This is a genomic window from Shewanella sp. c952 (genome assembly GCF_019654975.1).
In the GTDB taxonomy this organism is placed as follows: domain Bacteria; phylum Pseudomonadota; class Gammaproteobacteria; order Enterobacterales; family Shewanellaceae; genus Shewanella.
Genome location: NZ_BPEW01000014.1, coordinates 57672 through 106389 on the forward strand (window position 1 = coordinate 57672; position 48718 = coordinate 106389).

A 48718-nucleotide genomic window follows, 5' to 3' on the forward strand; every position below is an offset into this window, starting at 1 on the left:
AGGGCTCTCGCTAAATTAACCAATATGAACAGCAGTAGTAGTACTAAAACCAGTTTAAAAACAAATAGCATATTCATTAAATCTCCAAAAATTGGGGCTTTAGGCATTTGGTTGTTTATCGTACTTTCTACTTTGATGGTGTTTACAATTTTGGTCAAGCTTGGTTTTTGGCAGCTTGAACGGGCAGAGCAGAAACAGCAATGGCAAGCAGCGCTAAGTCAACGACAAAACGCTAGCGTACTGACTTATGAGCAACTCCTCGCTCACCTTGGCAATGACAACCTAACTGGCTACAAACTGAGTACTCACGTCACGCCCATTCTGCAGCAAGTATTTCTTTTAGATAACCAAACCGTTAACGGTAGAGTTGGCTATTTAGCCTATCAAGCATTTGAGGTCGCGCCAGATAAACCATGGTTATTAGTCGAATTAGGCTTTGAGGCGGGAAGTATTGATCGCTCAATGCTGCCTAACGTTGCAGCGCTAACAAGTCCTTTAGCGTTAAGCGGGCGTGTCTACCAAAAACAGATGAATCCGATGAGTTCAGAGCTCATGGCCGAAACAGGCTCACCTATACGGATCCAAAATTTAAACATAGAGCAGCTTGCGCTGTTAATTGATAAGCCACTGCTGCCAGTCGTGCTGCAACCCAATAATATTCCAGGTGATAGTCGTATTCATCCATGGCAACCGATTCCATTATCAGCACAAAAACATCAAGGATATGCAGTGCAGTGGTTCAGTATGGCCGGAGTATTTGCAGTTATCATGCTCTTTTTGTTTTTTCGTAAATTAAAACAACAAGATAATCATAAAAATTAAAAACTGACATGGCTATTGCTAAGGCAGAATAGACCATGTAGGTTAGAAAATATGCATCCTAGCCGTTCCGGGATGTACTGATATTAAGCTGTTCACGATTACCGTCGTTTTGCTTATTACCTTAGCTGTATTGGTAATGCATGCTGACAAGACCTCATAAAGGTACTGCAGCAATAAGGTAACGTGGTACCCAAATAATACAGAGGAGATGGAATGAACTCCCCCAAAAAGAACGGCAAGAAAACACTACTATTACTACTTTTGGCTTTTGCGGTACCCGTTATTGCTGCCAAACTGATTTTAAGTTTTGGACTGTATAATGGTGGAGCAACCAACAAGGGCGAGCTGCTTGAAGTCGGTATGAACTACCAAAGCTTAGATATGACAAACCCTCAACCTAGAGAGTGGCAATTGTTGTATCAACTGCCCCCGATTTGCGACACAACCTGTTTAGATAGACTCTATATTTTACAGCAAAGCCATATTGCAATGGGTCGAAATCAAGACCGCGTGCATACCATCATTATGCTTGATGAAAACAGTGACAGCTCAGCACTATCCTCATTCGATTTTATGACTGCAACGCCAACACCTGCGCTCACTCAACTACTCAAAGATCAACAGTTTGTCGTCGTTGATCCCCTAGGTAGCATGGTCATGAGTTACCCAATCACCACCAGTCATCAGGCTCAAATAATGCAGGGTAAGGCAATTGTGGCTGACTTAAGAAAGATGCTTAAGCTTTCGAGGATCGGCTAATGGATATAAAGCCGCTACTTAAGATCACTTTAGTTTTTACTCTGCCTGTAATTATGCATCAGTTGGCTTATACCTGCTTCTTTATGACAGATAACCAAAACATGGAGGTACTTAATGGATATTAAACCTCTACTAAAAGTCACTTTAGTTTTTACTTTGTGCGTCATCATGATGGGAGCTTACACCCGTCTTTCAGATGCCGGTCTTGGCTGCCCAGATTGGCCTGGTTGCTATGGCATGGTTAAAGTCCCAAGTGCGAGCCATGAACTCACAGCAGCAAAAGATGCCTTTCCAGAGTACACTGTAGAATCAGAAAAAGCCTGGCTTGAAATGATCCATCGCTATATTGCCGGCACATTAGGGTTGATGGTGCTAGTCATTTTGATCATGAGCTTACGTAAAGCAGATGCTCCCAAAAAACTACCGATGTTTATTGCTGCATTAATCGTTTTTCAAGCGGCACTGGGGATGTGGACAGTCACCATGAAACTGATGCCAATTGTGGTGATGTCACATCTTATCGGTGGCTTTGCACTATTCTCATTGCTCTTACTGCTCTACCTTCGCTGTAAGCCTTTACGAATACCGGGGGGGGACGCTCCCGCCAGAAAGCTATCAGCTTTCGCCTTAATGTGTATTGGCGTGCTGTTATTACAGATCATCTTAGGTGGCTGGACCTCTTCTAACTACGCAGCTCTGGCTTGTACTTCATTACCTATTTGCGAGGGTAATTGGGTAGATAATCTCGACTTCAGTGCTGCTTTTTCACCATTCCAAGGCGATCATCCCAGCTATGAGTTTGGCGTATTAGATTACTCAGCTCGAATGACGATTCATGTTGCCCATCGTATTGGCGCGATTATCACCGCGATAATGCTGCTTTGGTTAGCTTTCAATCTTATCACCAAAGCGCATTCAAAAATTATTCGTAATGCCGCTTGGTTATTAGCTGGGTTAGTGGTGTTGCAGGTCATTCTTGGTATTAGCAATGTAGTGTTACACCTACCTTTAGGAGTAGCGGTATCTCATAACGCGGGGGCAGCACTTCTGCTGCTGACATTGGTATTTATCAATTACGCCTTATGGCGAAAAGCATAGCAACACTCTGCGATGAACAAATAATAAGTAAGCGGATTTCAACCCATTTAAGTGTGTCCAGTGAGGACAATGAGGTGCAAGCCATGGAAAAACAAATAACCATAACCAGAGGCGCAGCAACACCACTAATCCAGTGGCGTGCCTATTACGAAATGACCAAGCCCAAAGTCGTCGCCTTAATGCTATTAACTGTGCTGGTAGGAATGTGCCTCGCCGTGCCAGGAACGGTGCCACTGCAGCCTCTCATCGCGGGTATGGCAGGCATTGGTATGATGGCTGGCGCTGCAGCGGCATTTAACCACCTTATCGATCGCCGCATTGACGGCTTGATGGCAAGAACCTATAACCGCCCATTGCCCAAAGGCAAAGTCTCAATTGCCAAAGCGCTGATTTTCTCATTTGGCATTGGGATATTAGGCTTTGTTATTCTTTATGCTCTGGTCAATCCATTAACTGCATGGCTCACTTTTGCTAGCCTCATTGGTTATGCTGTGGTTTACACCGCCTACTTAAAGCGTGCAACGCCACAAAATATTGTGGTTGGCGGGCTTGCAGGAGCGATGCCGCCACTACTGGGTTGGACTTCAGTAACCGGCGAGTTTCACGGCAATGCGCTACTGTTGGTGATAATCATTTTTGCTTGGACCCCACCGCATTTTTGGGCGCTAGCTATTCACCGCAAAGCCGAGTACGCCAAAGTAGATATTCCCATGTTACCAGTTACCCATGGTGTTGAATTTACTAAAACCTGTATTTTCCTCTACACCATCTTACTTGCCATCGCTTGCTTGCTGCCTGTCCTAGTAGGTATGTGCGGCCCAGTGTATTTGGTCAGCTCTACCCTATTAAGCGCAGGTTTTATCTATAAAGCATGGCAGCTTAAGTTTCACGAAACACCAGGTCTCGCGATGAACGTATTTAAGTTCTCAATCTATCACCTGATGCTGCTGTTTATTGCACTCTTGGTTGACCATTACTTGTGGGTCTAATACCAACGCCAGCTTAAGGAGAGGAAATTAAAATGAAATTGTCATGGATATTAACGGCGATAGTTATCGCCTCAGCTGGCGCTTGGGCGGCAGTCCAATTTAGTCAGCCAAAAGAACTGCTGTTACAGACAAGTTTTGAGTTTCCTACTCCCCAAGCCATTGCTCCATTTTCTTTAACAGATCAGCATGGTAAAGCGTTTACTAATGATGACTTATCAGGAAAGTGGAGCCTGTTTTTTATCGGCTATACCTCCTGCCCAGATGTTTGCCCTACCACTATGGGAAAACTCACTGCAGCCTATCCGTCACTATCAGAACATGCTGACTTACAAGTAATCTTCCTATCGGTTGATCCACAGCGAGATTCAACCGATACCTTACTTAATTACGCTAACTTCTTTAACCCTGAGTTTGTTGCCGTCACCGCTGAGCATAAACAGCTATACCCAATAACTCGTAGCCTCGGCTTTGTGTATGCCATGGTGGGTGATGGAGAAGATTATCAGGTCGATCACAGTGCTTCGTTTGCGCTAGTTTCCCCCCAAGGTGAGAAAGTGGCCATTATCAAGCCTAAATCGGATACGCCAGGTAAGCTGCCGCAAATCAAGAACAGTGCGCTTATTCACGATGTGAATGCCCTGATTGAGAAGTACGGCACAGGATAATTCATTTAAAATGACCTCTCCGGATATATAACTGCTCACTGACCTTGAAGGGTATTGCCAGCTTGCCTGAAACTTAACTAACTGAATAAATTTTTAATAACAGCTACTTAAAATAATCCGCTATTTCGAAAATACTCAATAAAGCGCTATAGTGCACTGCAACCCCTATATGATGCGAATTGAATAAATTGAGTATCGATGTTTGAACTTGCAGAAGAATTAGAACAAGTAAAAATAGGCATAACAGCTGCCACTAAAATCGCTAAAGCTCACTTTGTAGAAGCTGATTTTTACCTGGCGATTGATAGCCTGTCAGAGAGTGCCATCTCAAAAGCCCGTCTCGATCTACTGCTTGTCAGTGGGGCCTCCCCAGCGAAAAAACTGTCCATTAAACAAGTCTGTGATGAACACGATTGCACCGCAGCATTTTTTGACAACATTTCAAATGAGCATGAGCCAATATGGAATGTTAAGACTAATCTGAAAGCAAAACTTTACTCTCAAGAAATGCCTAATAATTTAGATATTGCAGATGTGCGGCTGCTAACAGATGCATCTGAGGTACTGCTAGCATTTAACTGTCATAAAACTCTGTTTAGTTACCTGCAACGCAGCGCTATCGAAACTGTTGTGGGCTGTATCTATCTCGCTCATGGCAATATAACTGTTGATGACTACACCCAGGTGAATCGAAAAATAGCTAACATGTTAGCGCCATCAGCGAGCTTTATTTCCAGTATTTTATTTGATGGTGTCGGCGAATGTACCGCTATTGTGGCGATTAAGAAGATTCAATAATGAGGTTATTAGAGCACTTTTTTCAGAATCTAACTTACAACAACTCACCATTCCTGACCAAGAGCGCTTTAACTAAATAAAAGTACACCCTTGGTTAATTGTCACCGCTAGCTTCTCCCACGAGTAAGTTGTTATACCAATAAGTATAAAGATTTTATCGCTCAGCGAGAATTTAGCCGCTTTGAGGTAAGCTCATTAAATGCTCCTCGGTAACTGCTCCTGCGTTACTCTCGATAATCGCTTCTGCATTATTCTAGCTTCGAGCATCCTTGCTCTCATCCCTCCGATACCAGACCTCTAAGGAGGGAGGGAGGGAGTGCCTTAAGCATGTCAGGAACAAGCTTGCTCATGTTGTTTGCAATGAATCAAGTGCATAGTTGTTCCATGTTCAAGTTCATTAACGCAGCATCAGAGTCGCTAAAACACGCCTATAAGAAGAAGTGCTTTGGCTTGCTACTTCTGCGTTTCATAAGGGAATAATCATTGTGCCATTATCCGCATTGAATTAGTTCGCAAAAAACACTCTGAGTAGATCAACGTCTTATACTGATTGGTATTACTCTGCTATCCACTCACCATTATCTTTGGCTCTTACCCAAGGCTGCGAAAACCAGTAGTAACCGCCTTGATGTTTACTTGGTGCCGTACAGTTATAGCGCGAACGCCCCGCAGGCAAGTCGAGCTCTGCACGAATAGTAAATTCATCAGCACTGATCCAATTAGGCTTTTTAGCACCCTGCCCTTGGATAAAACACATCAGCTGTGACGCATTGATGTCAGACATATCCAGCTTCACTTTAATCTCCGGTCGCCACTGACCAAACTGCAACTGTGGGTCACTATTAGTCTGCTCAATCACTGGCATATTAAGGCTATGCAACTTGACCTTCAAACTATCTAGATCGGCGTAAGCCCCCGCAACCGGAAACCTTGGTAACGCCGTTAAAGGTGAGTGTGGTCCAGCTGCCCCCGATTGCTGACCAAAAGCCACGAAACCATGCTTAGTCAACATATCTTCGATCTGTTGATTGTATTCGCCATAGGGGTAGGCCAACATTTTATGGTTTTGGCCAGTCGCTTGAGCAATCTCCGATTCGGTGCGCAAAATATTATTCTCGATGCGAGTTAACCACTGCTGTTCACTCTCACCTTTTTCCATACGGATCAGGTGTTCATGTCCCCAAGTATGGTTGGCAATTTCAGCGCCCTCTTCAGAGAGCGTGATCAATTGCTGCCAGCTCATCATCTCACCATACTTCTTTTGTATTGGCTCCACTGAGACAAAAAGCGTGTAGGGGAATTTGTATTGCTTTAAGATAGGATGCGCTGTATTTGCGATACTGCGATATCCATCATCAAAGGTAATTGCAATCGTTTTGGCTGGTAGATGCTGCTTAGCCTTTATCGATGCTACAACTGTAGACAGTGGTACAACATTGAAGTTGTTTTCAGCCAAGTACTGCATCTGCTCTTTAAATTGGGCTGGCGTTACACTAGTGATAGCCGGAGTGGTATCAGATACGTGGTGATATTGCAGAATCACCGCCGCTTGCACAGAAAAACCCGTCAGCGCCAATAGCGCGAGTAACACGTTTTTAACCATAAATATTAGACCTCTAAAATGATTGCCATACTGTTAAACCAACAAAAGAACCGACAGCTTCTCGCATTGGCATTGCCAATGATCCTGTCGAATATTACTGTTCCGCTGCTTGGCCTTGTCGACACAGCCGTTGTTGGCCACCTCAGTAATGCCTATTATTTAGGCGGCGTGGCTGTTGGGTCAACGATTATAACCTTAATTATATGGTTACTTGGCTTTTTACGCATGGCAACCACTGGATTAGTTGCCCAAGCCTACGGCGCAAATGACACCCAACAGCAATATCGCTTACTTGTTCAAGCAGGAAGTCTAGCACTGATATTTGGGCTTGCCGCTGTATTGTTACAACTGCCAATCGTTAATCTAGCCATGGCAATGTCCGATGCCAGTGTTGAGGTCGAACGCTATTGCCGTGAGTATTTCCAAGTACGGATCTGGTCAACCCCATTCGCACTATTAAACCTAGTCATGCTTGGCTGGTTACTCGGTAGGCAACAACCAAAAGCCGCGATGTGGCAGTTAATTGTAGCTAATCTAGTCAATATTATTTTAGATGTTGTGTTTGTTATCGGTCTAGATTGGGGCGTTCGTGGCGCGGCACTAGCATCTGTATTTGCAGATATGGCAGGCTTTGCGGTTGCGCTAACACTGGTGAGACGCCAGCTCAATCGTTTAGGCGATTTTCAACTACTGACGATTTGTAAGCAACTGACACTGCAAAGTTACCGCAAGATTATTAGCCTCAATACCGATATTTTTGTCCGCAGTTTGTGCTTACAGCTCTCCTTTGCATTTATGACATTTTACGGTGCTAGCCTAGGTGACAATACGGTGGCGGCCAATGCCGTACTATTAAACCTACTGCTACTTATCTCTTATGCTCTCGATGGTATTGCTTACTATGCCGAAGCCGAAGTTGGTAGAGCTTATGGCCGTAAAGACAGTCGCTTGATGAGAGAATCCGTCGCATTAGCTTGGGCATGGTCGGCAATTGCTGCCGTTGCCTTTACGCTGTTTTTTGCTGTCGCAGGCAGTAGCATCATTAGCGCGCTTACCAGTATTTCACAGGTGCAACAGGTCGCCAATGACTATCTTGTCTGGGTGATATTCCTGCCACTGTTGGCCTTTGGCTCCTACCTTTTTGATGGTGTATATATCGGTGCGGCGCAAGGTAAAATCATGCGCAACAGCATGATTATCGCCACCTTTGGGGTGTTCTTTCCCACTTGGTATGCACTGCAAACGTTGGGGAATCATGCCCTATGGGCTGCGATGAGTGCATTTATGGTGGCTCGGAGCCTAACATTGTCTGCACATTACTGGTTTAAACTAAAAAAAGTGCTCGACTAATACCAAATCAGCATAAAAAACGCGACCAATGGTCGCGTTTTCGATTCAATCATAACGTTACTGATTGTTATTACTGGTAAGAGTGATCACCATGCTGGTGCTCTGTAACGTCTTTAACACCAGTCAGTTCACCAGGGAACATATCAAGCAGCTGCTTTTCAATGCCATCTTTTAGGGTCACATCAACCATAGAACAACCATTACAACCACCACCAAACTGCAGCACCGCAATGCCATCTTCAGTAATTTCGACTAGCACGATGTTACCACCGTGACTTGCTAGCTGTGGATTGATCTCTGACTGAATAACATACTCAATACGCTCAACCAATGGTGCATCACCAGAGACTTTGCGCATCTTAGCATTAGGCGCTTTAAGCGTTAGCTGAGAACCTAACTGGTCTGTAACAAAATCGATAGTGGCTTCTTCAAGAAAAGGAGCGCTCTTCTCGTCAACCATGGCATTAAAGCCATTAAACTCTAGTTCTGTGTCATCTGCTTCAACAGCATCTGGTGGACAGTAAGAAACACCACACTCAGCCTGCGCTGTGCCAGGGCTGATAACAAAGACTCGAATGTGAGTTCCTTCAGGCTGATCTGATAACAGATTAACAAAATGCGCCTGAGCTGTTTCGGAAATGGTAATCATGAAAACATAGCTCCGTCAGGGATAAACCTGAGTGTTTTAGTAAGAATTAGCCCTATAATACTCTTACTGCGCCACGCTTTGTAGCCCTTAATGCTCACACTAAGCGAATTAACGCAGTTCTGATCACATTTTTTTATCTCTACTGGCTGTGGTTTTGTCGCTGCTGAGCTGGTAATTTAAGCGTAATATTATAAATATAATGAACATTTCGATGCTGAAAACTGCTGTTACCTTTATATTCGTCTTTTTGATGTTGCACTCTGTTTCAGCAGAGGCAAAAAAGACCCGACTGACTGATAATCCCCTTTATGGAGTGACCACCACCAGTCCAGAAGAGTTTCTTGGCTACCCACTTGGGCAGCATCTACTGCGTCATGATCAAGTCAACTACTACCTTAAAGAGATAGCAAAACAGAACCCGAGAGTATCGCTAGAGAATACCGGCAGCAGCCACGAGGGGCGGCTGCAGCTGACAGCGGTAATCACCTCAGCTAATAATCAGCAAAAATTAGCTGAGATCCTTAAGCAACGTCAGCAGGTCAAGTACCTCGGTGAACAGTCTGGCCCAATTGTTATTTGGCTAGCCTATTCAATACATGGTGATGAAGCCAGCGGTGCCCATGCCGCATTAAAACTAAGCCACATGCTGGCAACCAGTGAAGAAAAATGGGTGACGAACCTACTTGAAAATGCTGTAGTACTCATAACTCCAAGCCAGAATCCTGATGGCATGGATAGGTTTTCAACTTGGGCCAATGGTTATGCGGGCAAAGTCGCTGTTAGCGATCCAAACCACAAAGAACATAAGCAAGGCTGGCCAAGCGGCAGAAGTAACCATTATCTAGCAGACTTAAATCGAGACTGGTTGTTTCTCAGGCACCCGGAGTCTCAAGGAAGAGTAGCACTCTTTCACCGTTGGCAACCGCATTACGTAGGTGATTTTCACGAGATGGGTCACAACCAAACTTACTTTTTCCAACCCGGTGTACCTGAGCGCACTCACCCGCTAACACCAGCCGCCAATCAAAAGTTGACCATTAAACTAGCGGCATATCACCAAGCTGCATTAGATGATAAAAAACAGAGCTATTTTAGCCAGCAGTTATTTGATGATTTTTTTTATGGCAAAGGCTCAACCTATCCCGATATTAATGGCGCAATAGGCGTATTGTTTGAACAGGCCAGTGCCCGTGGGCAACAACAGGACTCGACTAACGGTGTAGTGCGGTTCACTGATGCCATTGACAATCAATATGCAACCTCTATTTCTAGCTTGAAAGGCGCACTAGCACTCAAGGCTGAATTGCAGCAATACCAAGCTGATTTCTTCAGTGGTAAACACCAGAAACCGAAGAAAAAGAAACCGCGTCAATCTGGACGTTTAATCTCTACAACCGATGACAATCAGCGTATTAAGCAGCTAACAGCACTGTTATCACAGCACAAAATTGAATATTACTATCTGACCAATCCACTCACTCAAGGCGGTGGTTCATTTGAAGTAGACAGTAGTATTTTCGTGCCAGACCACCAAGCTCAAAGTTCATTATTAGCAGCACTATTTGATAATAGAACTGAATTTAACGATCCGACTTTTTATGACGTCTCAACTTGGAATTTACAACACGCTTTAAACTTAACCGTACGACAAAATGTAAAACTTGAACTCAGCGTATTAAGCCAGACTGCACCGCAGTTTAAGCAGCCTAAATGGTCACCCAAAGCCGTTGCCTTGTTAATTGATTGGCGCCAACACCAAGCCGCACCCGCATTACAGCAATTGCTTAATCAAGGTGTTATGGTTAAATTTGCTGGCAAGCCGTTTGCGATAAAAAGTAATAATCGTCAACTAGACTTCCCTGCAGGTACATTACAGATACCTTTAAAACAAGATGGTCACTCTGCCAGTGATTTGAATAAAATACTGCTTAAGCTCAGCCAAGAGATGCAACTGGAAATTAGCGCGACAAACTCAAGCAGTTCAGTCAGTGGCATCGACTTAGGCAGCCCAGACTTTAAAGTTGTCCGCCCAATCAAGCCGCTGATTATTAGCGGTAAAGGGACTTCTATACCCGAAGTTGGTCAGATTTGGTATTACTTGGACACACAACTTAACGTGCCGACAACCTTAGTCGATATTAACAGTCTCAGTGCTGTCAAGCTCAGCGATTACAGCCATATTATTCTGGCTGGCGGCAGTTACAGTAGTTTAGATGAAAAATTCGCTCGTAAGTTAGCTCCGTTTACCGCTGATGGCGGCACGGTGATCGCACAAAAAGGCGCGCTTACTTGGCTCAATAAAGCCAACTTTCTCAAGACCAGCCTCAGGAGCGAGCGCTTTTATAAGCAGCTCTTTAACGGTGCAGGCCTTACTTTTGATAAAAAATCCTCCTTCAGTGCCAGACAAGAGATTGGTGGCGCAATTGTGGAATTAAAACTGGATAAAAGCCACCCAATGAACTTTGGCATTACCGGCAATCGTTTAGCGATAATGAAAAACAAAGCACTCGGTTTTGCACAAGCAACTAACGACTTTAGCGTCGCAGCAAGCTACTCCTCACAGCCACTATTAAGCGGCTATATGGCACAAGAGTATCAGAGCAGTTTTGCTAGTTCACCGGCGATTGTTGTTGAGTCCAGAGGTAAAGGGGCGGTCGTAGCATTGACTGATAACCTCTTGTTTAGGAATATCTGGCTCGGTTCAGAAAAACTTTACGCCAATGCACTCTACTTTATTCCAGCGCTTCATTAGCCGTTGCCACTCTTTTAATTGAGCCCTGGCGCCTCCGCTCTTGCGAGGCACCAGACTTGCGCATCGATATACTGCTTAGATAACAGCTTAGCGATTTCTGAAACTGTGGTGCCAGTGGTGACCACATCATCAACGATGGCGACTCGCTGCTGACTAATATCAGCCGTTAAGCTAAAGGCATCAAGCAGGTTTTTCCGGCGCAAAGTGCCAGATAAGCCAGCCTGAGGTAAAGTGTTCGCTTGTCTAATAATCACATCATCAAGCAGCGGCAGCTGTAACTTATTCGACAGTGTTTTTGCAATTAACCAAGCTTGGTTAAAACCTCGCTTCCTTAGTCGCTTAGGGTGCAATGGCACTGCGATAAAGGCTTGTGGCATTTTTATAAAGCCTTGCTCAACTAAAAAACGTAACCGACGAATAAGCGCATCAACCATCACCTCAATGACCGCGAACTGCGCCTGATATTTTATCTGCCCCACCCAAGGTCCGAGACCATCATGATAGCGACAAGCCGCGATCACCTTTAGATTACAGCTGTGCTGACATCTTCCGCAGTATTCGGCCAGCAAAAGCATCTCCTTACCGCAACCTAAACAAACAGGTACATGATAAATAGAGGCGTTTAAACAAACAGTACAAATACCCGTTTGATTCGATAAAATCTGTTGATGGCACATTAGGCAGCGATTGGGTAACATAGCCGCGAGCCATCGCAGCAAGGCTGGTTGAGTAATAATGAAATTCCTTTTTCATACTTTTAAATCAAAATGACAGGACCGAAACGTGAGTCAAACTAAGTTACATGTTAAATCTGTCGGTCGAGGTATCGATGTTGTGATGCTACATGGCTGGGGCGTCAATAGCGCTGTATTTAACGCTTTGCCTGACATGTTACCTGAGTATAGGTTTCACTTTGTCGATCTGCCCGGTTTTGGTGATAGCCCAAGCGTTAACGGTGAAATAGGCGACTGGCTTGCGGCTATCATTGAAAACGTACCGCAACCCGCTATTTGGATCGGTTGGTCATTAGGAGGTTTAATTGCCTCATTAGCGGCAATTAAGTACCCACAACATGTCAGCAGCTTATGTACGATTGCTTCATCGCCCTGTTTTATGGCGCGTGAAGAGGAGTCTTGGCCGGGGATCTCGCCAAGTGTATTGGAGCAGTTTGCTAGCCAGTTACAGCAAGATCTCAATAAGACCATTGAGCGTTTTCTTGCCATCCAAGCTATGGGCAGCCAAACCGCCAAAGGCGATATTAAACAACTACGAGAATGGGTATTAGCCAAGCCTCAGGCGCAATTTACGGCACTACAGCAAGGCTTAGCGATGTTGGCTGACATTGATTTAAGAGAGCAAACTTCGAATATAAAGCAACCTTGGCTGAGGATATGGGGCAAGCTTGATGGGCTGGTTCCCCGCAGGGTGATAAAGCTGATGCCGGTGATGGAGAATACGCAAGACGCTATACTGGCAAAAGCTTCTCATGCGCCTTTTATCAGCCACACAGAAGAATTTGTTACCTGCTTGCAAGAGTGGCTTAAAAGCACAACAAATCAAAACACTTAATAGCAAAACAGCTTTATTATTAAGTCGATATTGGTTAACATTTAACCATGACTTAAAATGGAATTGTCTATGCTGGTTGTTACCAATTATCCTAACGTGCCGATCTCTACCTCTAATGTAGCGACTGACTCTGCGCGCACGGATAACCAACAGCGTCCACCGGTATTGCCGCCACCACAAGCCAGTAAAGGTCATGAAGAGCGCGCCTTTAACCCGCAAAATGAACGTACCGCTGAGCAAGCTCAAGCGCAGGCCAACCTACGTGGTTCAGTGCAGGAAAAACAGCAAGGTGGGTCACAACAGGAGCAATCTCAGCAGGAGCAACAAAAGCGTCCACCAGCACTGGATTTAAAACAGCTATTGAGTTACCGCTCACCGTTAAAGCGCAGTGACATCAAGCTGCCAAATCAGCCCGCAGAGAAACAAGCATCGGCAGAAAGTAAACATTTACCGAATGAAACGTTACAGTTCTACCGCGCCTTTGGTGCACATATAGAGGCATTTTATCAAACTCGGACTCAGCCAAAATCTGAGCCCGATATGCTTACCACTGTATAAAGTTACTGCTTCTTGTCGCTATATAATCCGTGCTGGTAAGCCATACTTCCCCATAGTGCCCACCCCAAAGCAGTTTCTTTCATCTCATCGGGCTGAGTTTTAGGATGAAGCTTTTCTGCATCCACATCGTAAACAAAGCCTGCTGCAGGCTTCTCTGGGCGCAAAATCACCACATCGTCACCACGAAGATAAGCCATGTTTTTGTTGTACTGCATTAACGCACGTCCAGGCCAGTCATCTGGAGTTTTGGTCAAGTCGCGACCCAACATCGGATAGTTGTCACTCACGCCCATTAAAGAGAGTACAGTCGGCCCTAAATCTATTTGGCTGGTCACACGAGTATCCAGTTTTGGTTCTATCCCTTCGCCTAAAATCAAACCCGGAATACGGAATCTTGAAATAGGCACCAGTTCAGCACCACCGACGCGGCTATCATGGTCTGCCACCACCACAAAAATAGTATCTTTCCAGTAGTCAGACTGTTTGGCTTTTTTGAAGAATTCACCCACGGCATAATCGGCATATTTGACGGCATTATTCACCGTTTGCTTAGGTTGCTCATACAATTCAATACGGCCATCAGGAAACTCAAATGGATCGTGATTACTTGAACTAAAGACCAAGCTGAAGAAAGGCTGTCCTTCATTATGCATGCGCTCAAACTCATCATTTGCCCGATTCATTAAGTCTTCATCAGAAGCGCCCCAAGAACCGACAAAATTTGGATTCGTGTAATCTGACTCATCAACAATATCAGTAAAACCATTACCTAAGAAAAAGCTACGCATATTATCGAAGTGGCTTTCACCGCCATAAATAAACTGATTGCGGTAGCCATGCTCTTTTAATAGCGACGCTAAGGTAAAGAAACCTGTTTGGCTGCGACCTAGCTTTACCACTGAACGCGCTGGAGTCGGAGTAAACCCTGTCACTACGGCCTCAATTCCACGTACAGAGCGAGTACCAGTGGCGTACATACGTTCAAACGCCCACGCCTCTTTCGAGAGCTCATCAATATTAGGCGTTAATGGTAAACCACCTAAACTGCCAACAAATCGGGCACCAAGGCTTTCTTGTAAAATAATCACCAAGTTCTTTGGTTTACCTTGATAGCTGGCAGTGTTCTTAGAAATACTCGGGTACTCATCAGACAAGAAGTCAGTTAATGGCCTGCCGCTTTCACGACGAATAATATTAACCACGTCCTCTTTAGGCAGTTTGCCGTATATCTTGGCAGCATCGGCTTCATTGCCCATTTGCTTAATAGCAAACACTAAAGAGTAAGCTGAGTTAGTCACTAATGAGTTGACTAGCGGATCGCTCGAAAAGGCGACCAGAGAAGGGTTAAGTGGACGATGTCCCAGGCTTGAACGCGCACCTAACAGCGCGATAACTATCACTAACACGCCTAATACTGGACGCCAATACCAACGAGGATAGGTTTGCTTTTGGCTTATTAGGTAACCACTTAGCTTCCAACCACCAAAAATCACAGCACCACTAATAAGTGCAGATAAAATCAATTCAAACTTTCTACCCGCCCACAGCATTGAAAACACTTCTTTAGGGTAAATTAAGTATTCGACATATAACCTGTTCGGTCTAACACCATATTCAGCAATAAATGAAGGTGTTGATATCTCAAGGAAGACTAAAGTGAGGAGGCCAAGCGTCAGCCAAACACGTAATATTTTGTTCCAGATTTGACCAATCAAGTGCTCGCCAGAAAAAATAGCGGTACCGAGCGCTGCGGCGCCCCAAAGCCAACACATAGTCGCAAAATCGACACGTAAGCCCTGTAGCAATAAATGTGACCAACCAGCAGCGACATCAACACGATCAAACTGCCAAATCGCCAACCCTAATCGACTGAGCATAATGATCACTAACGAGATAGCGGCAAAGATTATAATGGGGCGAAACGGCCCTAAAGTATGTGAACGAGTCAAAATAGTAATCCTAATTTATTCTGTGAACGCTTTCTATGAAGCGTTTTCCAATTAGTTCAGACCTCCATGTCGACAATAAGTTTCAAATTTAAAGCGGGCTATAACATATCCTTTACTAGGTTATATTCAAGCTATTTAAACGTTATCGCTTAGTTACAGTCATTTTAACTAACATAGCGCACATTTTTGCCTTCATTAACTATTTCAATCAGTATAAAAATTTGCTCGCTCAGCGAGCGTTTAATGGTTGTGAGGTGAGTGAAGAGCATAGTAAAACTAGGAGACCTGATATAGATTGAGCACAAAAAAGCCTCAACAGATATCACACCTGTTGAGGCTTATAGCCGATAATTTTTGGGTTACTTTTTCATTTTGGCAAACGCATCAGCAAAAGCATTACCCATAGCTGCATTTGCAGGCTGTTTTGGCTTAGCTTTACTGTGTGACTGAGACGGTGATTTGGCCCCCTGATGCTTAGTTGCATTATTTGAAGGACGCGGTGCTGTTTTCGGTGCCTCGCCTGCTTTATCAGTCAAGCGCATGCTAAGGCCAATACGACGCCTTTCAGCATCCACTTCCATCACTTTAACTTTGACAATATCACCAGCTTTAACCACTTTATGCGGATCATCGATAAACTTCTCAGTCATCGAAGAGATATGCACTAATCCATCTTGGTGTACGCCTACATCAACAAAGGCACCAAAATTAGTCACATTAGTGACCACACCTTCTAAGATCATGTCAGGCTTAAGGTCGCCTATCTGCTCAACACCCTCTTTAAAGGTCGCCGTTTTAAATTCACCACGAGGATCGCGCCCAGGCTTATCAAGCTCCGCCAAAATATCTGTCACCGTTGGCAGGCCAAAATCACTGGTGATAAAGTCTTTAGCGTCGATGCTGGTTAATAGTTCGCTATTACCGACTAAGCTGGCTACTGATTGTTGCTTTGCACTAGCGATAGTCTCAACCAGAGAATAGGCCTCAGGGTGAACAGATGATGCATCTAATGGGTTTTCCGCATCGCTGATCCGCAAGAATCCAGCTGCTTGCTCATAGGCTTTTGGCCCTAAACGCGCAACTTTAAGTAATGACTTACGGTTGGCAAATCGTCCCTGTTCATCACGGTGAGTCACAATATTTCGTGCCAAGGTTTTATTAAGCCCAGCCACTTGCGCCAGCAGTGCAGCCGATGCCATATTCACGTCAACACCCACACCATTCACACAATCTTCAACCACTGCCTCAAGCGCGGTAGAAAGCATGCTTTGGCTAACATCATGTTGATATTGGCCCACACCAATCGCTTTCGGTTCAATTTTTACTAATTCGGCTAACGGATCTTGTAAACGGCGTGCAATCGATACCGCACCGCGAATAGACACATCAATATCTGGGAACTCTTCAGAGGCAAGTTCAGAAGCCGAATACACAGATGCGCCCGCTTCGCTGACCATCACTTTGGTCAAGCTAGGCAGCTCCGCTTTTACCATGGTGATCAATTCAGCGGCTAACTTGTCTGTTTCACGCGACGCAGTGCCATTACCAACCGCAATAAGTTCAACTTTGTGCATTTTAGCCAAATTAGCCAAGGTTCTAACTGACTTATCCCATTGCTTTTGCGGAGCATGAGGGAAGATCGTAGTATGTGCCACCAGCTTGCCAGTGTTATTTACAATTGCCACTTTAACGCCGCTTCGTAGGCCAGGATCTAAGCCCAATGTCGCTTTAGCACCCGCAGGAGCAGCCATTAGTAGGTCGCCTAAGTTACGCGCAAATACATTAATCGCTTCGCTTTCGGCATCATCTCGCATACGGCCAAAGAACTCTGTTTCCATTTGTAGCGCGATTTTGACTCGCCAAGTGGCGCTCACTACCGTCTTTAACCATTGATCAACGGCACTGTTGTTCAGTTCCAGCTTGAAGTGCTCAGCAATAATCACCTCACAGTAGCTAGCTTGCTTCGCTTCTTTGGCAGGATCAGCATTGATACTTAAGCTCAACATACCTTCATTACGACCGCGCAGCATTGCGAGGGCGCGATGCGATGGCACCTTAGTTAGCTTTTCTGAATGCTCAAAGTAATCTCTAAATTTGGCACCCTCTTTCTCTTTACCTTTAGCCATGCGGCTTTCAAGCACAGCATTTTGCTTAACGTGAGTACGGATCTTTTGCAGTAACTCGGCATCTTCGGCAAAGCGCTCCATTAAAATAAAACGCGCACCATCTAATACTGATTTGCTATCGGTAAAGCCCGCTGCAGCATTGATAAATTCAGCTGCCTTTGCTTCACAATCAGCATTGCGATTAGCAAGCAATAAATCAGCCAATGGCTCAATACCCGCTTCAATAGCGATCAAACCTTTAGTACGACGCTTAGGCTTGTAAGGCAGGTAGAGATCTTCTAAGCGGGTTTTACTATCAGCAGCATTTATTGCAGCTTTCAGCTCAGGGGTTAATTTACTCTGGGCTTCGATGCTCGATAAAATCACGTTACGACGCTCATTAAGATCACGTAAGTAGCTAAGGCGACTGTTCAATGTACGCAGTTGCACATCATCAAGTCCACCCGTTGCTTCTTTACGGTAGCGAGCAATAAACGGGACTGTTGCACCGTCATCCAGTAATGAAATCGTATCGTTAACTTGCTGAAGACGCACGTTTAATTCTTCAGCAATAAGCTGTGCAATGTTTTGCATATAATGAAGTGATGCCAAATAGATAATATTGCGCTCAAGATACCACAGCTAGGCAGCAATTTTAATGTCGTCGCGCGCGCTTTTAACCCTGAAAAATGGAATTTGCTAATTTAATTGATTAAAAATAGTCCGTCAGCAACAGCACACTGTCATTGATACAGAAGAAAAAGTAGCAATAAACACTGCATCAATGGTTAAACTTGACCATTACTCTTGCTGCTTAGTTTCTATTAGTACCCTTGCTTTAACTCCCTTATACTGCTGATAAAACCAACAAAAAATCAAACTAATGACCGATAACCTACCCGATTACTTTTCGATTAACGCTTGGCAGATTGATTGCCAGCGAAATCTTGCGTGGCTAGGCGATAAAAAAGTATTGGTAGAACCCGAGAGTGTATCTATATTGCAGCAGGCAACGATTACTGGAGTTACTTGGAGATCAGCGGTTCAACAGGTGGCAGCACCGTTATTTTAGAGTTTGATACCGAGGGGGGTCGTTAGTAAAAACAGTATAAATTTTAGTAAAAAGCCCGAATATCGATATTCGGGCTTTCATAAAACCGCAATAACTAGATGATAACCAGTTCAAGCTAAGATGGCTCAAACCCTTGGTAGGAAATACGGTTGATATACCAAACTTGCTCACCTGCTGGAGTATGTATCACAGCTTCGTCATCGACCTCTTTTTTCAAAAGGCCCCGCGCCATGGGGGAGTCGATTGAGATGTAGTCATTACGGCCAAAAATCTCATCGTAACCAACGATTTTAAAGCTGCGCTTTTCACCATCATCATTCTCGATTTCAACCCAAGCGCCAAAAAATACCTTGCCCTCTTGCGCTGGTGAGTAATCAACAACCTGTACATTTTCGATAGTTTTGCGCAAATAGCGTACTCTACGGTCTATTTCACGTAGTTTCTTTTTATTAAATGTGTAGTCAGCATTTTCGCTTCTATCTCCTAAACTCGCAGCCCAGCTGACAATTTTAGTGATTTCAGGTCGGTGCTCACGCCATAAGTAATTAAGCTCTTTTTGCAATTTGTCGAAACCTTCACGGGTGACGATATTCGTTCTCATACGGACTACTTTTTAGAAGGAAATGATAATCTGTGGCCAAAAATCATAGCATATTTTAGTGCTATCACTGAATTTTCGCGCTAGGGGAAAATATGCTTTTTAACTAACAGTGCGGCAAATAACAGTTTGTTCAATTTAGTTACAATTTACAAACAGCGTTAGAATGATGATTATTGCACTATTTTTCAATAACCTAATCATAAAACAAACTTTCATTCATGACCTTAAAGCTAGCTTTTACTCATTAGCGGCTAGTCATCAACATGTTAAAGCGGCTATATTAAGCTAATTCATATTCAATATCAGCCAGTTGCCTAATACCTACTTGGCTTCCTAGCAAAAAGGATCCTACGCATGGGACAAGAAACCTCAAAAATTCTCGTGGTCGACGATGATATGAGGCTACGCGCCTTATTGGAGCGTTACTTGATGGAGCAAGGTTATCAAGTCCGCAGTGCAGCCAATGCGGAACAGATGGATCGCTTATTGGAGCGTGAAAACTTCCACCTGTTAGTATTAGACTTAATGCTACCTGGTGAAGATGGCCTTTCAATATGTCGCCGACTACGCCAAGTCGGTAACCCAATCCCGATTGTCATGCTGACGGCTAAAGGTGATGAAGTCGATAGGATTATCGGTCTTGAACTCGGTGCCGATGATTACCTGCCAAAACCGTTTAACCCGCGAGAGCTACTGGCGCGAATTAAAGCGGTAATGCGTCGTCAAACTCCAGAAGTTCCAGGAGCACCGACACAGCAGGAGGAGGAGATCACCTTTGGTGAATTCTCGCTTAATCTCGCTACTCGCGAAATGCATCATGGCGAAGAAGCGATTGCGCTCACAAGCGGTGAGTTTGCAGTATTAAAAGTACTTGTTAGCCACCCACGCGAACCTTTATCACGCGATAAGTTAATGAACCTTGCCCGTGGTCGCGACTACTCCGCACTGGAACGTTCTATCGATGTGCAGGTTTCACGCTTGCGCCGCTTGATTGAAGTCGATGCCGCTAACCCGCGTTATATTCAAACGGTTTGGGGCCTAGGTTATGTGTTTGTGCCTGATGGCGCTTCACGAAAGTAATATATGAAAAAGAGATGGTGGCACCGCGTAACGCCCCGCAGTTCTTTCAGTCAAACAGTGATGTTAATTGGCTGTCTGCTGCTGACCAATCAACTGGTGTCTTATCTCTCGGTGGCGGTTTATTTTATTAAGCCCAGCTACCAGCAAATCAACCAACTTATTGCTCGTCAAGTAAAACTACTTTTTGTCGACGGCGTAGATGTTGGCCGTGAACACCTAACTATGGTGGATGCGCTCAATGCCAAAGTACGTGACGATGCGATGCAGTTTTATAATCAAAAAGATGCACGCCAAGCTGGTATCGAACGGGCAACTTATTATGGTTTCCTGTCGTCACAGATGTCTGAATATCTGGGCGGTGAAGCTGAAGTGCGCATTGCACAAGGAGAAGAGTTTGAAATTTGGATCCGCCCACCACAAGCCCCCTCAATATGGATTAAAGTGCCACTCGCTGGATTAAACGAGAAAAACCTCTCGCCATTGACCCTCTATTTAATGGTGATTGGCGCACTTAGTGTTGCTGGCGGTTGGTGGTTTGCGCGTCAGCAAAACCGGCCTCTAAGGCGCTTACAAAAAGCAGCGACAGCGGTATCTCGCGGTGACTATCCTGATCCCCTGCCCTTGAGTGGCTCGACTGAAATTGTTGAAGTGACCAATACTTTCAACCAGATGTCTCACGGCATGAAACAGTTAGAGCAAGATAGAGCCTTGTTGATGGCGGGGATTTCCCACGACTTAAGAACCCCTTTGACTCGCATTCGATTAGCATCTGAGATGATGGTCGAAGAAGATCAATATCTTAAAGATGGCATAGTGCATGACATTGAGGATATGGACGCCATTATTAATCAATTCATCTCTTACATCCGCCAAGATCAAGAGGGAACCCGTGAACCTGAGCAGATCAATGAGCTGATTAATGATGTGATCCAAGCAGAGTCAAACCGTGAAGGCATTATTGAATCGGATCTCAGTGATTGCCCAGCCGTTCCCATGCAGGGAATCGCCATTAAACGGATCTTGAGCAATTTGGTTGAAAATGCCTACCGCTATGGTAATGGCTGGGTAAGAATAAGCTCACAATATAATGGTAAAGTGCTTGGCTTTAGTGTTGAGGATAACGGCCCAGGTATTGAGGAGTCACAAATCCCTAAACTGTTCGAACCTTTCACTCAGGGTGACACTGCCCGCGGCAGTGTTGGCTCTGGGTTAGGCTTAGCGATTATTAAGCGGATTGTTGATCGCCACCAAGGCAAAGTCATTCTCACCAACCGCAGTGAAGGCGGACTACATGCCCAAGTTTGGTTACCACTAGAATAACAATATCAATACTGAACGATAGTTATTTTTCAAGTTGCCACTTCAGAACAATGTTTTTCTAATTCGCTGTTTCTCTGTAATTTTTTTGTAATCTAAGTGACATATTCTAACGCCATCTTTTTAGATGTCGGTCAACGGAATGAAAATTTCAACTCTGTCACTCTCTGCATCCGCAGTATTATTATTCATTGCAGCATCACTCGCAGGGGTGGTGTTTTGGAGTAGTGAAGAGCGACAATTTATTGAGCAACAAACCTTAGAATTACAGCAGATCCAAAGAACATTTCTGGTAGAGATAAGACGCGAGCTTGATAGCTACCTGTCCAGTGGTGATGCTAGTAAACTTGAACAAGCAAAGCTCAATCTAGCTGAAATTCAAGCCGACATAGCTCAACAAGAAAGTGTCGAAGTCCTCCCCTTACAAGCTGCGATTAGCAGTTTTGTGCTCGCACTCGATAATGATTACCGCGCAGCAGGTAAGCTCGCGGGTAACCCACGGCAACTGCTTGCCCATGCTGAATCAGAGATGCTCGATTATAATCGACGCCTAGCCGATTATGCTTTTCAAGGCTTGCAGCAACAGCCAGATCTTGCCAATAAATATCTAGCGCTAACCCGAGAGCTTCCTCCATTAGTTTATGGTTTATCTCAAGTCACTGATGGTTACTTAATCGGCAAAGAACAACGTCTAAAATCAATGTTAGACAGTCTGATTACAGAGCTCAATGTTTGGCATGATACGCTCGATACCCTGCCGCTTATTGGCATCTATGAAACAGTGGAGGTCGATGAATTTGCTCTCGGCGATGATGAGGGCGAAGAGATAGAGATCGGTGACAACGCTCGTAGCGAGCTATTGAGCCTGAGTAACCGCTATAACAAAGAGGTCAATAACACTCACTCACTGCTCATTGATAACCAGCGCACTCAACAAGCAATGACCCAAGATATCGCTAATATAGAGCAACTTTTACTCGCATTAGGTCTAGAGCAACAGCAACATAATCAGCAGTTAAAGCAAGAACTCAGCATGGCAATTTATATCATGGTGTCAGTACTGATTGTGTTCGCAATTGGTTACTTAGTGCTGCAACAGCGCCGAGTGATAAAACCGTTAAAGCATCTTAACCGTGCCTTTCACAAATTAAGTGAATCAAACAGTCGCGAGCGACTTGCGATACAGCGCCGCTGTGAAACAGGCCAGATTGCAGGCCACTTTAATCAACTTCTACATCGATTTGAAAAAGAGGATGAGAGCCAAAGAGAGCAAATAACTCAGGTTTCTCAATCTCTAAGTTTGCTGGTTGAACGTATTTCGCATATTTCAGCCAGTACAGGACAAACTCAAAAGATTGTACTCACAGCCCAAGATCAAACCGAACACATCCGTGAATTAGCACAAGATGTGAGTCAAACATCTGAGCAAGTGGAACACAGTGCACAACAAACAATGCAGCAGATGCAGCTTAGCCAGCAAGAAGCACAGGCGGTACTGGATGCGACAGAAGAATCGCAAACTGCGGTATCTCATTGTCATCAGTCACTTTCGAGCTTAACGACCTCCGTCTCTGATGTATCACGGATCATTGATGTCATTAGCAACATCGCCGAACAAACCAACTTACTTGCACTCAATGCCGCTATCGAAGCGGCGAGAGCTGGCGAACAAGGGCGTGGTTTTGCAGTAGTTGCAGATGAAGTCCGTAATCTTTCACAACGAACGCAAATATCGCTAAAAGAGATCATGCAGATCCTCAATCAACTCACTCAAGCCAATACCGATCTAGATACCCGAGTGCAAGGTATTGAAGAAACTACATTACTGCAAAAACAACGTGCTCAGAGCCTTTGGCAAGTAGCACAAAGTGTGCAATCTCAAGCAAGTGAAATGGCAAGCACAGCCAAGCAGGGAGCAAATAGCACCCTAGAGCAGGTGAGTTACCTCGATGATTTTATTACAGCGATGAATAGTCTTAAAAATCACGCCCAAGCCGCGTCACAACAAAGTGAAGAGATAGCAAAAGAGGTTGAACTCAGCGTTGAAAATATAGAGGTCAGCCTAGGGATTAAAGCAAGCGTTTAATAAAAGGTACATTTCTTGGTAACCTTTCTGTTAAAACCAGCTAAAATGAAATTACTTTCAAGAGCGTATTGCTGGATTTAACTATTATAGGGACATCATGAGAAACCTCCTTTTAAGCGCAGTTATTGCGACAAGTTTTTTATCAGGCCAGGTTAGTGCTGAAGAAGCTAACTCTCCTTTCGCCATATCTATCATCTCAGGTATGGAAGCCTATGAAGACTCGCCAGATAGTTCACTGTCTAAAGGTGTCGGCTTGTCATTAATATGGGATGACCTGCGTTACGACAAGACCTATAAACTAGACAAAAATTACTTCAGAGTGCGTGGCACCTATTACTACGAAAGTGATTCAGAGAAGTACGATGAAGATAGATATCGTGACTCAATGGATTTAAAGCTTCATTACCAACGTCCATTCATGAACATCAATAATAATGCTGACCATACCTTAAGCTTTGTTGGTCGTTATGAAGGCCACTATAACAGCCAGCAACTGGAGGAGTTTGAACAACTTGCCGTTTTAGGTTTAGGCCTCAATAATCGTTATGGTAGCGATAACTTCTACGACTTAGGTTTGACTCTGGGACTCGCTTATAGCGAAGAGGAAAAAGATGATGACTGGCCGCGAGAGTCTCAAGGCATCACTGAAGATGAGTTAAATCGTAAAGGTTATGGCTACTATTTTGCTTGGAGTAACCGCTATACCTTTAGCCATACAGGCGTGCAACTAACCTTAGATTACAGCCGTTATGACGGGCTTTGGGGTTATGATAATGACAAATCATACACTTTCAATAAATTAAGCATCGGAGCAATTGTTCCTTTGAGCAACAATAACAACTTGTTGCATTTCATGACGCAATATATCGATAGAGAGTCAGAGCAAGATCTGATTGGCTTTGATGATGTACTTTATCGAGTAGCTGTTGAGTATGTGCATTACTTTTAGCGCTTACTTGTAAGTTCACAAAATAATAAAAAAGGAGCTTACCAGCTCCTTTTTTATTGCTTCAATATATAAAACTTAAATTGTCGCGAGAACAGCTTCTGCAGTACTCACTTCAAATGATTTTGGTGCTTCAACATTAAGTGTAGTCACTACACCATTATCTATCACCATCGCATAGCGCTGTGAACGGATACCACCAAAACCCGCCGTATCCATCTCTAGCCCAAGCGCCTTGGTAAAACTAGCATCACCATCGGCTAGCATCATCAGTTCTGATGCATTTTGTGCTACGCCCCAAGCCTTCATCACAAATGCATCGTTAACAGATACACAGGCAATAATATCAACGCCCTTAGCCTTAAATTGGTCAGCCATCACCACAAAACCGGGTAAATGTGCTTCTGAGCAAGTCGGTGTAAAAGCACCTGGCACGGCAAAAAGTACCACTTTTTTATTGGCAAAAAGCTCCGCTACGTTATGGTTTAACATGCCATCAGCAGTCAGTTCTGACAGAGTTCCCGCTGGTATAGCTTGTCCTTGTTCAATCATCATCCTCTCCTTTCAATTTTATGTTGTGACTATGGCTACATGCTAGTGCAATTTCCAACAAACAAATACAGATAGAAAATAGGGTTATCGGTTTAATGCCACTAGGGTCTGTTTACCTTTCGAACTTAGTTTTTGTTGGATTCTTTACCGTAAGGAATAATTATTTTAGTACAAGGCTTTAGCGATGACGCTTAGCTCGCTAAGCGAAAAGCTAATAAGGCATTTTAGTCATAAAAGAATAAAAGCATTGAAACGAACCCGAAGGGCCGTGCTTCTTGGCTATTTTTACTGCGTTGCAGCCTATTTGTGAAGAATAACTAAACCGCATAGTTCTTACCTTGCCAAAATAGCCAATAATCTGCGGCAAAAACAACCATGGAAGATCAACAGCCCCTCATTACATCCATTAAAAAAAGCTCACCAATAACGATGAGCTTTAATAACTCTTACAGCTCTAGATAACTAGTTGCCTACACCACCACTGTTAACGCTACCGCTATCAGCAGTCACTGCTGGCCACTGTTTGAAAGTTGCTAAATGCTGCGCAACTGCTTCTTGCGCTGGCCCAAAGGCCCACATTTTTTGCCCCATCCACTTAAGGTACATACCTGACTCTTCTGCTGCTCGTTCATAAGGATCTTGGCGTAAATTAAATAGTAGTGGCGCATTTAGCTCCTCTTTTGCCCCGCTCCAGCCATTATTCTGCACCACAAAATGCGCTTTCCAATTACCCACCCGCACAGCCTGCAGCTTAGTACGCTCATAGTAGAAGATCTCTTTACGATTAGAAGGCTTATCTTTAGTCAGCATGTCTAATTGGTTATAGCCGTCTAAATGAGCTTTAAAACCTTTATATCCTTTTAGCATTTTTTGTTTAAGATCTTGAGGACCACCAGCAGCCGCTACTAAGGTTGGCAACAAGTCCATGCCATCGAACATGCCGTTGTTAACTTTTCCTGCTGGAATATTGTTTGGCCATTGGATCAAGAAAGGTGCACGAACACCACCTTCCCAAGTAGTGCCTTTCTCACCATGAAATGGCGTCATGCCACCATCCGGCCAGGTCATGATTTCAGGGCCATTATCGGCAGTGAAAATAATAATCGTGTTGTCTGCAATGCCTAACTCTTCAATTTTAGCCAGCATCTCACCGACATGGTCATCGAGATCTTTCATCACCACTTCTTGCAAACCCCAACCATTAGTGCCGAGCATTTTTTCATATTTAGGCGACAAGTGAGTCCACACATGACCACGGGATGGGCAATACCAAGTAAAGAAAGGTTTATCCGCTTTAACTGCTCTTTCGATAAAGTTAATTGCATGCTTGTTAACTTCATCATCTAAAGTGCGCATTCTCTCAATTGGCAGCGGACCATCATCTTTAATTGTCTGTCCCCCTTTACCATCTGATTTTGCATAGATAACATTTCTTGGAGCAAACTTCTGAAATGCTTTGTCTTTTGGCCAATCAGGATCTTCAGTGTATTCCATCGCATTGAGATGATATAACCAGCCCCAATACTCATCGAAACCATGTTGAGTCGGTAAAAACTCATCCCTATCACCTAAGTGATTTTTACCAAACTGACCAGTCATATAACCCATTGTTTTTAAAACTTCTGGCAGTGTCGGTGTATCTTTATTTAGCCCTACTGGGCCACCAGGTAGACCTACAGTGTGCATGCCCGTTCTGACAGGAAACTGCCCCGTCATAAAGGCTGAACGCCCAGCGGTACAAGATGGTTGCGCATAGTAATCTGTTAGCAGCATACCTTTTTCGGCAATGCTATCGATGTTCGGTGTATGACTACTCATTACCCCATTGTGATAAGCACTAAGATTAGAGATCCCTATATCATCGGTAAAAATGACGAAAATGTTTGGTTTATCTTTGGCTGCACTCGCGCTGCATGACAGTGCTGCGAGCATTACCAGAATTATTGTTTTGCATACTAATCTCATTGTATTCCCTCACTTTGTGCTTGTTTAAGCATAAAAATACCTGCCACACCAAAGCCAACCTCTAGCAAGAGATAAACAAATAATAACCAGTGAGACATTCCATCAATCATTAAACTGAGTAACCGCCCAGCGCCTAGACCGAACATAAAAACAATTAGGCTGTATAAGGCTGCTTGGCGATACTTTTGCTTATAAGCACCCAACAACCAAAATGCAGCATTGGCAAAGTAGAGCCCCATAATGGCGCGAAAAATATGGCTAAAGTTGACCCCATCGGCTTCAATTCCAAACAGGAAGTGCAGCGAAAGCGTCGGAAAGAGTCCATATGACAGTGCAATAGGTGTTAAACCTATGACCGCTAAGAGGAGAAATTTACTTGGTAACGTCATCCACAATCCCTGTTAAATTCGATTTAAATAAAGGTTAGTAGAGGGTATTGAAGATTCAAGTTTTTGAGGTGAAAAAGTTGAAATTTACAATAGCTTATCTATTTAGCATTTAGCAACTTAATGGCTAAGTAGGCAGCAGCTAAACACTAGAAGATAGCTTGTTATAAGCTTTACAGCTGGGATTGTAACTGACGGTAGGATTGATGTTCTATATCGTCATTGGTTAGGCCGAATCTCGATGCTAACTCCAGCAACTGCAGCCGATACTCCTCCAACAAAGTGTTATCGTCGGTCATGATCGCGAACTCAGCAAAATATCCCAAGCCTTGAAGATAATCGACAGTAATATGAAATTTGCCGACAAAGTAGATACTACGGATCTTCTGCATCGATAATGCAACTTCATAGCCCATCGTTTTAAGCATACTCTTAGCGCTAACGGCATCAGTAATATTGGTGGCTTCGCAGCGATCAGACCCAGGGCCTTTAACAATCCAGAGCTTAATGCCAGATGGCTCCATCTCGCGTATACAGACACTCTTTCCTTGTGCAAGCAGTGCGCCTTTATTATCAAAATAGCAGTCAGATTCAAGGTTATCTTGCAGCATGATCTCATGGCCGGTTGCGTTCAGTATCGCTAAAAAGTGAGTTTTATCATGCAAACGAAACTTAAACTCGACTTCATATCGGCCTTTAAAATGTTCATGACTCATTACTGGTTATCTCGACTATCTGAGCGCTAATGAAAAACAACTTTATAATAATTGATTTAAGAACAAGTTATACCTATCAATATAAAAACTGTGCCCTAGTGCTCTATTGCTTTACCTTCACGTCCTTCGGCAACAAACTCAGTTATGATTTCAGCCAATAAACTTATCCCTTCAACCATGCTCTCGCTCCAAGGCAGTGCAAAAGTTATCCTAAAAAAATTATCGTAACGCTCATCGAGGGTAAACATGCTCCCAGGAGCGATAGAGAGTTTATTGGCGATCACTTTATGCCACAGTGCTTGGCTACTTAAATGAGTCGGAAGTTGAAACCAAATACATGGACCACCAGCTGGTTGACTTATGTAAAACTGCTCACTGTTAATTGAAGCTAGTTTGGGCCTAAGTATTGCCATTGCGGCGCTGTAGTTTTGCTTTGTTACGCTACGTAACTGGGATAGGTGTTTTTGGTAGCACCCAGAAAGCATCATCTCTTGCAGCATATACTGCAATACAATACTCGGCTCCTCTGCCATTGTTTGCTTAGCAAACTGACACTCATCGAAACTGTTCACACATAGTAGATAGCCCAAGCTGATAGCGGGTGAAATTGTATCGTAGAAGTCTGCAATACAGATCACCCGGCAAGAAGATTGCTTATTAACTAAACTGGCGATAGTCATTGGACGTTCATCACCAAAATACAATTCGCCGCGATCGTACTCTATAAGCGTCACGCCTCTTTGTTCAGCCCATTCGATAAGCAACTGTTTTTCTTCGCTACTGAGAACTCTGCCAGTCGGGTCGGAAAAATTAGGATTAACTACATATGTAGCAAAGGCTTGTGAATCAAATGCATCACTCAATAACGCTAGTTCATCCCGATAACTAGCCTGCATTGGGATCTCCACCACCTCAGCGTTAAGTTGTTTCAGCATCGTTTGGAAATAGAACGACATAGGAGACTCTATCGCTATGGGTTGATTGAGTGCCTGTGCTGCAGTCAGCGCCAGCAATAATCCCTCTTGCCGACCATTAGTAATCAACACCTGATCAAAGTGAAACTGCTGGTTATAGCCTGCTAGATGCTGACATATAGCTTGCCTAAACTCAGCCACACCTTCGATAGGATCTTGCATCCACAATTTATAAGGCCGTTTAGCCAAAGCTTTTTTGTGCAATCGATTAAGCAATAACTCTGGATCAATCACGGTACTAGGCGCGGTGCACGACAGTGGCAAAATATCATCATCATTAAAGGAGTATTGTACTGCCTTATCGAGAGATAACCCCGCTAGCACTCTTCTAATCTGACGGCCATAATTAGGTTGGGGAGCCTTAGCGCTGGAATTTACAAAATAGCCACGCTTAGGTTTTGCCACTATCCAGCCCAATCGTTCAAGCTCGTGATAGGCTTGCACCACAGTAGACACGCCAAGTTGCTTCTGCTTAGCTAAAGCGCGAACCGATATCAGCTTACCAGTCAGTTGCCCCTGCTCAATAGCAGTAACGACTTCATCTATAATTTTGTTATATTTAAACGCTGCCATTCGATACCGACGATCTGTACTGGTTTTTATATGTTTAAACTGTATCTGTTTTGTATTTCTATATCTATGTAAAGTAAAAGCCAATACAGAAATGAGAAGGAAAGTAATATGAAAGTCATCACTGAAACTAGCCGTTTAATCATTAGAGAATTTAACCTCGATGATGCCCAGGCTGTTTATGACTTTAATGCTCCAGAAGAAGTTTGCCGCTACACTGGCGATGCTGGTATGTGTACTAGCATCGAAGACGCTAGCAACATTATCGAGAATATTTGGCTTAAAGAGTACGCTAAATATGGCTTTGCACGCTGGGCTGTGGTGTTAAAAGAGACAGGCAAAGTTATTGGCTTTTGCGGTTTTAAAAATGAAACCCGTATTGATGCCATCGACATCGGCTATCGTTTCCACCCAGATTATTGGGGCAAAGGCTTTGCCACTGAGTCAAATCAAGCCTGTATTGATTATGCCAAAGCCAATATGGATTTTGATTTGGTTTATGGAGAGGTCATGCCAGAAAATACAGGCTCTAGCCACGTACTTAAAAAAATGGGCTTTAAATTTGTAAGGCAGTACCAAGAGGATGGCTACACCTTGGACAGCTATGCCATTCAACTCAAAAGCTGACAACCTCTCTTTATCAGTAGCAACCCGACAGTCTAAATTCACATCGACTGTTGGTTTATCTCAGCGCTTATTCACGCTCTATCAAGCGAGCTAAGACTCATTATCTGGCTAATAGCTATTAACGTGCTTTAGCCGCTGCGATGAGTTTTCTTATTCTTGCTTTCATAATAGCGACTTCGAGTCTGTTGCTTATTTTCGCGCCCACAAATAAAGCCACGGCAAGCACAGCCCAGGAAACCACACTTCTGAACGGTATAAAACCATATGACTCAAGTGCATAGCTGGAAATAACAACGGAGGATATTCCCGAGAAAAATGCAATTGTTAATGCCATCCACTTTGTTTCGGATTTGCCTGGGTAATATAAGAGTTTCAGTGCTGAGGCTCACACTTAACTGCGTGAACTCAGCTCTTAGCTAATAGGTATAATTCAAATCACACTCCTTTGTTTTATGAATTTAGCACAATGACGATGAGCCTAGCTTAGTTTACCGCTTGCGATTTAGTGTCCAGTATTGCAAAAATCTGCTGGCGCTGCTGAGGTGAAAATGCGTAATAACTAAAGCGAGTATTATCATAAATAGTATCTTTTATAATAACTTGATAAGGCGGAAACCTTGAGATTTTGTAACCTTGGTATTCTTGCCACGCAAACTCGGTGACTTTCTGCCCATCTCGATAAACAAATTTATCCTCGCTTAGGCAAAGCTGCTTCGAACCATTTTTATACTTAAGCAATAAATAACAAATGGGCCCGATTAAAATCACCGCATAGAAGAGCGCTCCAAATGAATCTGAATCAGTCCAAAGCGGTTTATCAGTGAATAGGTACAGATAAAGCACAATGCCAACCAAGTACCCTATGCCATTGAAAACAGCTTCGTAAATCCTAGAAAATACATCTTGAAAACGCGATTGCGAAAATTCCATTTAGTTACAACCTTTCAAGTTCCATAGTGATTGCTCGGCCTAATATAATTAGTACCGACAGATAAACTTACCAACATACTCTAATGACAATGACGGCAGGCGGGTAAATCCACACTGACAATTATTTATATACACACTTAATAAACATATTTCAATGATTAGCGGTCACTCCCCCCCCTAGCAACACTTACTTTAATCCCAATGAGTTGATGAACAAACAACTAACAAATAAGCTTTTTTACAAAGAAAATGCCGTTACACACTTGTTTCCGTTAACTGCAATAAGTCCCACTTAGTGCCATAAAGATCTTTAAATACCACTACAGTACCGTACTCTTCAACCCGGGGTTCTTCGGTAAACTCGATGCCATTGGCTTGCATCAGGTGGTAATCACGCCAAAAATCGTTGGTATGCAGGAATAGGAATACGCGGCCACCCGTTTGATTTCCTACCGCCAGCGCTTGTTCTTCGTTACTTGCTTGCGCCAATAATAGCTTGGTGCCGCTAGCGTTAGGCGGTGAGATCAGCACCCAACGTTTACCATCGCCCAGATCAGTATCTTCAATTAACTCAAACTGCAGTTTCTGGGTGTAAAACGCGATAGCGTCATCGTAGTTTTTAACCACCAAAGCAATGCTGCCAATGGTTTGTTCAATTGGTTTATTCATAGGTTACGGCTCCAACAATTAAATAATAAAAAGACTGATTGACGCCAAGAATAACCAAGTAATGCGCGGCTGTAATCTAAAGAGGTGGAATTAAGGATGGCTCAAACAGAGTGTTGAGCCATTGTCTTGTTTGCACGGTCAGGTCAAAGGTGCTTTGGCCTGACATATGTAGCTAAGAACTTTTACTCAGCCAAGGCCAACAGCTGCTGCTTAACCGCGTCTGATGCAAACGAGTGCTCTACACTGATTTTATAGATTTCGAAGTACTCTTCGCGGCTAAGGTTAAACTCTTGCATCACCTTGCGCACTTCATCAGTCATCGTGGTGTTAGAAACCGTGCGATTGTCAGTGTTAATCGTGATCAACACACCATCTTTATAAAACTCGCTAAACGGGTGCTCACTTAAGCTATCAACCGCTTTCGTTTGCACATTACTGGTAGGGCAGCTTTCAAGCGCTACTGAGTTGCTCTTAGTTAGATCGTACGCTTGTTGATGCGTTTTAATATCAATGCCATGGCCAATACGTTCAGCGCCAAGCATTGCAATTGCATCATGCACATTTTGACCAACACCTTGCTCACCAGCGTGAATAGTGACTCGGTAGCCCTTTTCAACCGCATACTTAGCATGGGGAATAAAACCTTCGCAAAAACCAGCGAGCTCGCTACCCGCTAAATCAAACGCCACCACGCCATGATTAATAAAGCTGGCACCGGCGTCGATAACTTCATTGACTCTGTCTTTAGGCATATTACGAATAATTGATAGGATGAAATTACCTTTAATGTCGCATTGAGCCTCCGCTCTTTTCATCCCTTTAACCGCACTCGCTATTACTTGCTCCAGTGTTAATCCACTTTGCAGGTGCAATAACGGGGCAAAGCGCACTTCAAGATACTTAACATTTTCATTAGCAGCATCTTCAAAGACTTCAAAAGCGATGCGCTCTATACCTTCTGCGGTTTGCATTACCGACAACGGCAGTTCAAATCGAGTTAAGTACTCATCAAGGTTTAAACAAGGTTCTGGCGCAACCATCAGTGACTGAATTTCAGAAAGTTCAGTGCTTGGAAGCGTAATATTTTGCTGCTGGGCAATATCAATCACGCTTTGTGGACGGACGCTACCATCTAAATGGCAGTGAAGATCGATTTTGGGCAAGTTTAAATAATTCATAGGTCTCTACCTTTATAAATAAGACATCAAAGTCACAGACCTCATAATCAAGAATTTAAGGCTCTTGGTAGAAACTCCCAAACCATATCATTGGGATTATACGAAGTGATTAGCGGCTGCGAATTTAACATTTTTAGCAGTAAAACTACAAGTAAGTGAAGATTCACCACAATTAAAATACAGACGCTACATTAAGATTAACCGTCTGTTATCGATGGAGTTTATTTAAAAAAGTTCACTTTACTCTTTGCAACTATTTATTACTTCTAAATACATGTAATTGATTTATTTACACTGTTTTTGCCTTAGGATGAATTTCTGAAATTCATTTAAGTCCATCGCTAAACTATAAATCAGATCGATAATAACGCCATATTTACTCACTTATTATCAAGCCAATGCCACGTTGAAGGCTAAAAGTTCCACTGTCATTACTTTCTATGGCACGGCAGCCGTGCGCCAGTTCGAAATGATGGGCAATCCTTTTTTCTCCCACTATTTAAAGCACTTTTAGACCGACCTAAACCGTTACCCTTTCAGCACAGCAATAACAAACTAAATAGCCATATGTGCCGAGCTAATAATAAAACTTCAGCAAAAATCTACGAGAAGCGAGATGAAAAGACCAATAAAAGGTTAATTTCGATCAGCTTTGAATCCTGCTTATAACGTGTCTACTGTCATTTGTTGAAAGTAGAAAGCACTCGCAATAATAAATCTAAAAAAAAACATTCTATTAAAACTATAAATAACAATAACTTGATACAGACAATATATCGATTATAACAATTTTATTTATTCAATATGTTATCAATCCTGCCTCTCATTACTATAGCTGCATCACTTAAACCACCCACAAATTAGTTTAGAGGCTCCACCCATGAAACAAGCTTTAAGAACATTATCTATAGCGCTATTAGCGTTAGCGTCTACCTCGGCAATGGCAGATACCATTATCGATAATAACGCACATGACATTAATGCATTCAACAGTGAGATGAGCAAAATTGAGATCATCAACGTAAGCGGTGAGCTCTATGTATCTATGGAATCTTACTATCTCGATGATGTATTAGAAGTCGCAGAATCTATCACCGCAGATGTTCAGCTTAAGAAAGTTTCAGATGTAGAAGCCGCTAATTTGGGCCTAATTCCTTCAACTACTTATTTTGTTCATAGCAAAAACAGTATTGAAGAACTCAGTGAGAAAGCTTCTATAAAACTGCTAAATGATAACCCTCATTTCTTCAGCGCAACACTGCTTCAGGGCGACAAATTTCTGCAGGGCGAAAATGAGTTTATAGCAAAAATAACAGAGTACTCAGTGCCTAAATAGCGCTCGGTAACAGCAGCAATAATCCAATTAACTGAGTTAAACCCAACTTACAAAAAGGCAGTAAAAATGAAAGTTCTAGGCGTAGCGTTAGCATTGAGTGTATTTCTAGTCGGTTGCCAGTCACCCACTGAATACTTGCAGTCATATCAACCTGAAGCAACCAAATCTGCAGAAAACAGATTCAAATTTGAAAATGACTGTAGCGATGTCACTACAACATTAATCAGCAGCAAGAAAATTAATATGGACAGCTTTGCAAGAACTTACGAGCGCCCACAATACCAAATTGGCGTTAAGGGCTGCCAAGTAAAACAGGTTTATACCATTAACTGCGACAAAGGCTATGGCTGCACAGTCATCGCAGCAGCAAACTAATTAGTTAATAATCAACAGAGAAATTAGATATGAAAAACGTACAAAACACCACTTTTGGCAAAGATTCGATATGGTTTGCAATCATAGGCATTATTGTAGCGCTCACCGGTATTATCGCTATTGCGATGCCAGTTGCAGCAGGAGTTACCATCGCGAGTGTTATTGGTGGTTGCTTTATCGGAGTTGGCCTTATTCAGCTATACCACGCTGTAGGTATCCCACAATGGAGTGAAAAACTTTGGTATGTAGTCAGTGCGTTACTCTATACCATTGGCGGTATATTGATCTTAGTGGAACCATTTGTTGGCGTACTAACCATTACAGCCTTGATGATTACCATCATGATGCTCAACGGTATCAGTCGTATGATATTTGCTTTCAGCAATCGTAATACTCTGAGCAGCTGGGGCTGGGTCGCAGTTGGTGGCTTGATATCAACAGCAATTGCAACTTACTTTTTTAGCTTAATGAATGATGCAGATTTCTCTTTATCTATCTTGGGTATTTTTGTTGGAGTGTCATTTATATTCGAAGGCATTAGCTTTATTTTTATCGGTTCAGAAGTAAAAATAGCCGCTAGCGAGTAATCAACACGCAACAGATAAAACAAAGCCCAGATAGTGATAGCTGGGCTTTGTTCATTCTATAGCTTTAGCGGGAAGTTCTAACCCTATATAAAAATTCAAGAAGTCATCGCCGCCTTAACATACACATCGAAACGGTTTTTTTTCTGAGCAAGTACCATACTCGGTTTTGCTCCATCAAGATCTTCGGCGTAATCAGGACGTTTTACCACTACACGTTTTGTCGCTAATGCTCGTGCAGGTTTAAGCAGGCCATCGGCATCAAGGTCGGCCCCAACTAGGGTTTGAAATACCCGCATCTCTTTCTTAACTAATGCCGATTTCTCTCTATGAGGATACATGGGGTCAAGATAGACCACATCAATCTCAGTTCCAGAAGCTGCAGCGGCATCAGCTAGCGCATCAATACTTGAGCCATGAAATAGACTCATACGCTGCTGCATCCAGTCGCCAATTTCGCTATCTTCATAAGCGCGCCGCAGTCCATCTTCTAACAGTGCCGCCACCACGGGATGACGTTCAACCATAATCACTTTACAGCCTAGGCTTGCAAGCACAAATGCATCACGACCAAGGCCTGCAGTGCCATCAACAACCGTTGGCGTGACGCCTTGTTTCAGTCCAACAGCTTTTGCAATTGACTGCCCACGACCACCACCAAATTTGCGTCGATGAGCCACAGCTCCTGAAACAAAATCAACGCTGATACCATCTAATTTAGGCTCATCGCGCTTATATAGGCTTAACGTATTGTGTTCAAAGCGCAATTCAAACTGTGACTCTTTATCCCACACCAACCCCCAGCGCTCACTAATATCAGCGAGTGACGGGTATTGTGGATTAAAAAAAATGGGTATTTGCAAAAGTAATTCCAGACTTTTAGTGAACTCACTTCATTATGCCAAATGCCAGCGAGAGTGAATACCTATACCTGATGCCATATACAACTTATAATAGCTAGATTACGCAGTTTATTGCTGTCCATTCTAGTTTGGAATTCTCATGTTAAGTTACCGTCACGGCTATCACGCTGGCAATTATGCCGATGTTCTCAAGCACGCTATTTTGCTGCAAGTGCTGAAATTGATGCATAAAAAAGACAAGCCGATGGCTTATATTGATAGCCATGCTGGTGCTGGCGGCTATGCACTTACCGATGAGTTTTCTAAAAAGACCGGTGAGTATTTAGATGGTGTCGCCAGATTATGGGATCGCAATGACCTACCTGAGTCTTTAGTTCAATACATCGCTGACGTAACCCATTTTAACCAAGGCAAGCAAGAGTTAGAGTTCTACCCTGGTTCGCCTGCGTTTGTAGATATGAATATGCGCCAAAAAGACCGCATGGTATTACACGAGTTACATGGTACTGACTTTTTAACATTGGATGAGCAGTTCACTGGTGACAGACACGTAAAAGTGATTAAGGGCGATGGCCTTAAAGGTATGATTGCTGCAGTGCCACCGCTTGAGCGTCGCGGTGTGATTTTAGTTGATCCTAGCTATGAAATTAAAACCGACTACCAAGATGTAGCTAAAGCGATTATCAAGGCACACAAACGCTTCTCTACTGGCGTATTTATGCTTTGGTATCCTGTGGTCGACCGCGCGCAAACAGAAGGTATGCTTAAGCTGCTTGCTGAAAGCGGCATTAAAAATCAGTTACGTATTGAACAGTCGATTAAGCCTGATAGCGATGAATTTGGTATGACTGCAGCGGGATTGTGGATAATCAACCCACCATGGCAGTTAGATACCATCGCTAAAGAGATGCTCGACTATCTTGAGCGACGAATTGGACAAAACGGTGGTAAAACAGTGGTAAAGCAGGAAGTGCCCGAGTAATTTATCTCCACTCACAGATTAAATAAAACAGCCCATCTAAGTCATTAGGGGCTGTTTTCATTTAGTCACCATATCAGTCAGTATGCGAATTTACTGCCACATACTGTGCCGGCTCCATGCATTCATCGTTATCATTAGCCTCTCGAACAAAAATCCCGATAATGGCAGTAAGAATGCTGGTCTCTACAATATGGCTTTCGCCGCTTGAATAGCCTCTTTCATCTTGTTTCGTTTTATCATGGGCTGTGGTGACAAAGTCACAACCTGCATTCATTGCCGTCCGTGACGAGCAAGCGACTGAACCGAGCACTAGCAGCGTTAGCAATATCGCTGAAATCCTTTTCATATTTTTCCTTTATAAAATGACTAAAAAAATGCACCCGCTGCACCAGGGAATACAACAGGACTGACATTACCATTGGCGCTGACACTGGCAACACCAAATAAGTAGTTATCGATGACCATGTTATCTAGGGTAAATTCAGTTTCATTGCCAACATAGCGACTGTGGGTCCATTCTGACTCAGTGGTTAATCGCCAATACACCCGATAGCCTACAACATCTTTTTGCGAAGCATGAGTCCAATTCAACGTGGTACTCGGGGATACCTGACCTTTGATGCTAACCTCTGTTGGCGGCGCAGGCGCCCAAGCCATTGAAGCTAAACTAATGGCGTTAAGTGCAGTAAGTTTGGCATTAAAGTTGAAGTCGACACCTTCGATAACATCGCCATAAGCGATACCATTTTCAACACGAATATCTTGGTGCTGGCGGTTATAGTTTTCGTTGGTTTCCATTATCCGTACAGCCGGTAAACTGGCCTTGTTAAAAGGCAAATGATGACCACCACGACCGAAGCGATCTAGACGATATACCAGCATGACATCAAGATTAGTCATGTATTGATCGGCCAGTGTTTTGATTTTACGGGCAAGGTTACGTGACGCCGAATCATTTTCTCCGCCACTGAAATAGCGCTCTTTGGCCTCATCTTTAGTTTCTGCAATACGTACACCTTCAGAGAAAACCCGCACCGAGTGATTATCAATAACGCCGTTAATACCTTCAATATTGCCAATCATGTCATTGTTCAATACTGCCTGTACCTGCCAGCCTTTATCTTGTGCGTACTGCGCTAACGTGGCGCCGCCATATAAGCCTTGCTCCTCTCCTGAAAGTGCCGCATAAACAATCGTGCCGTTAAATTGATATTGCGATAACACCCGCGCAGCTTCAATTGCCCCCGCAACGCCAGAAGCATTGTCGTTGGCTCCGGGAGAGATTGAGGTCGAATTCATCACATCGGTTACCCGCGAGTCGATATCGCCACTCATCATCACCACTCGCTTAGGATCTGAACTGCCGCGCTGAATAGCGATAACATTGATCACTTCGGTTGGATTAGGAATTCGCTTGCCCGTAACGGTATCACCGAGAGTGATCACCTCTAAGCAACCACCACAAGCTTTAGATATCTGCTCAAATTCAGCTTTTATCCAACGTCTTGCTGCGCCAATGCCTTGGGTGTCTGACTTTGTATCAGATAGCGTATGCCGAGTACCGAAACTAACCAGTTTTTCAACATCGCTATGTAAACGCGCAGCGCTTGGTGCCGTGGCAATATCGTACAGTCGCATATCCTCTTCAGAAGGGGCGACATGTGATTCAGCGGCCATACTGACCGTGGTCACAACTGTCAATGCAACAGTCGTTAAAGGCAATAAGGTGCGACGAAAACAAGCAGCTAGATCTATATTCATTACAGAGGTCTTTTGTTGTTATTTTGCGCACCACTTTAGCAAATCAGCGTCACGAATAGCCAATGGTAATGCGTTCAATTGTTAGCAGGTATGTCGATGGATAAACGCTAGCGGCATCAACCACAGCATCAGGCTGTTTTACTCCGTTATGCTGCGCTTCTCCAGCAACTATCGAAGATCCAGCTAGTATTATACCCGTACTACCTGAAGATGCTCGTTTCAGAGGCATTGTGCCAGTTCAATTCTAGGCGCATTGACGTAGAAATGGTTATTCCCTTTTAAGTGAGTGCAACAACGAAGTGAGCTGGCACAAAGCCTTCTGCGATGGGCTTTAATGGACTTTACTCTGTGTTATTGATTTTACTAAGGGAACGACCATTAATCGCAATCAATGCCTTGATTAAAGCCCATTAAATTCCCACTGAATCCTGCATCTTCAAGTAGAACGGGTATAACTGTCCGTAAGTAAGAGATCTAATTCTTTAAAAAACCAACGCATTACTGGGCCAATCTCTTTATCGCGGCGATTCACCACACCGATCTCAACGAGCAAGGGGTCGGGAATATACTCTGTTGATAACTCAGCCAACTCATTAGAGTACCATTCTGTTTTTGCCACATGTTCAGGCACGAGTGCCCAACCTACGCCCTGTAATACCAAAGCGACAATGTAGTAGTAGCTATCGATATACCAATAGCTTGCCGAAAGAGGCTGACTTTGTGATTGGCCTGTACGGTCACAAATCGCCAATTGCCGATACTGCATTAACTGCTCTAACGTTGGTGTGTTGATCTGTGCGAGTGCATGCTTTGGCGATACCACCAAGCTATGTTTGAATTGTCCGATGGACATGAATTCAAGTGCATCCGGTAACAATGCAGTGTGGAACATAATGCCAATGTCCGCTCGCCCTTCATCAACCCATAACGCAATATCCTCTTGAGAGCCATTGATAATGGTGAGCTTTAACAACGGGAATTGGGTAGATACCCGCAGGAAAAAATTCTCGAAAGCGTTAACCGGCACAGCTTCGTCCATCGCCACAGTAAGAGCAACTTCTTCACCTAATGTGGCGGTCATCGCACGAGCATGCAGTCGTTGGCATTGTGCTAATACGGCTTGCGCTTCAATAAACATCTCTTCACCAAGCGCTGTCAGTATGGGCAACTTGGCACTGCGATCAAACAGCTCAAAACCAAGATCGGCTTCTAGATTACTGATTGCCGTGCTGACGCGAGACTGTGCTTTACCCATGCGTCGCCCAGCCGCTGAAAAAGAGCCTAATTTTACCGAGTACACAAATGCGTTTAGTTCATCCAATGTCCAGTTCACCACAAACTCCTATATCAAAAACAGATAGAAACTAACTTTGTTCAATCTCAATAGCAGAGTAACCTGCCCACATTCCTACTTCAACACTGTAAAAGTAATGTCAGCATTCACACCAACATCAGCGCAAGACCAATCCATTAAGAAAACGTTCTGGCGTTATACCTTGCCCGCCATTGCTGCAATGTTGGTCAATGGCTTATATCTGATTGTTGACGGAATTTTTATTGGCCATTACATAGGTTTTGAAGGCCTTGCAGCCATTAATATGGCTTGGCCAGTTCTCTATTTTGTCGTGGGATTTGGCATTATGGTCGGCATGGGCAGCGGTAGTCTATTGTCGATACAACGTGGTAAAGGTGATTTGAGCACAGCGCCAACCATACTCACCACCAGTATGATTGTCATGCTGCTATTATCGGCAGCCTCTACCTTCATCATCTTGTTTTACAGCAGCCAACTATTACAAGCTCAAGGCGCCATAGGTGCCACCTTGCAGATGGGGCAAGACTATATCGCTGTGTATGCTTGGGCCACCATTGCCACGGTTTTATCTGCAGCGCTGCCCTTTTTAATTCGCAACGATGAAAACCCTAATTTGGCGACAATATTGATGGCCTTAGGCGCTGTTATCAACATCGTATTAGACTACCTTTTCATTGGCGTTTGGGATATGGGATTATCTGGCGCCGCGGTTGCAACCATAACGGCTCAAATCACTATCTGCCTGATAGGCTTAGGTTACTTTTTATCGGGTTACAGCAACATAAAGTGGCCTACAAAGTTTACCCTATTCAACCTAAGCTTTAGTCGACAAATACTATTACTTGGCTCATCCAGCCTGTTTATGTACCTATACACTAGCTTTGTATTTGCACTACATAATCGTCTATTTATGGACTACGGTTCGTCTATCACTGTCGGTGCTTTTGCTATTGTGGGTTATTTGATGGTGCTGTATTACTTTGTCGCCGAAGGGGTTGCTGAAGGACTACAACCACCTGTGAGTTACTATTACGGCGCAGAGCAACATGAGAATATCAGCAAGATGCTCAAGCTATCAGTTAAAGTCACCTTTATTGCTGGCATTAGCTGGACCTTGTTACTGAACCTTTTTCCAGAACTAATGGTTGGCCTATTTAACAGTGAAGATCCGGTATTAATATCGACCGCAGTAGATGGGATCCGTATGCACCTATTTGCGATGCCGCTAGATGGCTTTATTGCGTTAGCCTCAGTGTATTTCATGGCCACAAACCAAGGTAAAAAGGCGTTGATAGTGGCCTGTAGCAATATGTTAATTCAGCTACCATTTCTGTACGTTTTACCCAAAATCATCGGGGTAGATGGGGTATGGTTAGCCATGCCGCTATCAAATATAACCCTATGTTTGGTCGTTATGCCTATGGTTTACTTTGACATCAAGCAGCGCCAAACCAAGGGCAATTCGACACTGGGTATGCAGCATGTTGCCATCGCATAATGCCAGGCAATATAAGGAGGATTTTTAGGTTTTTCGGTAGCGCTGCAACAAAATATTTACCCGCTCGACATAAGCCTTAGTTTCAGCAAAGGGTGGCACCCCTTGATACTGCTCGACTCTAGATGCCCCTGCATTATAAGCGGCACAAGCCAACGTGATGTCACCATCAAAACGCTCTAAAAGCTGAGCTAAATAACGGCTGCCAGCCTGAATATTCTCACTCGGTTTAAAGGCGTCGCTTACTCCAAGTTCTTTAGCGGTTGCTGGCATTAACTGCATTAAACCTTGAGCGCCAGTCTTAGAGATGGCAGATGCTTTAAAGGAAGATTCAGCATGAATAACAGCTCGAATTAGCGCGGTCTCAAGCTGATAAGTGCGTGCGGCAAGACGAATGTCATTTTTATACTGCTGGGTATAGAGCGGTATCGATTGCCAGTTGATATTAGAGTTAGGTTTGCAGGCGTAACAGTCATATATACGTACTTGGTAATGACCCGTCTCTGGTGGCCTGTCGGAAAAAACCACCACTCCAGCTGCATTTTGATAATGGTAAACCTTACTTGGGGCAGTTATTGCGGGTTTAGAGCTACTGCTTTTTGCGGTACTACCCAATACACTTTTGTTAGATGGTTTCGCCACAAAATGTGGCTTACTGCTTTGTGCCCAGCTATAAAGACTAAAAAGACTTAGGCCACATAGCAGCAAAACTTTAATCATAACCCTATCGACCTATCTAGCTTTAGCAGGTCAACAATGGCAAATAGCTGCTTCATCTCTTTGTTTATTTGGCTAAACTCATACTCAAAGGTCGCCCCTTTAAATATCGATGCCATCTCAAAACGATTATCTTTGCTCTGCAACATAATCAGTAGACGGTCTTGATAAAAGGCACATTGGATCTTGTTATCAAAGCTTGCCGATAATGCCTGTAAACGCTCCATAAAAGTCACGGTCAGTAGGAACCTCGCTTCTATTTGGTCGGTAGAGAACACATCAAACTGTTTCTCAAAAATAGGATCTTCAAGCTTGACGCGCTCAAGTCCCTTAAAGCTTCCTGATAAGAAATTGATCAGCCCACCACGATTCTTAACCACGACTGTATGACCATCAAACGGCTTGTGGCTGCTAAGCTCAACCATCACCCCTCTAAATACAGTCTGAGTTTCAGTGCGTTTATCACGTTGCACCTGTTTAGTAAGGTGCAACTCATTAAGCGCTATCTCAACGCCTTTATAGGTGCCCTGTACATAATCGTCAAAGTTAGCATTATCATAATAAGGCAGGATTTTAGATGCCTTTAATTTACTCAAACTCATTTTGTGCTCGCGACTAAAGATAAAGTCACTGCCAAAATATTTGAATATTTGCGGATAAATTCGCTGTTTGACGTCCTGTTTATAGTGTTTGATTGGACGATATAGCCACCATATAAAAGGCAGTAGCAAAACCACTAACACTATATAAAACAACTCAGGCGCTGAACCAAGATTAAGCATGGGTTTAAACATCAAGGCTAACAACAGCAGCGCCGCATAGATAGCAGCGCTTAGGTACAATCTACCACGGCACGCTTTAAGGCTGGCCACTCGTGCGCTTTCAAACTTGCTGGTTAGCGGTTCAATATGTTGTTGGTAGTGTGCTTTAAGTGCTTCAAGCTCATCGCTCGGCGCCTGCAACCTGTCACCACTACGCAAAGCTTTGATCTGTGCGCCAAAAATAAAACTAAAGATATTCATAAAGTAACTATGTTAAATCGTATTTATTGGTTAATACGCTTAAGCAATGGCTAAAGCGTTTGTTTGCTCTGCGTTACTTTAAATAGTCAGCCGCATCTACTGGCGCTTTCGCTGCTTCATCGGCCTCATAGAAAGGCATCACTTTTACATTAGCAATTGACGCAATGATTGAACCTGGAAAAATTTCAACGGCAGTATTGAGCTCTGAAACGGCGCTATTATAAAAACGACGTGCGGCAGAAAGCTGTGCCTCAACCTCATTATAGGTTTGCATCGCTTGTAGCATGGTATTGTCTGAACGAAGTTCAGGGTAATTTTCAACGCTCACCATGAGTTGCGACATTTTCTGATTAAGCTGTTCAGAAACTTGCAGATGCTTTTTAACGGCATCAGGATCTGTGTCGCTATAACCCGCTATCGCTTGTGTTCTAAGCTCGGTGATATCAGTCAGTAATGACTTTTCATGGTCCATGAACTTTTGCGCTATCTTCAAGATATTCGGCACTAAGTTCGAACGCTTTTTTAGCTGCACATCGATGCCAGATAATGCTTCTCGGCCCGCATTGCGTTTTTTAATTAAGCTGACATACCAGAGGTAAGCAATGATCACTGCTAACCCTAAGCCCAATAAAATACCTTCCATTACTACATATCCTTATCGTTGTTATTCGTGCCTTTCTATCGAGGCATCTTCACCAATACGCTGAGAAACTTGCTATTTATCGCGTGACTATTGGCTTTAATAGCCACACTGTTACTTATTTAGCCGCCAAAATCCAGCCTAATAGGCTAACTAAGTTGCATTTTTTGTTGGTGTTTTTTAACTCACAATTCACGTTGTTGGTCTAATTAAGCCGATAAAATCACATTTCACTGCTTAATAGTGCCGGCTAAGTATCATTCATTGATTAGGTTTGCCAAATAACATTAACCGGCCAAATTACCAACAGCAATAAAAATTAATCAGATTTAAATCAGCAACTAATGACAAAACAAAACTAGTGCATTTTTGTACAGCCTTGCAATCAGGTTGCTATTCATTGCCAATGTTTAAAGTAGTTAGTGATGTATTGGACTATTAAGGCCTAAAAACCGGCACTAAGGGTTGAAAAGCTGGCTTAACCGACTTCCTCGAAAACTTAATGCACCAGTTGCAAACTCGCTTACTTTTCATTCAGCAGGGATACAGTTACGAGCCGCTATAGTAATCACATCCCAAGCGACATTGTTAGACAATCAATCCCTTTTGGACTCATTTAATATGAGTCCTTTTTTTTGTCTGAATTTTCTTAAAAGTAATTCCTAAGCACTTGTTTCAACATTAATAACTGTTCATCTAATCTGGCTTTGCCATTCAGCGTTGATACAGCTAACTAGCGCTATATTAGAGTCATCCCCAACGGACAGTTATTTTGTAAGCTTTACCGAACATTGTTAACCAATCAATCCCTTTTGGACTCATTCAACATGAGTCCTTTTTTTTGTCTGAATTTTCTTAAAAATAATTCCTAAGCATTTGTTTAAAAACCAATAACTGTTCATCCAATCTGGCTTTACCATTCAGCGTTGATACAGCTTGTAGGCGCTATATTAGAGTCATCCCCAACGGACAGATATTTTGTAAGTTTTACCGAACATTGTTAACCAATCAATCCCTTTTTGGACTCATCAATATGAGTCCTTTTTTTTTGACTTTTTTATTAGTTTCACCTCCATATATTTCACTGCTGAATGAGTAATACCTCGCACCAATAAGCTTTACAGCCCTTTTAAGGTTCAATTAATTTTTGTTATCCATCATGCAAGGTCGATTTACATATCGAAGCATAGATATAGCGGTTCGACTACAAAATAGATGTTTCAGAGCAACCTAAGCTGACTCAATAACAAACATAAAAATAATTAGACAATTGAAGGAAGATCACATGAGCACCGATAAAGGCGAGAGCTTGCCTCTACCTAACGACCCACCCTCTAGTCCCGAGCAGAAACAGAGTGGTTGGTTTGTAAACTTCCTCAATGTTGTTGAACGTCTAGGCAACTTGCTGCCTCATCCTATAACGCTATTTGCAATGTTTTGCGCCGCGGTAGTAGTGATTAGTGGAATTGCAGGTTACTTTGAACTAACAGTTATTGACCCGCGCCCTGAAGGAGCCTCTGGCCGCAGCGCCGACGGTCTCATTCACGTTGTAAGCCTGATGAATGCCGAAGGCTTACGTATGATGGTATCGAACTTGGTCACCAACTTTACAGGCTTTACCCCGCTCGGTACCGTGCTTGTAGCACTGTTAGGTGTCGGTATTGCTGAACGTTCTGGTTTGCTTTCTGCAGCTATGCGTTTATTGGTTATGGGTACATCAAAGCGCCTTGTGACCCTCACCATAGTATTTGCAGGTATTGTGTCTAACACCGCTGCAGAGCTTGGATATGTCGTGCTCATCCCAATGGCTGCGATGATCTTCCACTCACTAGGTCGTCATCCATTGGCAGGCTTAGCTGCAGCCTTTGCAGGGGTATCTGGAGGCTATAGTGCCAACCTATTATTAGGAACTGTTGACCCACTACTGTCGGGAATAACTGAAGCTGCCGCGCAGATGATTGATCCAGACTACCTTGTTGGCCCAGAGGTGAACTGGTACTTCATGTTTGTTTCTACCTTCCTTATTACCTTTTTGGGCGCGCTAGTGACCGAGAAAATTGTTGAACCTAAGCTGGGTAAGTATGACCCGAGTGAAGCAGCAACAGATCTCAGCGAACAAAAAATGGATGGCGTAACAGACCTAGAAAAAAGAGGCCTTAAGGTTGCAGGCATTACAGTTCTCGCCATGTCATGCTTGCTGGCGCTGACCGTAGTACCTGAAGGAGCGCCGCTGCGTAACCCAGATACAGGCCAAGTTGCAGGCTCACCATTCCTGAAAGGGATCGTGGCCTTTATCTTTATCTGCTTCGCTATTCCTGGTTTGGTTTACGGTAAAGTTGTGGGCAGCATGAAGCGTGATGTCGATGTCATTAATGCTATGTCTCACAGCATGAGCAGCATGGGCATGTACATCGTATTGGTATTTTTTGCCTCGCAGTTTGTTGCCTTCTTTAAGTGGACAAACTTGGGTGCAGTGCTTGCTGTATCGGGCGCGGATGCACTGAACGCTATTGGACTCACCGGACCATTAGTCTTTGTGCTGTTTATTATGATGTGTGGCTTTATTAACTTAATGCTCGGCAGCGCCTCAGCTCAGTGGGCAGTTACCGCCCCTATCTTTGTGCCTATGCTTATGCTTGTTGGTTATGCCCCGGAAACTATCCAGGCAGCCTATAGAATTGGTGACTCAGTCACTAACCTCATTACCCCGATGATGAGTTACTTCGGCCTCATTTTAGCGGTAGCATCGCAATATAAGAAGAACCTCGGCATCGGCACCTTAGTCGCCACTATGCTGCCATACTCCATCGTGTTCTTTATTGGCTGGACCTGCTTCTTCTTCATCTGGGTATTCGGCTTTGGCTTACCTGTAGGGCCTGGTGCAGAGACCTATTACACGCCTTAAGGACGAGACGCTAATCAATAGTAAATGCTGATGATTAGACCGTATCTTCTATTATGAGATACGGTCTTTTTTATGGGAGCTAGATTAGGGAACGATTCTCGAATATTAGCGGCGCTAGGCACCAGTAGTTGAGGTTTTGAGCTCTATTAGAGCATATTAGTTTTTGACTATTTGGAACCCCACTTTTGGACAGGAACGCCTTAGCACAAAGAGTTTAAAGGTCAGTATAAGGGTTCAGAAAATATATGGTAATTCAGCTGTATTGAGCTTTTGCAAGTCGCCGTGAATATATCCCTATAGGCTCTTCTAAATCATCCATGATTTAGCAGCTTGCACTGCCCAAATCAGATGAATAACGAGTAAGCCCACTTTAGTCGCTAACTTATTATTGGACAAAACCTTGTTAGAGTTAAAGCGCTTGGGTTGTTGAGTTTCTTTAGGGAAAGTATGGCAAACGGATATGCGGTAACGCCTCGTTAAGAGGCAAATAATTGTTGGCTAAAATAGGTGAACGGAGTGAACAAAAAGCCAACTGTTTTTTGTCCTTGTTTAATTTATTGTTAGCTTTCTATTCAAATACACTCTGAATCAGCTGATATTATTGCGCCGTGGATATTGTGATCACCTTCTAATACAACTTTTCCTTGTTCAACGAAAGTGACTAACATTTTGCCATTTTCTAAGCGATAAATAGAAGGCTTAGCTATATTACCAAAGTCATGTTGAACAACTAACTCTTCATTACCTAACCCACCATTAGTATTTATACATTTACGCCATAAGGACAAACCTTTTCCTTCCTGAATAGGGTAAACATAATAAATATCAATATTACCATCAAGCCTTAAAATAGCTTTGGCATCATGAACAGTATCATCCGTTTGGGTAATAGGAGTATATTCACTCCATGTTTGACCATAGTTATTCGAGACTCTAAAGTGTGATTTGGTGATATAAATAGGCTTTCCGTTGGGTTTTTCTTTACTTGAACGGAACGATTTTTGAAAGAGATAAAGTAGCTTTCCATCAGAGAAAGATGAAAGGTGAGGCATAGAGCCAGCATTTCCGATATATCTCGGTGTTTCAAATTTAACACCATCTTTACTGATTGAAAAATACAATTTACAACATTTTTTATCGGTATAAACAAGAGCAACATTGTTATTCTTCATTACAGACCATCGAGCATTACTTGATGATGATAAAGGTACTTCTAATGATATTTTTTCTTGTTCTACGAGAGCAGAATCTTTAAATTTTGCTCTATAAGCAATAGCTTCAGATTTAAATCCATTTGATTCAATAAAATATAGCCAATCAACTCCATCTATTATTACGTGACTTATAGAAGATCGAATCAATGTGTTTTTATTGGGTAAAACAACTTT

The 48718-nt window shown here is 43.3% G+C and carries 48 protein-coding genes and 1 riboswitch (1 of these 49 running past the window's edge); of the genes, 23 read left to right on the top strand and 25 right to left on the bottom strand.

Annotation, left to right across the window (positions count from 1 at the left end):
• On the bottom strand, positions 1 to 77 hold the 5' end (the start) of the coding sequence (locus K5R16_RS11320; protein ID WP_220737674.1) for a DUF2909 domain-containing protein. It extends 142 nt beyond the left edge of the window; only the first 77 of its 219 coding nucleotides appear in the window; it begins with the start codon at positions 75 to 77; its stop codon lies beyond the left edge, outside the window.
• Positions 78 to 111: 34 nt separating this feature from the next.
• Here K5R16_RS11320 and K5R16_RS11325 point away from each other — a divergent pair, with 34 nt between their 5' ends.
• The 7 genes from K5R16_RS11325 (at position 112) to K5R16_RS11350 (ending at position 5131) form a co-directional block, all read left to right on the top strand.
• Positions 112 to 822 carry an SURF1 family protein gene (locus K5R16_RS11325; protein WP_259649848.1) on the top strand — a complete coding sequence of 237 codons (711 nt, stop codon included), beginning with the start codon at positions 112 to 114 and terminating at the stop codon, positions 820 to 822.
• A gap of 213 nt (positions 823 to 1035) precedes the next feature.
• Positions 1036 to 1581 (top strand): hypothetical protein, encoded by a 546-nt coding sequence (locus K5R16_RS11330; protein WP_220737676.1) that lies wholly within the window; start codon positions 1036 to 1038, stop codon positions 1579 to 1581.
• Positions 1581 to 1706: a hypothetical protein gene (locus K5R16_RS22495; RefSeq protein WP_259649849.1), complete on the top strand. Its 126-nt coding sequence runs from the start codon at positions 1581 to 1583 to the stop codon at positions 1704 to 1706. Before K5R16_RS11330 ends, K5R16_RS22495 begins: the two co-directional genes overlap by 1 nt.
• On the top strand, positions 1696 to 2679 hold the full coding sequence (locus K5R16_RS11335; protein ID WP_220737677.1) for a heme A synthase: 984 nt from the start codon (positions 1696 to 1698) through the stop codon (positions 2677 to 2679). The genes K5R16_RS22495 and K5R16_RS11335 overlap by 11 nt, the downstream gene beginning before the upstream one ends.
• 83 nt (positions 2680 to 2762) lie before the next feature.
• Positions 2763 to 3668, top strand: coding sequence for a heme o synthase (gene cyoE / locus K5R16_RS11340; protein WP_220737678.1), 906 nt, complete (start codon positions 2763 to 2765; stop codon positions 3666 to 3668).
• A gap of 32 nt (positions 3669 to 3700) precedes the next feature.
• Complete coding sequence (locus K5R16_RS11345; protein ID WP_220737679.1) at positions 3701 to 4333, top strand: SCO family protein; 633 nt, start codon at positions 3701 to 3703, stop codon at positions 4331 to 4333.
• 198 nt (positions 4334 to 4531) lie between these two features.
• Entirely contained in the window at positions 4532 to 5131 is a 600-nt protein-coding gene (locus K5R16_RS11350; protein ID WP_220737680.1) for a hypothetical protein, read from the top strand.
• A gap of 556 nt (positions 5132 to 5687) precedes the next feature.
• Here the strand turns inward: K5R16_RS11350 and K5R16_RS11355 are convergent.
• A complete protein-coding gene (locus K5R16_RS11355; protein ID WP_220737681.1) occupies positions 5688 to 6734 on the bottom strand; it encodes a polysaccharide deacetylase family protein in 1047 nt (348 codons plus the stop codon).
• A gap of 18 nt (positions 6735 to 6752) precedes the next feature.
• On the opposite strand from K5R16_RS11355, the gene K5R16_RS11360 reads away from it, so the two are divergent.
• Positions 6753 to 8084, top strand: a complete 1332-nt coding sequence (locus tag K5R16_RS11360) for an MATE family efflux transporter (RefSeq protein WP_220737682.1) — start codon at positions 6753 to 6755, stop codon at positions 8082 to 8084.
• 70 nt (positions 8085 to 8154) lie between these two features.
• On the opposite strand, the gene nfuA is transcribed toward K5R16_RS11360, so the two are convergent.
• A complete protein-coding gene (gene nfuA, locus K5R16_RS11365; RefSeq protein ID WP_220737683.1) occupies positions 8155 to 8733 on the bottom strand; it encodes a Fe-S biogenesis protein NfuA in 579 nt (192 codons plus the stop codon).
• A 211-nt stretch (positions 8734 to 8944) separates the two neighbouring features.
• Between nfuA and K5R16_RS11370 the strand changes: the two genes are divergently transcribed.
• Entirely contained in the window at positions 8945 to 11485 is a 2541-nt protein-coding gene (locus K5R16_RS11370) for a M14 family zinc carboxypeptidase (RefSeq protein ID WP_220737684.1), read from the top strand.
• A 14-nt stretch (positions 11486 to 11499) separates the two neighbouring features.
• Here K5R16_RS11370 and K5R16_RS11375 read toward each other — a convergent pair whose 3' ends face one another.
• A complete protein-coding gene (locus K5R16_RS11375; protein WP_220737685.1) occupies positions 11500 to 12183 on the bottom strand; it encodes a ComF family protein in 684 nt (227 codons plus the stop codon).
• 85 nt (positions 12184 to 12268) lie between these two features.
• Here K5R16_RS11375 and bioH point away from each other — a divergent pair, with 85 nt between their 5' ends.
• Entirely contained in the window at positions 12269 to 13054 is a 786-nt protein-coding gene (gene bioH, locus K5R16_RS11380) for a pimeloyl-ACP methyl ester esterase BioH (protein ID WP_259649850.1), read from the top strand.
• 69 nt (positions 13055 to 13123) lie between these two features.
• The gene (locus tag K5R16_RS11385; protein WP_220737686.1) at positions 13124 to 13612 is read left to right on the top strand and encodes a hypothetical protein; all 489 of its coding nucleotides are present in this window, start codon (positions 13124 to 13126) and stop codon (positions 13610 to 13612) included.
• Between the two features lie 2 nt (positions 13613 to 13614).
• On the opposite strand, the gene K5R16_RS11390 is transcribed toward K5R16_RS11385, so the two are convergent.
• Together K5R16_RS11390 and K5R16_RS11395 are read right to left on the bottom strand one after the other, a co-directional pair.
• On the bottom strand, positions 13615 to 15489 hold the full coding sequence (locus tag K5R16_RS11390) for an LTA synthase family protein (RefSeq protein ID WP_220737722.1): 1875 nt from the start codon (positions 15487 to 15489) through the stop codon (positions 13615 to 13617).
• Between the two features lie 431 nt (positions 15490 to 15920).
• Complete coding sequence (locus K5R16_RS11395; RefSeq protein ID WP_220737687.1) at positions 15921 to 18260, bottom strand: Tex family protein; 2340 nt, start codon at positions 18258 to 18260, stop codon at positions 15921 to 15923.
• 289 nt (positions 18261 to 18549) lie between these two features.
• Here K5R16_RS11395 and K5R16_RS11400 point away from each other — a divergent pair, with 289 nt between their 5' ends.
• Positions 18550 to 18738 (top strand): hypothetical protein, encoded by a 189-nt coding sequence (locus K5R16_RS11400; RefSeq protein WP_220737688.1) that lies wholly within the window; start codon positions 18550 to 18552, stop codon positions 18736 to 18738.
• A 115-nt stretch (positions 18739 to 18853) separates the two neighbouring features.
• Here the strand turns inward: K5R16_RS11400 and greB are convergent, their stop codons facing one another.
• Positions 18854 to 19339, bottom strand: a complete 486-nt coding sequence (greB, locus tag K5R16_RS11405) for a transcription elongation factor GreB (protein ID WP_220737689.1) — start codon at positions 19337 to 19339, stop codon at positions 18854 to 18856.
• Positions 19340 to 19693: 354 nt separating this feature from the next.
• Between greB and ompR the strand changes: the two genes are divergently transcribed.
• The 4 genes from ompR to K5R16_RS11425 all read left to right on the top strand — a co-directional run bounded on the left by ompR (position 19694) and on the right by K5R16_RS11425 (position 24771).
• Positions 19694 to 20419, top strand: coding sequence for a two-component system response regulator OmpR (ompR, locus tag K5R16_RS11410; RefSeq protein WP_020914814.1), 726 nt, complete (start codon positions 19694 to 19696; stop codon positions 20417 to 20419).
• Between the two features lie 3 nt (positions 20420 to 20422).
• Positions 20423 to 21739, top strand: a complete 1317-nt coding sequence (envZ, locus tag K5R16_RS11415) for a two-component system sensor histidine kinase EnvZ (protein WP_220737690.1) — start codon at positions 20423 to 20425, stop codon at positions 21737 to 21739.
• A 139-nt stretch (positions 21740 to 21878) separates the two neighbouring features.
• Positions 21879 to 23822, top strand: coding sequence for a methyl-accepting chemotaxis protein (locus K5R16_RS11420; protein ID WP_220737691.1), 1944 nt, complete (start codon positions 21879 to 21881; stop codon positions 23820 to 23822).
• A gap of 97 nt (positions 23823 to 23919) precedes the next feature.
• On the top strand, positions 23920 to 24771 hold the full coding sequence (locus tag K5R16_RS11425; RefSeq protein WP_220737692.1) for a hypothetical protein: 852 nt from the start codon (positions 23920 to 23922) through the stop codon (positions 24769 to 24771).
• A gap of 75 nt (positions 24772 to 24846) precedes the next feature.
• Here the strand turns inward: K5R16_RS11425 and K5R16_RS11430 are convergent, their stop codons facing one another.
• The 5 genes from K5R16_RS11430 to K5R16_RS11450 form a co-directional block, all read right to left on the bottom strand.
• Complete coding sequence (locus K5R16_RS11430) at positions 24847 to 25320, bottom strand: peroxiredoxin (protein ID WP_220737693.1); 474 nt, start codon at positions 25318 to 25320, stop codon at positions 24847 to 24849.
• A 462-nt stretch (positions 25321 to 25782) separates the two neighbouring features.
• On the bottom strand, positions 25783 to 27285 hold the full coding sequence (locus K5R16_RS11435; protein WP_220737694.1) for an arylsulfatase: 1503 nt from the start codon (positions 27283 to 27285) through the stop codon (positions 25783 to 25785).
• Positions 27282 to 27674 (bottom strand): DUF4345 domain-containing protein, encoded by a 393-nt coding sequence (locus K5R16_RS11440; RefSeq protein WP_220737695.1) that lies wholly within the window; start codon positions 27672 to 27674, stop codon positions 27282 to 27284. Before K5R16_RS11440 ends, K5R16_RS11435 begins: the two co-directional genes overlap by 4 nt.
• A gap of 170 nt (positions 27675 to 27844) precedes the next feature.
• Positions 27845 to 28387, bottom strand: a complete 543-nt coding sequence (locus K5R16_RS11445; protein WP_220737696.1) for a class IV adenylate cyclase — start codon at positions 28385 to 28387, stop codon at positions 27845 to 27847.
• Between the two features lie 95 nt (positions 28388 to 28482).
• Positions 28483 to 29934 (bottom strand): PLP-dependent aminotransferase family protein, encoded by a 1452-nt coding sequence (locus K5R16_RS11450; RefSeq protein WP_220737697.1) that lies wholly within the window; start codon positions 29932 to 29934, stop codon positions 28483 to 28485.
• Between the two features lie 108 nt (positions 29935 to 30042).
• Between K5R16_RS11450 and K5R16_RS11455 the strand changes: the two genes are divergently transcribed.
• Positions 30043 to 30558 carry a GNAT family N-acetyltransferase gene (locus tag K5R16_RS11455; RefSeq protein WP_220737698.1) on the top strand — a complete coding sequence of 172 codons (516 nt, stop codon included), beginning with the start codon at positions 30043 to 30045 and terminating at the stop codon, positions 30556 to 30558.
• 118 nt (positions 30559 to 30676) lie between these two features.
• Here K5R16_RS11455 and K5R16_RS11460 read toward each other — a convergent pair whose 3' ends face one another.
• From K5R16_RS11460 to add, 4 genes are all read right to left on the bottom strand, one after another.
• Positions 30677 to 30892, bottom strand: coding sequence for a hypothetical protein (locus K5R16_RS11460; protein WP_220737699.1), 216 nt, complete (start codon positions 30890 to 30892; stop codon positions 30677 to 30679).
• 149 nt (positions 30893 to 31041) lie between these two features.
• A complete protein-coding gene (locus K5R16_RS11465; protein ID WP_220737700.1) occupies positions 31042 to 31488 on the bottom strand; it encodes a hypothetical protein in 447 nt (148 codons plus the stop codon).
• 255 nt (positions 31489 to 31743) lie between these two features.
• The gene (locus tag K5R16_RS11470) at positions 31744 to 32157 is read right to left on the bottom strand and encodes a VOC family protein (RefSeq protein ID WP_220737701.1); all 414 of its coding nucleotides are present in this window, start codon (positions 32155 to 32157) and stop codon (positions 31744 to 31746) included.
• A 182-nt stretch (positions 32158 to 32339) separates the two neighbouring features.
• Complete coding sequence (gene add, locus K5R16_RS11475) at positions 32340 to 33335, bottom strand: adenosine deaminase (RefSeq protein WP_220737702.1); 996 nt, start codon at positions 33333 to 33335, stop codon at positions 32340 to 32342.
• Between the two features lie 24 nt (positions 33336 to 33359).
• A riboswitch (purine riboswitch) is annotated at positions 33360 to 33459 on the bottom strand.
• A 756-nt stretch (positions 33460 to 34215) separates the two neighbouring features.
• On the opposite strand from add, the gene K5R16_RS11480 reads away from it, so the two are divergent.
• The 3 genes from K5R16_RS11480 to K5R16_RS11490 all read left to right on the top strand — a co-directional run bounded on the left by K5R16_RS11480 (position 34216) and on the right by K5R16_RS11490 (position 35633).
• Complete coding sequence (locus K5R16_RS11480) at positions 34216 to 34671, top strand: hypothetical protein (RefSeq protein ID WP_220737703.1); 456 nt, start codon at positions 34216 to 34218, stop codon at positions 34669 to 34671.
• Between the two features lie 66 nt (positions 34672 to 34737).
• A complete protein-coding gene (locus K5R16_RS11485) occupies positions 34738 to 35046 on the top strand; it encodes a hypothetical protein (RefSeq protein WP_220737704.1) in 309 nt (102 codons plus the stop codon).
• Positions 35047 to 35075: 29 nt separating this feature from the next.
• Positions 35076 to 35633 (top strand): HdeD family acid-resistance protein, encoded by a 558-nt coding sequence (locus K5R16_RS11490; RefSeq protein WP_220737705.1) that lies wholly within the window; start codon positions 35076 to 35078, stop codon positions 35631 to 35633.
• 95 nt (positions 35634 to 35728) lie between these two features.
• Here K5R16_RS11490 and K5R16_RS11495 read toward each other — a convergent pair whose 3' ends face one another.
• Complete coding sequence (locus tag K5R16_RS11495; RefSeq protein WP_259649851.1) at positions 35729 to 36493, bottom strand: class I SAM-dependent methyltransferase; 765 nt, start codon at positions 36491 to 36493, stop codon at positions 35729 to 35731.
• Positions 36494 to 36632: 139 nt separating this feature from the next.
• Between K5R16_RS11495 and K5R16_RS11500 the strand changes: the two genes are divergently transcribed.
• Positions 36633 to 37475, top strand: coding sequence for a 23S rRNA (adenine(2030)-N(6))-methyltransferase RlmJ (locus K5R16_RS11500; protein WP_220737706.1), 843 nt, complete (start codon positions 36633 to 36635; stop codon positions 37473 to 37475).
• 73 nt (positions 37476 to 37548) lie between these two features.
• Here the strand turns inward: K5R16_RS11500 and K5R16_RS11505 are convergent, their stop codons facing one another.
• The 4 genes from K5R16_RS11505 to K5R16_RS11520 all read right to left on the bottom strand — a co-directional run bounded on the left by K5R16_RS11505 (position 37549) and on the right by K5R16_RS11520 (position 40569).
• Positions 37549 to 37821 (bottom strand): hypothetical protein, encoded by a 273-nt coding sequence (locus K5R16_RS11505; RefSeq protein WP_220737707.1) that lies wholly within the window; start codon positions 37819 to 37821, stop codon positions 37549 to 37551.
• A gap of 20 nt (positions 37822 to 37841) precedes the next feature.
• On the bottom strand, positions 37842 to 39236 hold the full coding sequence (locus K5R16_RS11510) for a M28 family peptidase (protein ID WP_220737708.1): 1395 nt from the start codon (positions 39234 to 39236) through the stop codon (positions 37842 to 37844).
• A 49-nt stretch (positions 39237 to 39285) separates the two neighbouring features.
• The gene (locus tag K5R16_RS11515) at positions 39286 to 39465 is read right to left on the bottom strand and encodes a hypothetical protein (protein WP_220737709.1); all 180 of its coding nucleotides are present in this window, start codon (positions 39463 to 39465) and stop codon (positions 39286 to 39288) included.
• A 207-nt stretch (positions 39466 to 39672) separates the two neighbouring features.
• Positions 39673 to 40569: a LysR family transcriptional regulator gene (locus K5R16_RS11520; RefSeq protein WP_220737710.1), complete on the bottom strand. Its 897-nt coding sequence runs from the start codon at positions 40567 to 40569 to the stop codon at positions 39673 to 39675.
• 97 nt (positions 40570 to 40666) lie between these two features.
• Here K5R16_RS11520 and K5R16_RS11525 point away from each other — a divergent pair, with 97 nt between their 5' ends.
• Positions 40667 to 42049, top strand: coding sequence for an MATE family efflux transporter (locus K5R16_RS11525; protein ID WP_220737711.1), 1383 nt, complete (start codon positions 40667 to 40669; stop codon positions 42047 to 42049).
• Between the two features lie 24 nt (positions 42050 to 42073).
• Here K5R16_RS11525 and K5R16_RS11530 read toward each other — a convergent pair whose 3' ends face one another.
• From K5R16_RS11530 to K5R16_RS11540, 3 genes are all read right to left on the bottom strand, one after another.
• On the bottom strand, positions 42074 to 42766 hold the full coding sequence (locus tag K5R16_RS11530) for a lytic transglycosylase domain-containing protein (protein WP_220737712.1): 693 nt from the start codon (positions 42764 to 42766) through the stop codon (positions 42074 to 42076).
• Positions 42763 to 43785 carry a DUF3137 domain-containing protein gene (locus K5R16_RS11535; protein WP_220737713.1) on the bottom strand — a complete coding sequence of 341 codons (1023 nt, stop codon included), beginning with the start codon at positions 43783 to 43785 and terminating at the stop codon, positions 42763 to 42765. The genes K5R16_RS11530 and K5R16_RS11535 overlap by 4 nt, the downstream gene beginning before the upstream one ends.
• Positions 43786 to 43858: 73 nt before the next feature.
• On the bottom strand, positions 43859 to 44428 hold the full coding sequence (locus K5R16_RS11540) for a LemA family protein (RefSeq protein ID WP_220737714.1): 570 nt from the start codon (positions 44426 to 44428) through the stop codon (positions 43859 to 43861).
• Between the two features lie 1282 nt (positions 44429 to 45710).
• Here K5R16_RS11540 and K5R16_RS11545 point away from each other — a divergent pair.
• A complete protein-coding gene (locus K5R16_RS11545; protein WP_220737715.1) occupies positions 45711 to 47330 on the top strand; it encodes an AbgT family transporter in 1620 nt (539 codons plus the stop codon).
• A gap of 572 nt (positions 47331 to 47902) precedes the next feature.
• On the opposite strand, the gene K5R16_RS11550 is transcribed toward K5R16_RS11545, so the two are convergent.
• Positions 47903 to 48718: hypothetical protein (locus tag K5R16_RS11550; RefSeq protein WP_220737716.1), on the bottom strand; the 816-nt coding region annotated here is incomplete at its 5' end.

What these genes read in the sequence shown, in the direction of transcription:
- K5R16_RS11500 (WP_220737706.1), top strand. Translation starts at nt 36,633, where the DNA reads ATGTTAAGTTACCGTCACGGCTATCACGCTGGCAATTATGCCGATGTT.
- add (WP_220737702.1), bottom strand. Translation starts at nt 33,335, where the DNA reads ATGAATTATTTAAACTTGCCCAAAATCGATCTTCACTGCCATTTAGAT.
- nfuA (WP_220737683.1), bottom strand. Translation starts at nt 8,733, where the DNA reads ATGATTACCATTTCCGAAACAGCTCAGGCGCATTTTGTTAATCTGTTA.
- K5R16_RS11350 (WP_220737680.1), top strand. Translation starts at nt 4,532, where the DNA reads ATGTTTGAACTTGCAGAAGAATTAGAACAAGTAAAAATAGGCATAACA.
- K5R16_RS11420 (WP_220737691.1), top strand. Translation starts at nt 21,879, where the DNA reads ATGAAAATTTCAACTCTGTCACTCTCTGCATCCGCAGTATTATTATTC.
- K5R16_RS11385 (WP_220737686.1), top strand. Translation starts at nt 13,124, where the DNA reads ATGCTGGTTGTTACCAATTATCCTAACGTGCCGATCTCTACCTCTAAT.
- K5R16_RS11390 (WP_220737722.1), bottom strand. Translation starts at nt 15,489, where the DNA reads ATGCTCAGTCGATTAGGGTTGGCGATTTGGCAGTTTGATCGTGTTGAT.
- K5R16_RS11400 (WP_220737688.1), top strand. Translation starts at nt 18,550, where the DNA reads ATGACCGATAACCTACCCGATTACTTTTCGATTAACGCTTGGCAGATT.
- K5R16_RS11505 (WP_220737707.1), bottom strand. Translation starts at nt 37,821, where the DNA reads ATGAAAAGGATTTCAGCGATATTGCTAACGCTGCTAGTGCTCGGTTCA.
- K5R16_RS11515 (WP_220737709.1), bottom strand. Translation starts at nt 39,465, where the DNA reads ATGCCTCTGAAACGAGCATCTTCAGGTAGTACGGGTATAATACTAGCT.
- K5R16_RS11510 (WP_220737708.1), bottom strand. Translation starts at nt 39,236, where the DNA reads ATGAATATAGATCTAGCTGCTTGTTTTCGTCGCACCTTATTGCCTTTA.
- K5R16_RS11370 (WP_220737684.1), top strand. Translation starts at nt 8,945, where the DNA reads ATGCTGAAAACTGCTGTTACCTTTATATTCGTCTTTTTGATGTTGCAC.
- K5R16_RS11375 (WP_220737685.1), bottom strand. Translation starts at nt 12,183, where the DNA reads ATGTTACCCAATCGCTGCCTAATGTGCCATCAACAGATTTTATCGAAT.
- K5R16_RS11355 (WP_220737681.1), bottom strand. Translation starts at nt 6,734, where the DNA reads ATGGTTAAAAACGTGTTACTCGCGCTATTGGCGCTGACGGGTTTTTCT.
- K5R16_RS11395 (WP_220737687.1), bottom strand. Translation starts at nt 18,260, where the DNA reads ATGCAAAACATTGCACAGCTTATTGCTGAAGAATTAAACGTGCGTCTT.
- K5R16_RS11435 (WP_220737694.1), bottom strand. Translation starts at nt 27,285, where the DNA reads ATGAGATTAGTATGCAAAACAATAATTCTGGTAATGCTCGCAGCACTG.
- K5R16_RS11335 (WP_220737677.1), top strand. Translation starts at nt 1,696, where the DNA reads ATGGATATTAAACCTCTACTAAAAGTCACTTTAGTTTTTACTTTGTGC.
- K5R16_RS11330 (WP_220737676.1), top strand. Translation starts at nt 1,036, where the DNA reads ATGAACTCCCCCAAAAAGAACGGCAAGAAAACACTACTATTACTACTT.
- K5R16_RS11445 (WP_220737696.1), bottom strand. Translation starts at nt 28,387, where the DNA reads ATGAGTCATGAACATTTTAAAGGCCGATATGAAGTCGAGTTTAAGTTT.
- K5R16_RS11450 (WP_220737697.1), bottom strand. Translation starts at nt 29,934, where the DNA reads ATGGCAGCGTTTAAATATAACAAAATTATAGATGAAGTCGTTACTGCT.
- K5R16_RS11345 (WP_220737679.1), top strand. Translation starts at nt 3,701, where the DNA reads ATGAAATTGTCATGGATATTAACGGCGATAGTTATCGCCTCAGCTGGC.
- greB (WP_220737689.1), bottom strand. Translation starts at nt 19,339, where the DNA reads ATGAGAACGAATATCGTCACCCGTGAAGGTTTCGACAAATTGCAAAAA.
- K5R16_RS11525 (WP_220737711.1), top strand. Translation starts at nt 40,667, where the DNA reads ATGTCAGCATTCACACCAACATCAGCGCAAGACCAATCCATTAAGAAA.
- ompR (WP_020914814.1), top strand. Translation starts at nt 19,694, where the DNA reads ATGGGACAAGAAACCTCAAAAATTCTCGTGGTCGACGATGATATGAGG.
- K5R16_RS11535 (WP_220737713.1), bottom strand. Translation starts at nt 43,785, where the DNA reads ATGAATATCTTTAGTTTTATTTTTGGCGCACAGATCAAAGCTTTGCGT.
- K5R16_RS11470 (WP_220737701.1), bottom strand. Translation starts at nt 32,157, where the DNA reads ATGAATAAACCAATTGAACAAACCATTGGCAGCATTGCTTTGGTGGTT.
- K5R16_RS11545 (WP_220737715.1), top strand. Translation starts at nt 45,711, where the DNA reads ATGAGCACCGATAAAGGCGAGAGCTTGCCTCTACCTAACGACCCACCC.
- K5R16_RS11530 (WP_220737712.1), bottom strand. Translation starts at nt 42,766, where the DNA reads ATGATTAAAGTTTTGCTGCTATGTGGCCTAAGTCTTTTTAGTCTTTAT.
- K5R16_RS11480 (WP_220737703.1), top strand. Translation starts at nt 34,216, where the DNA reads ATGAAACAAGCTTTAAGAACATTATCTATAGCGCTATTAGCGTTAGCG.
- K5R16_RS11425 (WP_220737692.1), top strand. Translation starts at nt 23,920, where the DNA reads ATGAGAAACCTCCTTTTAAGCGCAGTTATTGCGACAAGTTTTTTATCA.
- K5R16_RS11455 (WP_220737698.1), top strand. Translation starts at nt 30,043, where the DNA reads ATGAAAGTCATCACTGAAACTAGCCGTTTAATCATTAGAGAATTTAAC.
- K5R16_RS11360 (WP_220737682.1), top strand. Translation starts at nt 6,753, where the DNA reads ATGATTGCCATACTGTTAAACCAACAAAAGAACCGACAGCTTCTCGCA.
- K5R16_RS11485 (WP_220737704.1), top strand. Translation starts at nt 34,738, where the DNA reads ATGAAAGTTCTAGGCGTAGCGTTAGCATTGAGTGTATTTCTAGTCGGT.
- K5R16_RS11540 (WP_220737714.1), bottom strand. Translation starts at nt 44,428, where the DNA reads ATGGAAGGTATTTTATTGGGCTTAGGGTTAGCAGTGATCATTGCTTAC.
- K5R16_RS11465 (WP_220737700.1), bottom strand. Translation starts at nt 31,488, where the DNA reads ATGGAATTTTCGCAATCGCGTTTTCAAGATGTATTTTCTAGGATTTAC.
- K5R16_RS11430 (WP_220737693.1), bottom strand. Translation starts at nt 25,320, where the DNA reads ATGATTGAACAAGGACAAGCTATACCAGCGGGAACTCTGTCAGAACTG.
- K5R16_RS22495 (WP_259649849.1), top strand. Translation starts at nt 1,581, where the DNA reads ATGGATATAAAGCCGCTACTTAAGATCACTTTAGTTTTTACTCTGCCT.
- K5R16_RS11440 (WP_220737695.1), bottom strand. Translation starts at nt 27,674, where the DNA reads ATGACGTTACCAAGTAAATTTCTCCTCTTAGCGGTCATAGGTTTAACA.
- cyoE (WP_220737678.1), top strand. Translation starts at nt 2,763, where the DNA reads ATGGAAAAACAAATAACCATAACCAGAGGCGCAGCAACACCACTAATC.
- K5R16_RS11460 (WP_220737699.1), bottom strand. Translation starts at nt 30,892, where the DNA reads ATGGCATTAACAATTGCATTTTTCTCGGGAATATCCTCCGTTGTTATT.
- K5R16_RS11490 (WP_220737705.1), top strand. Translation starts at nt 35,076, where the DNA reads ATGAAAAACGTACAAAACACCACTTTTGGCAAAGATTCGATATGGTTT.
- envZ (WP_220737690.1), top strand. Translation starts at nt 20,423, where the DNA reads ATGAAAAAGAGATGGTGGCACCGCGTAACGCCCCGCAGTTCTTTCAGT.